Source organism: Paenibacillus sp. FSL R7-0345 (assembly GCF_038595055.1).
GTDB lineage: Bacteria > Bacillota > Bacilli > Paenibacillales > Paenibacillaceae > Paenibacillus_AQ.
On sequence record NZ_CP152002.1, the window covers coordinates 4,142,103 to 4,199,773 of the forward strand.

Sequence of the window (57,671 nt, forward strand, 5' to 3'; positions counted from 1 at the left end):
ATAATGCTCTCCGGATGGAGCAATACATTAATTCTCTCATAAGGCAGGCTAAACAGCCAGTGCGCTTCAATAACCTCAAGCCCCTTATTGACCATTGTTGCCGAATCGATGGTGATTTTGGCTCCCATGCTCCAGTTCGGATGACGCAGTGCATCCTCAACAGTAACATTAACGAGCTGATCGCGGGAATAATCACGGAACGAACCGCCGGAAGCAGTAACAGTAATACTGGCTACATCGGCACGGTTTTCCCCGTTCAGACACTGGAAAATAGCAGAATGCTCACTGTCGACCGGCAAGATCTTAACTGCCTTGCGGTTAGCAAGCTCTGTAACCAGATGGCCGGCGGTGACGAGCGTTTCTTTGTTGGCCAGGCCTATATGGCGGCCGGCTTCAATAGCAGCAAGTGTGGACTGAAGACCCACACTGCCGACAAGCGCCGTTACAACCGTCTCTGCTTCCCCTCCGGCAGCAATCTCCACCAGACCCTCATTACCGTAGTAAAGTTCCACACCGGACGGCAGGATGGACCGGATCTCATCTGCATGCTGCTTCGTAGAGACCGAAACACGGCGCGGATTAAAGCGGCGGACCTGTTCGAGCAGCAGGTCAGTGTTGCTGCCTGCAGCCAGGCCGTCTACTATAAACTGCTCGGGATGCATAGCAACCACATCCAGCGTCTGGGTACCGATTGAACCGGTAGAGCCGAGAATACTTATTCTTTTCACTGTCGGATCTTCTCCCTGTCGTTTGTTAGTAAGGCATAAGCATTACGATATGTACGAAAGGAAATACGATAATCCAGCTGTCGCAGCGGTCAAGAATTCCTCCATGACCAGGCAGCAGCGAGCCTGAATCCTTAATACCGTACACCCGTTTATAGGCAGACTGAACCAGATCTCCAAGCTGTCCGAGAACAGCAGCTGACAGTCCGATTAGCAGAGCCCGTCCGATAGTCAGCAGATCAGGAGCAAACATTGCGAATAACACCGAAATAATCACAGAAATAACCACACCGCCGAGCGCACCCTCAACTGTTTTGTTAGGGCTGATCGCCGGCCAGAGCTTATTCCGGCCCAAGCTTCTGCCGACAAAGTATGCTCCGGCATCACTGCCCCAAATGCAGCACAGCAAAAGCAGCGTCCAGAACAGGCCGTGTCCGTCGCCTGCAGCACGCGCGGTACCCATATAGGAAAAACCCATCCCTATGTATACAATTCCGGTAAACAAAAGTGCAGTGAGCTTAATATCGTGTTTATTTTTGCTGAATACCGTTACGAGCAGGAAAACAAGCAATAATAGCCATACTCCCTGTTCCCAAGTCAACCATGCGGAAACATCCAGCAATCCCCAGGGGATCATGAAGCAGACAATCGAAGCGTAGCCAAGCAAGGCAGTGCCGCTAAAGTGAGCGAGCCCTGTCATTTTGACAAATTCATATAACCCGACAAGCGCCATGGCAGTCAGCAGGAGCTGATAGGACCAGCCTCCAACAGCACAAAGGCCCAGAAAAAGCGCTCCGGCCACAATTCCGGTAATGAGTCGTTGCTTCAAAGGTTCCCATCTCCCATCAGGCTACTTCAATCCGCCATAACGGCGTGTACGGCGCTGATATTCTGCTACTGCCTGCGTCAAATGCGTCTTGTCAAATTCAGGCCAGTAGGCATCCGTAAACCAGAACTCACTGTACGCGACCTGCCAGAGCATAAAATTGCTCAGCCGCATTTCACCGCTTGTACGGATCAGCAGATCCGGATCAGGCAAGCCGCCAGACAGCAGTCTGCTGTCAATCAGCTCGGAAGTAATTTCCTCGGGAGACAGCCGGCCGGCTTTGATATCCTTGCCGAGATCCCGCATACAGTCCTCAAGCTCCTTGCGTCCGCCGTAATTCAGCGCGAAATTCAAGACAAGTCCGGTATTGTGCTTTGTCCGCTCAACAGCCTCATCCATCGCTTTGCGCGTATGGGAAGGCAAAGCTTCACTGTCGCCCATAACACGTACCTGTACATTTTTTTCAATCAGCTCATCCAGTTCAAGGGCAAGAAATTCCACAGGCAGCTTCATCAGGAAATCAACCTCATCCTTAGGCCGCTTCCAGTTCTCTGTAGAAAAAGCGTACATCGTCAGGAACTCCACTCCCAGATCATCAGCAGCGATGGTAGCGCGTTTTACGGCCTTCATCCCGTTTTGATGACCGACAATCCGCGGCAGGCCGCGCCGTTTCGCCCAGCGTCCATTGCCGTCCATAATAATCGCTATGTGCCGGGGAATATTGTCCGGTGAGATCTCAGCGGGCTGTTCTTCCTGCCTGTCATTACGGCTAAGCCATGCTTGAATCCGTTTGATCATTTCCGTTTCCTCCAAGCTCTTATCAGAAAGAGACAAACCCCACCATATGCGGAGGGGCCTTGAGGTCTCTTGATTATCATTATACTTCCATAATCTCTTTTTCTTTGGACAAGAGCACCTTATCGACTTCAGCTATGAACTTATCCGTTGATTTCTGAATATCTTCCTGGTGCCCGCGTGATTCATCTTCCGAAATGCCGTTCTTTTCCATCTTTTTGATGTCATCGTTAGCATCGCGGCGGATGTTGCGGATCGCTACCTTCGCTTCCTCACCGAACTTCTTGGTGAACTTCACCAGCTCGGTACGGCGCTCTTCGGTGAGCGGCGGAATGCTGAGGCGGATGATGGTACCGTCATTGGCTGGCGTAAGGCCGAGATCCGACTTCATGATCGCCCGTTCAATGTCAGCAACCGAGGATCTGTCCCAAGGCTGGATCAGCAAAGTGCGGGAATCCGGCGTACTGATGTTGGCCAGCTGGTTAACCGGCGTAGGTGCACCATAGTACTCAACCTGAATCCGGTCCAAAAGCGCTGTAGATGCGCGTCCGGCACGCAGGGTTGCCAGGTCACGCTTTAGGGAAGCAATCGCTTTTTCCATACGTTCTTCGGCATTTTTCTTAACCGTCTGTGGCATTAATCTACACTCCCTTTAACAATCGTTCCGATTTTCTCGCCGAGAACGACACGTTTGATATTGCCTTGCTCTGTAATAGCAAACACAATGAGCGGTATATTATTATCCATGCACAGTGAGGAAGCGGTGGAATCCATAACGCCTAGATTTTTGTTCAGCACATCCATATAGGTAAGCTGTTCAAACTTCTCAGCTGTAGGATCTTTGAACGGATCGGCAGAGTAGACACCGTCCACTTTATTTTTTGCCATCAAAATCACTTCTGCCTCGATCTCAGCTGCTCTAAGTGCCGCAGTTGTATCTGTCGAGAAGAACGGATTACCCGTTCCGGCGGCAAAAATAACCACACGGCCCTTCTCCAGATGGCGGATGGCCCGGCGGCGGATGTACGGTTCAGCAATCTGCTGCATGGAAATAGAAGTCTGCACCCGGGTAGGAACATCAATCTGCTCCAGGGCATCCTGCAGAGCGAGCGAATTCATAACGGTTGCAAGCATGCCCATGTAATCGGCTGTTGCACGGTCAATACCGCTTGCACTGCCGGCGATTCCGCGCCAGATGTTGCCGCCTCCGCAGACGATCGCCACTTGGACGCCAAGCTCAACTACTTCCTTAACCTGCTGGGCAATTGAATTAATGGTTTCCGCATCAATACCATATCCGTTTTGTCCTGACAGAGATTCACCACTAACCTTAAGAACGACTCTCTTAAATACCGGCTGTTCCAATTGTATACCCTCACTTTCTTACAAAAGACGGAACACTAGGTGTACGTGTTCCGCTCTTTTGATGCTTGCCTTTATTCAATTCAAGTATTCGTGCTTAGAACGGCAAAGCCGTCTATTTATTATTGTTTAACTTGTGCCATTACTTCGTCAACAAAGTTGTCGACTTTCTTCTCGAGGCCTTCACCCAGCTCGTAACGAACGAAACGACGGATGGAGATGTTTTCGCCGATAGTACTGATTTTTTCACTCAGCAGCTGAGCGATTGTTTTGTCCGGATCTTTAACGAACGGCTGCTCAAGCAGGCAATATTCTTCGTAGAACTTGCTGATGCGGCCTTCAACCATTTTTTCAACGATCTTTTCTGGTTTACCTTCGTTCAGAGCCTGAGCTTTCAGGATTTCTTTTTCCTTCTCAACAGCATCAGCCGGAACTTCTTCGCGGCGAACATACTGCGGGCTTGCTGCAGCGATTTGCATAGCGATGTCACGCGCGAATTCTTTGAAGGAATCTGTTTTACCAACGAAGTCGGTTTCACAGTTGATTTCTACCAGTACGCCGATACGTCCGCCAGCGTGGATGTAGGATTCTACAGTACCTTCAGTAGCGATACGTCCAGCTTTGTTAGCTGCTGCAGAAAGACCTTTTTCGCGGAGCAGTTCAGCGGCTTTGGTGATATCGCCGTTTGCTTCTTCAAGTGCTTTTTTGCAGTCAAGCATACCTGCGCCTGTTCTTTCACGAAGTTCTTTTACGGATTTTGCATCTACTGCCATTGTTATTCCCTCCAGATAATTGTCGTTTTATTCCATTCAAGGCCTTTATCCTAAAAAAAGGGCAGTGAGAGGTTATCCACCTGCCAACCACCCTTTTCATTTAAGTTCTTGTTTATGTCCCGGCTGACTATTAAGCAGTAGTTGTGTCTTCGCCCTGGTGAGCTTCTACAACTGCATCTGCCATTTTACCAGTCAACAATTTAACGGCGCGGATAGCGTCATCGTTACCTGGAATGACATAGTCGATTTCGTCCGGATCGCAGTTCGTATCAACGATAGCTACGATTGGGATACCCAATTTGCGAGCTTCCGCAACAGCGATACGCTCTTTACGCGGGTCGATGATGAACAGCGCGCTTGGCAGACCCTTCATGTTCTTGATACCGCCGAGGAATTTTTCAAGACGATCTTTCTCTTTGCGGAGAAGGATTACTTCTTTCTTAGGCAGAACTTGGAAGGTACCGTCTTCTTCCCAAGCTTCCAGTTTCTTCAGGCGGTCGATACGCTTCTGAATGGTCTGGAAGTTAGTCAGGGTACCACCCAGCCAACGCTGGTTGATGAAGAACATACCGGAACGCTCAGCTTCTTCCTTAACGGAATCTTGAGCTTGTTTCTTAGTTCCTACGAAGAGGATTGTGCCGTTGTCAGCAGCTACACTTTTAACAAAGTTGTAAGCTTCCTCTACCTTTTTAACCGTTTTTTGCAGGTCAATAATGTAAATTCCGTTTCTTTCAGTGAAGATATAACGATCCATCTTAGGGTTCCAGCGACGAGTCTGGTGACCGAAGTGTACCCCAGCTTCGAGAAGCTGTTTCATGGAGATTACTGCCATCTTCACACACCTCCTAGATTTGGTTTATTGTGTGTCTCCTCCGCCGTGCGTCATTTTCCTACAAGACTTTCTTCAGAAGAAAGCACCCCTTGTCGAAATCAACCGGCGTGTGTTTTAACACCGTCAATTACTATAACATATTAAAATACAGGATGCAACGCTTAACAGAAAGTTTTGTGATTTACTGGCACATCCTGCGCTATTTCAGGGTAATCAGCTTCTCAATGATAGAGTTAATACTCTCACCCTTGATGAAGTTGTAGCTGCCGGATTGTATCTTGGTATTGATTTTCCGCTCGATGGCGGTCTCCAGAAATCCGGCCTGGTCGCTAATAATTCCGGCTTTTGCAAGCAGCTGGGCTGTTTGTGTAAGTGTACTGCCTGCAGGGATGCGTACAGCAATAACACCGGCAGCGGCAGCCTGCGGGCTGGCGGGAGCATCCGGAGCTTCAGCCGCCCCGCTGCTCGGGGCCGGCTGGGACGGTGCGGCCGGCGTGCTGGGCTCGGCAGCCGCACTGGGCTGAACCGCAGCAGCCGGTGTAGCTGCGGGAGTCGCCGCGGGAGTCGATGTAGGCGCTGTTGTAGCAGCTCCTGACGTCGCTGTGCCGCCTGTCTGCTCCTCAGGTGCAGATTCCGGTTCCACAGTAGCCAGCGGTGCTGCAGCCGGGTCTGTAACTGTCAGATTAAGCTGCGCAGCCTGCCTGACAAGCTCCTCCCGGGTTAGCGGCGCAGTGCCCCCCGAAAGCATCAGCTGCAGGAGCAGCGCACCTGCGATCAGTCCTGTCCCCAGACCGAGCATGAATGAACGGTTCTTGATCATACCGATTCCTCCTGCTTGGCCAGTTGAAGAATAAGCTGGACCTCTCCCCGCTGCAGGCCGGCTGTTTTGGCGATGGAGTCGATGGATTTACCCTGCTCATGCAGCTCAAACAGCCGCGGATAGCGCAGCTTAATCGAGCTGACCGGCTTTGCCTTGGGCGCAGGTGCAACTTCCGGAATGGAAGCTGTATCTGCAGGCTGTCTGGCCGCATTGTCTTTAGCAAAGGCCGTCAGCTGAAGCAGCCCCTTTTCTTCAGCGGTCAGGCGCTCGTCAAGCAGCAGCATGCTATTCTGCAGCCCGCTAACCTGCTCGCGCAGTGCGCTGATTTCCTCCTGCAGTGCTGCCCTGTTGCTCTGGGACTGCTGCTTGATGCCGCTGACCAGCTGCAGCATTTCTTCATTTTCGCGCTCCAAGTCTGCCATATAGAGCTCAAGAGCCGCCTCGGTATCCTTCAGGCTTTGCTTCTCGGCCCCATCTTCTTTCCGGCGTGCCGGCAGGATCATTCCATAAACAATAACGACAGCCCCTACCAGCACAATGTATACCCATGGTTGCAAATGCTTGTTCTCCTTTGCGATTATCTTTAAACAGCTCAGAGGCTGAGATCAATTCTGCGGCCCTTGTACGGATGCTCTGCATCATGCGGAGCGTCCTGGCTTTTTTGCTCCTGCCCTGTTGAGGCACTACCCTGCCCGTTGCCCCGCTCCCCGTCACCCCGCAGCTTCGTCTCCGCAGATTCGTCAATCCCGCTTGTCCGCTGGGCTTGCTCTGCAGTATGCTTCACATTCTGTCCGGCCAGCATCTGCTGGTCGAGCACAGGACGGTGAAGCTGCTCATGCTGCACTCTTCCTGCATCCGTTGTACGGGGCAGGGCTATTTGCAATTCAACCGGCTTCAGGCTCATGGCGATCTCCTTTTCAAACTCAAAATGTTTATTTTCAGCATAAAGGAATGGCCGGCCGCTTCAGCTGCCCGCCTGTTTAATTATACGGCGTTAAGGTGATATCGCCATCCATATATTGAAAAACTACCCGTTCCGTCGGATCCTTAACAAATCTCGTATATCTGCCGATAACAATTTTAGAGCCTCCGTAGATGGTTTTTACAACCTCTACCCTTGCTCTGGTAGTATCCTCGAGCATCCGTTCTATTTCCAGCACACGTTCCTTAATCCGTTTCTCATCACGCATATGAGCCTGTTTCGTAGCGTTCAGCTTCACGCGCAGCGCTAATTTGTCCGATGAGAGCTGCCCGGTGCTGGCCAGCTGGCTGAGCAAATAAAGCGCTTTATTGGTTTTATCCTCATTCTCCAGCAGCTGCCGGAGCTCCTGGCGGAGATCATTAATCTCATTGCGCAGCTCGGGAACGACACCTACTTCAACCGCTGTAGCGGTTGACATTGTATTGCCGATTGTCCGGGCAAGCACTCTTTCCCCAGCCTGCACAATCCCGCCTACAATCAGTCCTTTGGTCCCGTTGCATAACACATCCCGCCCTGCTCGGATGTTAGAATGCATAATACTCTGGGATACAATCACATCTTCAGCCGCAACTACGTTGCCGTCCTGTATGAAGGCTACTTTAATATTTTTTCCGGCACTGACGAGGCCCTTATTGTACCCGATAATACCGCCTGTGATTTCCACTGATCCGCCGGCAGTCAGCTCTGCACCCTCTACTCCACCTACAACCCGGATATCTCCGGCCGATTTGACAGAAAATCCTGTCAACACATTGCCGCGGATGACCACTGTACCCACAAAGTCAATATTGCCGGTACTGTAATCCACATCACCGTTAACTTCATATACCGGAAATACATTGATCTTTCCATTGTCGGTGAGCGTGACTAAACCGTCGATAGCCGCATACATTGCGGTTTCGCTCTGGTCAATCAGCACATTTTTCCCAATCTTAAACCGTGCTTCTCGTCCTGGTCTGCAGGGAAGATCTTCTCCGGTGACCATTTTGCCCTTCTGACCTGGCACAGGCGGTATTGTTCTGCAAATCAGCTGGCCTTTTAACACATTGTTCAGACGCACCAGTTCCTTGTAGTCCACCTTGCCGTCTTCTCTTTCCAGCGGCTTGCGGTCTTCCTCAAGATCCATAGCCATAATAACCTGCCCGTCAATGCCATGGACCGGTTCTTCCCCAATAGCGATCGGTACCCGGCTGAAAAAATACTCCTGCGGATTGCTGCTGAACCGTCTTACAATGTCGTGCTGAATACCGTAACGAATCTCATGACTATGAAGGAAGCCTTCAAGATCTTCGGCGGAGCAGGAGAAATTCTCGTCTCTCTTGGAGAATTCTAAATAAGCAATCCCTTTATCCTCCGAAAACGAAATACTTACGTATTGATTCAAAGCATAATTACCGATCAATTATTGCTCCCCCTTGTCACCGTCGCCCGGTTAATCATTTTGCATAAGCAGATCCCGATTTTTCTCAAGAGTTCCGCGCAGACGCAAAATAGCCTTTGAATGAAGCTGCGAAATCCGCGAAGGCGATAATGACATAACCTCGGCAATTTCGCTCAACGAAAGATCTTCATAATATAAAAGGGACACTACGGTCCGTTCTTTCACCGTTAGTTTTTCGATGCCTTTGGTGAGGGTCTCGCGCAAATAGAACTCATTTACTTTACGGTCCGGATTTTTGGCTTTATCGTCCACCAGTATGGACATCCGTGTTTCCGACTCTTCTTCGCGGATCGGGTCTTCCAGTGAGCAGAGTGACATGACAGCAACATCCTGCAGCATATTTTGAAACTCCGTCTCCGAAATGTTCAGATGCTGGCTCATTTCCTCATCACTGACTGATCTTAAATACTTCTGCTCCAGCTGCTGGTAGGCATCCTCGATTTTTTTTGCTTTTTCTCGAACGGATCTGGGAACCCAGTCACTTTGGCGCAATGAGTCCAGAATGGCTCCGCGGACACGCCAGGATGCATAGGTCTGGAACTGCAAACCGCGTTTGTAATCGAATTTTTCAATAGCATCGATAAGCCCCATTACACCATTGCTGGCCAAATCATCTTTGGATACATTTTTGGGCAGTCCGACTGCCAGACGGCTGGACACGTAATCAACAATATGAAGGTAATTCTCAATCAGCCTTTTTTTGGCTTCAGGGTCACCGTGCTCTTTCCACTGCTCCCACAGCCCGTCTGTTACTGATTGAGAAGCTTTTTGCTCGTTCAATGGCTTTCACCCTTCCCAAAGTTTAGTCAGCGGATATCCTGCAGGCTAAGAAAGCCTATATACATGCAGGGATTCCGCTTATTCTTCTTTCAGGTGACGAACGGCCTTGGCCAATTCTTCAGGATCTTTCATGGAGACTAGCTTAGGCGGCTGCAGCGGGGTAAAGCCTTGACTGTCTCCGCTTTCCTCTGCCGGTTTCTGCTTCAGCAGATTTATTAATTCGTCATCTTCATCAGGTGTGCTCAGATCAAACTTCGTACCCAGTGCTTCATTACCGCCGGCTTGTCCGGCGCCATCTTCATCTGATGGGGATTGCTTAACAATAAAACCCAATACCCATCTCAGGAAGAAAGCAAGCACAAACCAAAGAATAAATCCGTAAATCCCCCGAATCAGACTCGTCCCAATTAAATTATGCCCGAAATTTATTAGAAAGGTAAACACAAAACCAACCAGTCCGGACAACAGGCTAATCAGAATTTTCCCCATCGCTATATTTCCTTGGTGCCTTTTTGGACACTGCGGATATGAAGCACTCCGGTGCTGCAGGCAATTTCGATCGTGCGGCCAAAGTTGCCGCCTGTATCCTCGGCAATGAGCGGAATACGGAGCATCTCCAGAGCAAGCTTACAGGATTCCACGTTACGAGGCCCGATCCTCATGGTGTCATTCCCCCCGGCAAAAGCGAACATTTGTGAGCCGCCGGCCATCTTGGCTACGATCCGGCTGCGGACCGCACCAAGTGCCAATAAGCGCGTCAGCAGCTCAGGAACAGCAGTATCAGCAAATTTGGCTATGTTAAGCTGACCCTCCCGGGCAATCTCTGACGAAGGCAGCATAACATGTGCCATTCCTGCCAGTTTTTTTCCGGGATCAAACAAGGTAAGCCCAACGCAAGAGCCAAGACCCGTCGTACGGATCAGACTGTCCTGGCTGCCTACATTAAGATCTGCCATTCCCACCTTAATGATGCTTTGCTCCTCAATCATTATCAAATGGTACTCCTAATGATTTAAAAATTTTCGGGAATGATTCGGGATCAGGAATAAGGAAAAATTGGCCTTCAATTTCATTTTGCCCTTCCAGGAAGGTTGTATCAATGAGCAGAGCATCATCACCCATTTGGCCGAACTGCAGCAGTCCGTAGCCGAGAATGGCCCCCGCCATATCCATTGCCAGGGCAGGCACAGTTGGATACATGGATAGTGAAGTGAAATCTGCAAGTGAAGACAGGTAAGAACCGGCCAGAATGTTGCCAATCTCGCTCAGTGCGGAGAATTCCATCTCCCCCAGCTCCTGATCCGGAAGAATCTCGATTCCAGCAACCCGGTTGAGCAGACTAATAGCTGCTTCCGGAGTTAGAATAAAGAAAAGATTTCCCGGCGCTTCTCCTTCAACACGCAGAAACACGGCATAAACAAGCTCTTCTGCACCGCCCACCTTGTCGGTAATTTCTTCAAAGTTCAGCAGCTGAACCTTAGGAACTGCCATATCAATCGGCTTGTTTAAGAGCTGTGACAATGCGGTGGCGGCATTGCCGGCTCCAATATTACCGACTTCCTTTAAAACATCCATCTTGAAGTCTTTGAAGTTTTTGAACAGCTCCATTGATTATCCCTCTAGGCTTTCCAGTTGCACGATTTCACTCTTATTCAATACCTCAGACAGGTTAAGCATAATCAGGAGACGGTCTTCTCCAATTTTGGCGACCCCGTCCAGATACTTAGCTTTGATCCCGCCCACAACTTCTGGAGGAGTGTCGATGGAATCACGGTTCAAATCGATGACATCATTAGCAGAATCAACAATGAATCCAACTTCCATCTCATTAACATTAACGATAATGACACGGGTCTGGTCTGTGTGCTCTGCTTCCTGAATTCCAAAACGGCCGCGCAGATCAATCACCGGAATAACTACGCCGCGCAGATTAATTACACCTTTAATGAAGGAGTACGTTTTGGGTACCCGGGTGATCGGCATCATACGTTCAATAGTCTGGACCTTATCCACTTCAATCCCGTATTCTTCAGATCCAAGCTTAAACACGATTACTTTGATATCTTCTGCCATGGAATGAACCTCCCTGTTCTATCCTGATTATTTTATAAATGCGTTCGGATCAATAATAAGGGCAACTTGTCCGTCACCAAGAATGGTTGCGCCAGAAATACCCTGAATCTCCGGCAGATACTTGCCGAGATTTTTGATGACAATTTCATTTTGCCCGATAAAGTCCTGAACGGCCAGAGCCGCCATGCGTTCACCTTTACGGACAACCAGAATCTCTGTTTCCTCTTCCGTAGTATCATCAAAATCAGGAATGGCATAGAATTTGCTGAGTGAAAGCAGCGGAATATGGCTGTTGCGGAACTCGATCATACGGGTTCCATGAATCGTGCGGATCTGGGTCTTCTTGATAATAGCCGTCTCTACAATCGATGAGAGCGGAATTGCATATTTCTCTGATCCGATCTTCACAAGCATGGCTGCAATGATGGACAGGGTCAGCGGAAGCTGTACCGAGAAATTCGTGCCTTTGCCAGGTGTCGAATAGACAACTACATTGCCGCCAAGTGAAGTGATTTTGGATTTGACAACGTCAAGCCCCACTCCGCGCCCCGAAACATCCGAGATAACCTCAGCGGTGCTGAAGCCTGGTGCAAACAGCAGCTGAATCGCTTCATCATCTGAATAGCCGGCAGCCTGCTCCTGCGTGATGATGCCTTTTTTGATCGCGGACTGCAAAATCTTCTGCGGCTTGATGCCTGCGCCGTCATCCTCAATTTCAATAAAGACATGATTTCCGCTATGGAACGCCCGCAGATTCACTGTCCCTGTCTCCGCTTTGCCGGAAGCAGTCCGGTCCTGGATCGACTCAACCCCATGGTCAACCGCATTGCGCAGCAGATGCACCAGCGGATCGCCGATTTCATCAATAACAGTCCGGTCAAGCTCTGTCTCGGCGCCGGTAACGATAAGATCGATTTTTTTGTCAAGGGATTTCGCCAGATCGCGCACCATCCGCGGGAAACGGTTAAACACCGTGTCTACGGGGACCATCCGCAGCTTCATGACGATGTTCTGCAGATCACCGCTGACACGGCCCATATGCTCAACCGTTTCAGTCAGGTCGCTGTTCTGAACCTCTGAGGCAAGCTGCTCCAGACGCACCCGGTCGATCAGAAGCTCGCTAAACAGGTTCATCAGCACATCCAGACGCTCAATATCAACGCGGATTGTCCGGGAAGGTGCTGCTCCCGTACGGGATGGAGCCGCCTTGGCGGCATTCTCGTCCCTGGCAGGAAGAGCTGCCTGTGAGACAGGGGCTGGCGCAGCCGCAGTCTCTTGTACAGGGGCAGGAGCTTCAACCGTTGCTGCAGCTTCCAGAGCCATCTGGGCGAGCGACTCCTGATCGAGGGCTATCGCGGTGACCGAGTCGATTTCTGATACATTCATGATCATCGACTTCATTTCGTCGGCACCCTTTTGGGTTATGTAATAGAGGGAGAAGCCGTGATCGAATTTCTCCTGCTCTATATCCTGAACCGAAGGGAAGGATTTGACCACTTCGCCTGAACGCTCGAGGAGATCAAACACCATGTAAGCCCGTACTGCTTTGAGCTGACAATCCTTGCGGATGGCCACGTCAATGTACAATACCTGATGTCCTTCCTGCAGCGACTGCTCCAGAACCGAGTACTGGAACTCATCAAGTGTGATCTGGAGTTCTGCCGAGGCTTCAGCCGCTGCCGGCGCTGCAGCAGCACCGTCCGCCGCCGGAATTTCACCGCGGACGATTGCCTGCAGAGCCGCGACAATCGCCGTTACATCTGCCTTGCCCTCACCGCCTGCTGTAATATCCTGCACCATGGATTCAAGTGCATCCAGGCTTTTGAACAAGGTGTCAAAAATAAAATCCTGCATCCGCAGTTTATTGTTGCGCACCAGGTCAAGCACATTTTCCATCTGATGGGTAAGGGAAGCCAAATCCTCAAAACCCATTGTAGCCGCCATGCCCTTTAGGGTATGCGCAGAACGGAAAATCACCTGTACAATACTAATATCTTCAGGATTTGCTTCCAGCCCCATCATGCTTTCATTCAATGACTGCAGATGATCATTTGACTCATCAATAAACATGGATAGATATTGATTCATGTCCACTAACGAGCACCTCCCCTTCGAGTTCGCTTTTCCTTTATTTAACTGCCTGTACCAGCCGGGGTGCAATTTCCTGCAGCGGCAGCACATGTTTCACACAATGCAATTCTACCGCAGAACGCGGCATTCCATAGACAACACAGGTTTCTTCATTCTCGGCAAAGGTCGAGGTTACACCCGAGTCGTACAAGGCTTTCATCATTCTTGCGCCATCGCTGCCCATACCGGTCATGATGACGGCATGGCGCTCCAGCTCTGTCAGCGGAAGCAGGGATTCGTATAACGTATCCACGGAAGGCCGGTGCCCGTTGCGTGACTCTTCGCTGGTTAGCTCAATTGCATAATGCCCGCCTGGTGCAGGGACAACCCGCAAATGATAGCCTCCCGGAGCAATATAGGCGGCTCCCTGGCGCAAAATCATGCCGTGCTCGGCTTCCGCCACTTCCAGCGGACTAAAGGTATTCAGCCGCTGGGCCAGCGATTTAGTAAAATTGGGCGGCATATGCTGCACAATGACTATCGGTGCCGGGAAATCTGCGGGAATGTTCTCAAGAAATGTTTTAAGGGCCCGCGGGCCGCCGGTAGAGCAGCCAACCGCAACCAGCTTGTGTAAGCTTCTCGTTCCGGGCTTGCGCGCACCTGCACTAGCAGGCGGGAGCTCAGGACGCGAGACGGAGGACACCTCAGGAACTGCTTTGATCTCCGGTAGAGAAGGCGCCGCATCAGGCTGTTTCCGGTTCTTCAGCCGCTCAGCAGCAGGCTTAAGAGGAGATACCGGAGTCTTTGGCACATTACGCATGGTGTCCATCCCGGATTTGCCGGAATTGGTGAGCTTTGCACCCGGTTCCAACGCAGGAGGCCTCAGCTTATCCACACCCTGTTTTGCCGGGGCTTCTGCTGATTTCCTAGAAAGCTCGGGCTTACGTACCGAAAGCTCCGGTACAGCTGTTCTGCCGGTATTGACCGGACGGGCTGGCTCCGGCAAAGTAATCTCAGCCACTTTAAGGGAAGATATCCGTGCCTCACGCTGCTCACGGGCCAGCATTGCCCCTTTCATCTGCTCAATGAGTGATAGACCAACCGTCATGATATCCTGGGAATTAGTGATCGACGGCTTGCGGATGAAATCGAATGCACCCGATTCAAGCGCCATGATCGTTTCTCTCATCCCCTCTTCATTAATGCCTGACAGCATAATAACCGGCAGGGGATGTTTAGCCATGATGACCTTCAGGGCTTCAAGTCCGTTCATTTCCGGCATCTCTACATCCATGGTTACCAGATCAGGCTGAAGCTCGCTGACCTTCTCTATCGCTTCCCGGCCAGTCGCTGCTGTAGCGGTTACCCGGAAGTCAGGATCATTTTCAATTAAATCAGATATGATCTTGCGCATAAATGCGGAGTCATCCACAACCAAAACTTTATATGGCTTCATAGCACTTCCACCTCTGTCCATCTAATTCTGAACAATTACTGTTTACGCTTCAACCATTTGTTGATAAATCCCCTGATGCCCTGCACTTTAGCTGTCTCCACCGGTTCGGCGGACAGGTAATTGAGGGCAAGCCGTTGTACGTCTTTGGCTGCTGCACTGTTCGGAAAAGCCACTGAGAATGGAACTTGTTTCTTGACTGCCTGAACCACATGCGCATCACTGCTGATGAAGCCGAGAAAGGGAATATCCAGCTGCAGAAACCGGCTTGCCGCCATGCGGATTTTATCGCCTGTGCTTCTGGCTTCCTTTTCATCCCCCGCCTGGTTAACAATCAGCTTGAAGGATACGTCAGGATGAGAACTGTGTACAACTTTCATCAGTGCATATGCATCCGTAATTGCAGTTGGCTCCGGTGTTGTAACCACCAGACAATCATCAGCTGAGGTTATAAATTTCAGCGTTTCCTTCGAAAGCCCGGCACCTGTATCAAACAGTATGAAATCCATAGTGTCGGCAATCCGGGCAATCTGTGATGTGAAATAGTTAAGATCGGATTCTGAGAGGGAAAAAAGTTCATCCATGCCTGAGCCGCCTGCAATAAACGGCAGGTCACCGGGTCCTTTTTGGATAATCTCTCCGATATCCGCTTCTCTTTTCAGCAGGTGATACAGATTGTATTTAGCCGTTACGCCCATCAGCACGTCGATGTTCGCCATTCCGATATCCGCATCGAACAAAAGCACCCGCCTGCCCATCGCCTTCAGCGCCAAAGCAAAGTTCAGCGTGAAGTTGGATTTGCCGACACCGCCTTTTCCGCTGCACACGGTAATGATCCGGGCGGAAGGGCCATCTCCGGGCTCAGGCCTGGAATCCCGGCTGGATACCAGCTGCCGCAAGGATTGAGCCTGATCCATCAAACGCCTCCTGTTCCCAGCAGCATTTCACTGAGCAGTTCTTTGGTAGCCATCAGCAGATCATCCGGAACATTCTGACCGTTAGTGAGATAAGAAAGTTTGAGCGGAAAATCATTTAATACATTGAATAAAGGTCCATAGCTGCCCGTCTCATCCAGCTTGGTAAAAATAACCTTATCCAGCTGGTACCGGCCGAAATGATCGGCGATTAATTTCATATCCCTGCTTTTGGAGGTCATGCTCAGCACCAGGAAGGTTTCGCTCTTTAGTTCCTTGGCAAGCAGACTCTGGAGCTCGGCTACAAACATTTCATTACGGTAATTCCGCCCGGCCGTATCCATTAATACCAGATCGCAGCCCTCAAGGCGGAACATTGCCCGCTGCAGGTCACCCGGCGACTGTACAACCTCCAACGGAATATTCAGAATAGCGGCGTAAGTGCGCAGCTGCTCCACCGCGGAAATCCGGTAGGTATCTGAGGTAATAAGACCAACCTTACGGCCATGCTTGAACAGCTGTTCGGCAGCCAGCTTGGCAATCGAGGTAGTTTTGCCAACACCGGTCGGCCCGGCAATATAGACAATCCTGCTATCTGCAGCAATCCCGCCGGCAATTCTGCCGGCCAGAAACTCATTGATCTGCTCCTGCAGCATTACTGCAAAACGTTCAGCGGTCCAGGTCCGCCCTTCCTCATTCCAGCGGTCATAGATATTTCCGATCCACTCCTCGATGAGTACCGCATCTGTATCCTGGTCAATCAGCTGGCGTTTCAGCTCATCCAGCATCTGCGGCAATTCAATACCGCTTGATGAATAACGGGCGATCCGTTCCATCCATTGCTTCATATCCCTGATCTCACGGAGCACATCGCTTTCGAGTGCCGATGAAACTGCCGGTTCAAGTTCCGCGTCCAGACTTTCATAAAGCGCCGACAATGAACCTTTAGCTGGCTTCCGAGGTGCTGCAGGTGTAGACTCAGCAGGCTTGTTCCCGAGTACCTGCGGCGATTCCTCGTCAGCTGCCGGCAGCACAGCTACCGCGCCTCTGGTCTCCTGAACCTCGGACAGAGCAGCTGAAATTTCGGCGGCAAAAGTCTCGGCCGCAGGCCTTTCCTTCGCAGGCACCTGAGAGGCAGTGGCGGCTTTCTGATAAGCCTGCGGCACAGCGCTGCGAGGTATGCTGGCAGGTGCTGCCGGCGCACTGCTCGCGGCAGCAGGTTTGCGCGCTTCTTCAACTGCGGCTACGACCTCTATCTTCTTTTTCTGAAACATTCCCATAAATCCGCCGATTTTGATTTCTTTGGTACTGAGGATTACGGCATCGCTCCCCAGCTCGCTGCGGATGGAATGCATCGCGTCAGGCATTGTATCAACTACATAACGCTTCACTCTCATAAGTTCACCACCCCAACGCTTTGAATTTCAATATTAGGCTCCAGTTCGCTGTAGGATAACACTGGAATGTCCTGCATCGTCCGCTCAATTACCTGGCGTAAATACATCCGGATGGTTGGGGATGTAAGAACAATCGGCTGCTGGCCGGATTGGAGGAGACGGTTAATCTGTTCAGTAAGCCTTTGATAAACGGTTTGTGTGGACACCGGATCCAGCGCCAGATAGCTGCCCTGCTCGGTCTGCTGGACGCTTTCCGAAATTTTCTTTTCGAGATTAGGCCCGACTGTAATAACCCGTAAGGTTTCTCCGGTCTGGGAGAACTGCTGGGTAATCTGTCTGGAAAGCGACTGCCGCACGTATTCCGTGAGAATATCCGGATCTTTGGTATAAGTTCCGTAGTCAGCCAATGTTTCAAATATTGTAACCAGATCACGAATCGAAATTTTCTCGCGGAGAAGCTTGCCCAGCACCTTCTGAATGTCACCGATAGCCAGTACTGAAGGTATAAGTTCATCAACCAGCACAGGATAATTTTCGCGCAGATTGTCCACCAGCTGTTTGGTTTCCTGGCGTCCGAGCAGCTCATGCCCGTGGCGTTTGATCAGCTCTGTCAGGTGTGTCGCTACAACAGAAGGCGGATCTACGACGGTGTAGCCCGACAATTCTGCCCGCTCTTTAACCGTATCGTCAATCCATAATGCGGGAAGTCCGAACGACGGTTCGACAGTTTCTATACCATTAATCGACTCATCATCATACCCGGGACTCATGGCAAGATAGTGATTAAGTAATAATTCACCGCCGCCGACGGTATTTCCTTTAATTTTAATGACATATTCATTCGGTTTTAGTTGAATATTGTCACGGATCCGGATTACCGGAACGACAAGACCCATCTCCAGTGCGCATTGCCGCCTGATCATGATGATCCGGTCAAGCAAATCCCCGCCCTGTCCGGTATCAGCCAGCGGAATCAGCCCGTAGCCGAACTCAAATTCAATCGGATCGACCGTCAGCAGGTTGATTACACTTTCCGGACTGCGCACTTCTTCAATCTGTTTCTCTTCAACGAGCTGTTCTTCGGCAATCTGCTGCTTATTGGCCTTTTGCCCCATACTGTAAGCGGCATATGCCATAAGTCCTGCCAGCGGTAATGTAGACATTACGGTAATAGGTGTGAAAAAACCGAGGAAAGCAATTGTTACTGCAACGATATACAGGAGCTTGGGGTAGGAAAGGAGCTGGCCTGTCAAATCTTCCGCCAGGTTGCCTTCCGATGCTGCCCGTGTAACAATCAGACCGGATGCCGTCGAAATAAGCAGAGCAGGAATCTGGCTGACCAGACCATCCCCTATCGTCAGAACGGAATAGGTTGAAAGAGCGTCCTGAAATGAATCTCCGTGAACTGTCATCCCGATGACAAAGCCGCCGATCAGGTTGATAAAGAGGATGATGATACTGGCAATCGCGTCACCCTTGACGAACTTACTCGCACCATCCATAGCGCCGAAGAAGTCAGCTTCACGCTCAACATTGCGCCGCCGTTCCCGTGCCTGTTGCTCATTAATCATCCCGGCGTTCAAGTCGGCATCAATACTCATCTGTTTTCCGGGCATTGCATCGAGTGTAAACCGGGCGCCTACCTCAGCAACTCGTTCAGAACCTTTGGTAATGACGATAAACTGTACAACAACCAGAATCAGGAACACGATAAATCCGATTGCGATCTGTCCCCTGGCAATCCAGCTGCCGAATGTGGCTACAACCTCACCCGCATGGCCTTCAGAAAGAATCAGCTTGGTGGTTGAGATATTCAGAGCGAGCCGGAACAGGGTAGTAATTAGGAGCAAGGAAGGGAAGATGGAAAATTGCAGCGGGTCCCTTGTATTCATTGCTACCAGAATAATAGTTAGTGCAATCGATATATTGACAATCAGCAATACATCCAGAAGCCATTCCGGGATGGGCAGAATCATCATAAGCACTATGCCGATTACGCCCAGCAGAACTGTTAGATCTTTAGCTTTCAATGTCCTATTCCTCCCCCGGCTTATTTCCTCTTGCCTTTAAGCTTATATACATAGGCCAGCACTTCGGCAACTGCCTGGAACAGATCCTGGGGAACGACATCCCCGATTTCTGCTCTTTGGAATAACGCCCGTGCCAGCGGCTTATTCTCAATAGTCATAACGCCGTGCTCTTTAGCCAGCTCCCTGATGCGGAGCGCCACATAATCCTGGCCTTTGGCAACAATCTCCGGCGCTTCCATTTTGGAGCCGTCATATTTAAGGGCAACTGCAAAATGTGTAGGGTTCGTAATAATTACATCCGCTTTTGGAACTTCCTGCATCATCCGCTGCATTGCCATCCGGCGCTGGCGTTCCCGTATCTTACCTTTAATAAGGGGGTCGCCTTCCATTTTTTTGTATTCATCCTTGATATCCTGTTTGGACATCTTCAGACTTTTTTCATGTTCATACCTCTGGTACATATAATCGAATGCAGCCATAACGAAGAGTACGGCTCCAATCTTGATGCCCAGACTCATAGTTAGTTTTGCGGCAAAATGAAAAGCCCCTTCCGCATCGACATGTGACAGGGAGGCAAAGCTCTCTTTTTCACCCCAAAGTGTGCTATACACCAGATAGGCGATAACCACCAGCTTGAAAATCGATTTAAGGAACTCTACAAAGGAACGCATAGAGAAAATATTTTTGAAGCCTTTGATCGGGTTGATTTTACTAAACTTTGGAGTTAATCCTTCACCTGAAGCCATAAAGCCAACCTGGGCATAGTTTGCAATCAGTGCAAGCACAAATGTAATGCCGAGCAGCGGAGCAAGCAGAAGCAGAATCTGCAGCCCGTACTCGTTGAACATCTTAATTACATTTTCTGCTGTTACCTCCATCTCCATCCGGTTCTGAAGCACATCCAGGAATAGTGTCACAAAGCGTTCTTTCATATAACCGCCAAATACACTCAGGCTGAGCAGTGCCGATAAAAGCACAACCGCACCGGATACTTCAGGGCTTTTGGCAATCTGGCCTTTTTTACGGGCATCCTGCCGTTTTTTAGGGGTTGCTTTCTCTGTCTTGTCTCCCCCAAAAAGCTGAAGATCCAGTTTATAGCGCTTGGTGCTTGGCATATTCCTCTCACTCCCAACAATCAGCTAAGGACTCTTGCCCAGAAGATTTAGAAGATTTTGCATGGATTCAAACATAATTTCGAACAGATTCTGGAACAATACAGCCATACCCGGCATCAGCAGGGCAAGCAGGGTAAGACCGACAATAATTTTGAGCGGAACCCCGATGACGAATACATTATATTGAGGGGCCGTCCGCGCCAGAAAAGCCAGCCCTACATCCGTAAGGAACAAAGCGGTTACCAGCGGTGCCGACATTTGAAAAGCAATGACAAACGACTGGGCAAACGTGCGGATCAGAAAATCCGACAGGCTCCCATCCATCATTTTGACAAAAATCTCATTATCCAGCGGTACCCAGTTATAGCTGTATACGATTGCATTCAGCAGATAATGATGCCCGTTCATTATTAGCAGCAGCATCAGGGCGATCATGTATTTGAAATTACCGATAATAGGTGCAGATGCTCCGGTAAAAGGGTCAATTACATTCGCAATCGCGAATCCGATCTGGATATCAATAAAGGAGCCGGCTGTCTGGATAGTCATGAACATCAAGTAGGCGATAAAGCCCAGCATCAGGCCAATCAGCACTTCTCTGAGGACCATTAGTATGTAGCTGACATCCATGGCAACTGACATTCCCGTTCCCTCAGCACTGAAAACAACCATTGCCACAAAAAAGGATAACCCGATCTTGATTTGCATAGGTATGCTTTGCGAAGAAAAGATTGGGACAACAACAAAAAAGGAGGTAATTCGACAAAAAATCAGCAAAAAGACAGGAAAACTTTGCAGCAGCGTCTCCATTTCCATCAGCTCAACCGATATACATATAGAGATTGCCCAAAATTTGTGATGTAAAATCTACAAGCTTGGTGATGATCCAAGGTCCAAACAGCAGCAACGCAAGCAGTACGGCGACTATTTTTGGAACAAAAGCTAATGTCTGCTCCTGAATTTGTGTCGTTGCCTGAAAGATACTGACAATCAGTCCCACCACCAGACCAAGAACCAGCATGGGGGCACTGGTTTCCAGTACCAAATATACGGCCTGGCCGGCTAGACCGATGATAAACTCCGCATTCACCCCTTACGCCTCCTCTTATTGTCAGGTGTTAAAACTTAACAGCAGTGATTTAACAACCAGGTACCAGCCGTCCACCAGTACAAAAAGCATTATTTTGAAAGGTAATGAGATCATAACCGGAGGAAGCATCATCATCCCCATAGCCATAAGCGTACTTGAAACCACAATATCAATGATTAAAAAAGGGATAAAGATCATAAAACCCATCATAAAAGCCTTTTTCATCTCACCTATGGCAAAAGCAGGCACCATCACGGTTAATGGAATATCACTGTAAGTAGCAGGCTTAACCGTAGCATTACCGCCGGTGTAATTCATAAACAGCAGCAGGTCTTTAGTATTAGTCTGCTTGAACATAAACTCCTTCATCGGGTCAGTTGCCTTGGATAGCGCCTCGGACTGGGTAAGGGTCCCGTTCATGTACGGCTGCAATGCCTGTTCGTTCACCTGAGAAAGCGTTGGCGACATAATGAACAGCGTAAGAAATAAAGCAAGTCCCACCAGCACCTGGTTAGGAGGCATTTGCTGCGTACCGAGCGAGGTTCTGACAAAACCCAGTACGATAACGATCCGCGTAAAGCTGGTCATAAGGACTAAAAAAGCCGGAGCTACACTCAAAACGGTCACAAGGAGCAGAATCGAGATGGAGCTGGTTCCCCCGCCGGTTGTGCCGTCACTGTCTCCGACCTGAATATTGATATTCGGAATAGGATCTGCGTGAATCGGATGCATAAGCAGCATACTGAACATAGCGAGCAAAAGAAAAGAAAGAATCAGCTTTTTGTTCATAAATCCCTCGACTCATCCTTAAGACTATCATCCCGGAGAAGCTCTTCCAGTTTCTCTTTACGCTCAGGCGACTGCGCAAGCTTGGATTGCAAGGTCTCATAAAAAGAGGATGTTTCATTAAGTTCGATTTCCTGAGAAGGTACCTCTCCGCGCACCCTGGATTTGATTTTGGAGATAAGCGGCTCCAGAAAATTGTTCTGCCCTGCCGCCTGATCCTCAAATCTGGAGATGATTAGCGCTACTTCAGCGGGATCAGTGATTTTATCCAGGATGGATATATTCTCACCGACCCCGATCAAGTAGAGGCTGCCGCCAATTTCAATAATCTGCACCGACTTGTTAGGCCCCAGGCCGATCGCTCCAAGCGTCCGGAAGGATTGCCCGCTCATTAAAGTCTGGTTGCGGCGACCGAGAAACCGGATCAGCAGCACTATAAGAACAACAATTATAACAAGCACAAAAATAACCTTCAGTAAACTCAGCAGGGGATTGCTGTCTCCGAGCGTTCCGGAATTGGCTAACATGCCTTAAGCCTGCCTATACGCCCAGTGTTTTGTTGATAGCTTCGATAACACGGTCTGCCTGGAAAGGCTTTACAATAAAATCCTTGGCTCCAGCTTGAATAGCATCAATAACCATAGCCTGCTGACCCATGGCTGAGCACATGATGACCTTGGCGTTGGCGTCCACCTTTTTGATTTCTTTAAGGGCGGCAATACCGTCCATTTCAGGCATTGTAATATCCATTGTGATCAGGTCAGGGCGCAGCTCTTTAAATTTCTCAATTGCCTGCGAACCGTCCTGTGCTTCTCCTACTACCTCAAATCCGTTTTTCGACAAAATGTCACGGATCATCATTCTCATAAATGCTGCATCGTCCACAATTAGAATTCGGTTAGCCATTTTTAAAAAATCCTCCCTAAGTATGTTTATTGTAATTTTTGGATTCGGTCCCACTGGCTGACGATATCCGTAACGCGGACCCCGAAGTTTTCGTCGATAACTACGACTTCCCCTTTGGCAATCAGCTTGTTGTTAACCAGAATGTCAACAGGCTCGCCTGCCAGCTTGTCCAGCTCGATAATTGAGCCTTGAGACATTTCTAGAATATCTTTGATCTGCTTTTGGGTCCTTCCTAATTCTACGGTTACTTTCAGTGGTATGTCCATCAATAAATTTAAATTATTTTCATCGATATTGCCAAAGGCTCCCGCGCTCAGGTTAGCAAATTGTACAGGCTGTACATTTACGTTGCGGTTTGGCGGCGGAGTCTGCGGCGCTGGCTGTTCATACTGCATGCCCTGTGGCGGCATCCCATATTGCGGCATGCCGTAAGGCGGCATTCCTGCAGGAGGATAATAATAGCCCCCCTCCATTCCCGGATACGGAGGCATAGGCGGCATCCCCTGAGGCGGGTATTGCGGCGGAACCCCTCCCTGCTGAGGCGGAACCTGCTGTGTTGGCGGAGCTGGCTCTGCTGCAGGCGGAGCTGATGCTGCAGGCGCCGGAGGCGCCTCTGTCCGTGCAGCAGCCGTTTCCTGTTCGGGCTGGCCGACATCGCCCAGCAGCATAGTCACCATATCTTTGGCAAATTGCACAGGCAGGAGCTGCATAATCGTTGAATCAATCAAATCCCCGATCTTCAGGCGGAACGAGATCTGAATCAGCGTCTCATCATCAGGCAGGCTGCCGACGCCTTCACCGCTCGACATATTAAGAATATCAATGCCCGGAGGGGAAATATTGACAAACCGGTTGAAGATTGTAGACATGGAGGTGGCAGATGAACCCATCATCTGGTTCATTGCTTCCTGCACTGCACTGATGTGGATTTCATTCAGCTCTTCGTCCTTGGGCTCCCCTTCTCCGCCGAGCATAAGATCTGCGATTACCTGGGCATCCCTGATTTTGATGACCAGTGAGTTGATGCCTTGAAAGCCGTCTACATACTGCACATGTACAGCTACATGCGGTTTTGGAAATGCTTCTTCAAACTCACTGCGCGTGATTATGGATACCTTAGGGGTAGTAATATCAACCTTTTTACCCAGCAGGGTGGACAGCGCAGTCGCTGCGCTGCCGAATGTAATATTACCGATTTCTCCGAGGGCATCCTGCTCAAACGGGGTAAGGAAGTCGTCTACCGTTTTGACCTGGGGCGCCATAGAGCCTTCTGCAGATTGTCTGAGAAGAGCATCGATTTCTTCCTGGGATAAATAATCTTTACTCGTCAAACTCCTCAACTCCTTCACTGACAATCTCGTCTATTTGAACAGCCACACGATCCTTTACCATCCCGGGACTTCCGATGAATTTCAGCCTATCCCCTACCTTGATAGACAAGCCTGCATCCACTGTCCTATTGAGAGAGATAACGTCGCCGATACTAAGCCCGAGAAATTCAGCAATGGATAACCTCGATTCGCCTAGCTCTGCCACAATGGGCAACTGCGCCATGTTAACTCTTGATCTTATAGCCTCCAGCTCTACCTCATCACGGACCTTTTTCTCCGACACAAACCATTGATGAACGGATAATCTTGACATAATCGGCTCCAGTACAACGTGAGGGATACAAAGGTTGATCATCCCGGTAGTATCGCCGATTTTAGTGCTCAGAGAGATCAGGGCAATCGTTTCATTCGGCGACACAATCTGCATAAACTGCGGATTTGTCTCCAGCCCTTCCATCCGCGGATTAATGTCAAGCACCGTCTTCCAGGCCTCCTGCAGACTCTCGAAGCACCTGCTGAAGATCCTTTCCATAATGGTTGTTTCGATTTCGGTTAATGCGGTGATCTTGGCAGGGGCTGTCCCGAACCCGCCGAGCATTCTGTCCAGCATCGCAAAGGCAATATTCGGATGCACTTCCATGACCATACGGCCTTCGAGCGGTTCAGCCTCGAAAATATTCAGAATCGTCATTTTTGGAATGGAGCGGATAAACTCATCATAAGGGAGCTGCTCTACTTGAACGACATTGATCTGTACAAAGGTGCGTAATTGAGCCGAAAAGTACGTTGTAAGATAGCGGGCAAAGTTATCATGGATACGTGTAAGACTGCGGATATGATCCTTTGAAAAGCGTACAGCCCGTTTGAAATCATAAGAGCGGATTCTTTTTTGGGTTTCTTCTTTTTTCAGCTCGTCGGCATCCATTTCACCGGATGAGAGTGCGGCAAGCAGAGCATCAATTTCATTTTGTGATAGTACATCAACCAATTTATTCACCCCCCCATCAAGGAATTATCCTGTCAGCAGCTAAATGGATGTCATGATGAAGTTCGTTACTTCAACCTGGGTCAGCTTGCCTTCAGTTAAGGTCTTGTTTATCAGATTTACCAGCTTGCTGCTCAGCTGATCCTTGCCATTTGCTCCGTTAAGCTCCTCGGGCTTTGTATCGGCAAGCGTCTTGATCAGCAGCGGCTTAATCTTGAGATCCTTGATTTTTTCGAAGTCTTCCTTGGCCTTGACGGTATCCAGCTGGAATGCGAAATTTATTAAAACGATATAATCGGGGTCGGCAAGATTAGTTTTGATGTCCGTGATTTCTGAACTCAGCTCAACAATTTCATCTGCGCTCAGTTTTTTGGCTTCCACATTCTGGACTGCCGCATTCACATTATTGGCATCACTCGGGAAAATCCGATCCATCAGTAAAAATGCGGCAACCACAATAAGTGTAATTGCCAGTAAAATCGTAATGAGCCACGGCAGCATCTTTTTCATGAAAGCTCCTCCATCGATTGGACTTTAATGGTGGCAGCATATGTGCCTATGTCCCTGTTATAATCTCTGATTTTAGATATTACTTCTTCTGCTTTCTCAAGCACAATTAATCTTTTGCCTGTTACAAGCGTGATGTACGTATCCGGACTTTCTTCTACCATCTCTACGAGCAGGGCATTGAGCCACATAGGCGCCCCGTTCAATCTTGTTACCGAAATCATAACAGGCCTCCTAACAAAAAATAGGGGGAGGAGTTCCCCCCCAAGACGTTGCCATAACAGTTAAGCCCATAAGCGAAACGTTATTATTATACAGCAATTTTATGATGATGATCTAAATAAATTAGCGTTTTAGATTTACAACTTCCTGCAGAACTTCATCTGAAGTTGTAATAATCCGGGAATTTGCCTGGAAACCGCGCTGGGTAACGATCATTTCGGTAAATTCGCCTGTCAGATCGACATTGGACATTTCCAGCTGCCCCGCCACGATCGAACCAGTGCCTACTTCAGTATTGTTGGCTGTTGTTGGAGCAAGCTCACCTTCCGCATTGGCGTTCAGCGTCATCCGGAACAGGTTGCCGCCGACTTTTTCCAGACCCTGCGGATTGCTCACCTTGGCAACACCGATTTGTACACCGGCTTCAGTCGTTCCGTCAGCCATGGTCTGCACAATCGTACCGTCACTGGAGATCGAAAATGCTGTTACGTCCTCACCCAGCTGAATCGCTTCACCGTCTGAATCCAGGACATGCAGCCCGTCTGATGTGATCAGGTTACGGTTAGCATCTACATGGAAGTCACCGGCACGGGTCAGGAAAGGTGTTTCCTGATCATCTGACAGCCGGACCAGGAAGAATCCGTCTCCGTCAATCCGCAGATCCGTAGGATTGTTGGTAGTCATGGCACTGCCAGCCAGGTGAAGGGTATCTACCGAACCAATGCTTACGCCAAGACCGATTTGCTTGGCATTGACCCCGCCCTGTCCGCCGTCAACCGGTGCAGAAGCACCAGATGTCGTCTGGCTCATAATATCCTTGAACATAACGCGGCTGGATTTGAAGCCGATTGTATTCACATTGGCAATGTTGTTACCGATAACATCAAGCTTTGTCTGGAAACCGCGCATACCCGAAACGCCTGAATACATAGATCTTAACATAATTAATGTCCTCCTAGATTGAGAGTCAGCTGACTCTTCATATAGTAATGAAAAATTCCATTCTGCTATGGCCGCGTCAGTCGGTCGGCGGCCATTCCGGCTCTCCGGTTAGGACCGGCCGGTTAAGAAATTATCACTGCACTGTCAATTTGCGTAAATACATTATCTTTCATTGAACTGCCATCCATCGCTGTTACCACTGTACGGTTTGGTATACTGACAATCAGTGCCATGTCCTTCATCAGAATTAAAGATTCCTTGCTGCCTTTGGCGGCTGCCTTCTCTACAGCATTCGATATCTGATCCAGCTGGCGGCTGCCAAGCTCAATTCCCCGCTGCTCAAGCCGTTTGGCGGCATGATTGCTGAACTTAAGCATGTTTTTCTGCAGTACACTCTCAAAGCTTGCTTCACTGCCGGTACCGCTTTTAGCTGTTTGTGACCGCTGGAGCGCCTGCGGATGAACCGTACCGGGGTACAGCTGGCCTATAGTCAGCCGTTCACTCATATGCTCGCCCCGCTCTCCTCACTGCTTACTGATGGTTCGTTGCTGCTGACAGTATCCACTTTTGGAGCGGCGTTCTGAATCTGTGTAATACTCGTCAGCGCAATACGTTCACTGCCTACAACCGCATACTGTATTCCGCCGCTGACCACGATGGATTCCACATTGCCTGATTTCGGCAGCTCTGTCGAAGCATCATTCCAGGTGATATCCTTGCCGATCAGGCCGGATACAGAACCCAGAGACTGGTTCAATGCCGTAAGCTGGGTTGAAATATTCATTAGCTGCTCTACAGATGAGAACTGGGCCATCTGGGCGATGAACTCCTTATCCTCCATCGGCTGCATCGGGTCCTGATTCTGCAGCTGGGTAATCAGAATCTTCAGAAACTGGTCTTTACCCAGTGTGGAGCTGCCGGTTGTTTTGGGCGTTGCGGAAGTATCCGCCACATAATTCCATTGATTATTGTTTGAAACCGGATTGGTTGTTGTCATTATTGATTCACCTCACTTTTGATTAAATTAGGCTTTGGCTGAGAAGCCTCCATCCGGAGTCCGGAGATCCTGTCCGCCGTTAGCGGCCCATTCCTTAAACTCACCGTTCAGCTCAGCAGCAAGCACTGCATCTGCAATATCTTCACGGCGGTCTCTGGAGTGACCGTTCTGTTGTCCTCCTGAATTCGGCTGACGTCCCTGCTGTCCGTTAAACTGTGAGAACAGCGGCGTATTCTGTGTCACCTCGAGCTTTTCCACTTGAATTCCCTGAGACTGGAGAGCTGCACGCAGCTGGCTCATCTGCTGCTCCAGCATTTCCTTCGCTCCGGAGTGGGTTGTTGCAAACTGGGCAATCAGATTACCGTTTTGCATAGTGATCTTGACATCGACCTGTCCAAGATTTTCCGGGAACAAGGTTATAACGGCCTCAGCGACTCCGCCTTTGCGGACGATTTCGAGCTTGCCGCTGATGAAAGTATCCATCTGCTGGGCAAATTGGGTAACCGGCACCTTGGCTGGTTCAGCCTTCAGCGGGGCTGTGAGACCTTCTCTGATTGATAATTGTCCGGCAGTCATCACATCATTGTTGTCTGCAGCCGTCTTTGCCTCCGGCAAGGACTCTTCTGCTGATGAGGATTGCTGGTCACCTCCGGCTATAGCTGCTTTGGTCAGCGGTGTGTTAAGCGTTTCTTCACCGGCCTTGGCGGCAGCGGACGGATCAACCAGTACAGGAACAGCTTTGTCAGCTGAATGCTCCGTAACTCCGTTCTCCATATGCTTACCTTGTACAGTGTTCACTGCATTATTTAAAGCTTTGCCTTTGGCTTTATTATCAGGGCTAACAGCTTCATTCAGCATGGTTGAAAACTGCTTCAGAAGTTCGGTACCCCGGGCAGCTGATGCTTCATCTCCACTCACAGCCGCCTGCTGCAGAGTAGTGACCAGACTGTTAAGCTCATCCTGCACAGCAAACCGGATGGTATCAGCGCTCTGGGCCAGCGGTGATAATGCCGCAGCCGTTCCTGCGCCCTCACCGGCCTCACCTTGCCCTGATGTACCAGAACCGGAGAGAAACTGGGTGACCTGCAGCAACCATCCCTGAAGAGCTGCAAACAGGGCCGGATCAGCACTCAGGCTCTCATCCAGTTTGTCTAGGTCTTCTGCAAGATTTTGCAGCAGGTCTGCATTCTGAAGCCCGGTTTCACTGCCTGCTTCTTCACCGCCGGACTGTACTGCAGCCAACAGACCTTGCAGCAGTGATGCCAGACCTCCGGACTGAGGTGCTGCTTCAGCGTTACCGGTTGTGCCGTTCATCGACTGCACGAGTGTCTGGGCAAACGGCTGTGCTGTTGAAGCGCCTCCTGCAGCAGCTCCTGCCTGAGCGGATACGCTCCTGCCTGAGCCGGATGTTCCATTCATCTGGAGCATATTGCCGCCTGAAAATGATGGTAAAACTAAACTCATATTTGTATTTCACCTCCCCTCAGAAATATTATTTACCGCCCATCAGGCGGTTCAGAACTTTAGCTGTAAGTGCAGGGTCCTTCTTGGTCATTTCGCCCAGGATCGAGGATCTGACCGAGTCGCTTACCGTATTCAGCACCGTAATAACCTTGTCCGGACTGACACTGTACATTGAGCTTAGCAATGATCCTGCTTCAGCAGCCGGCATTGAGGTAAAGGTCTGGCCCAGTTTCTCCTGATCCAGATTATTACTTGCAGCAGCGGTTGTTGTAGCTGTGTTAGCCTGATCCTGTTTGAGTCTCGATTGAAGGGCTGCAATAGCCATATCGGTTGAATTCGTAGTTTCCTTTAGCTTTATTGACACTTCTGCAGCTTTTCCCGGATCCATTTTTTCCAGAATAGCCGTTTTACTGGCTGTATTCATGGCACTTAGAATCTGCACCTGCTCTTCCGTCGTCAGATTCTCCATAATCGGCGCTGCTTTGGAAGCTTTCATTCCTGAATACAGTTTAGCCAGTTCAGTTACTTTATCCTGGTAAGGGTCCACTTCCTCTGTGGCTGCCTCAGCGGCGGCGGCTTCTGCCTTCATGCTGTCAATCTGCTTCTGCATTGCTTCAACCTGGGTAGTCTGTGCAGTCTTTTCTTCATTAACCTGCTTCAGCTGTGCATCCTTTTCGGCAAGCTGGGCCTTCAGTTCTTTAATCGTTGATTCCGAGCTTGCCGCCTGCTCTTCACTCTGCGCTGCTTCTTTCTCTGCCGCTTCACTTCCGGGCTCTACAGCCGGATCAGGAATCCATTGATTCACTACAGGAATCTTGTTAGCTACTTCCAGAGCTTTGTTGCGGATGTCCATATTAAAAAGAGTCAGCAGCACGCCAAGCAGCACGAGTGTGAAAATAATCGGGATCATCAGAAATAAAAACCGCTCGAATTTGCTTGCCGACTCTTCATTTTCAAATTCCATATCATTATTAGCCACTAGCGGAAACCTCCCGGGTTAGAGGGATTTCATCGCGAAGCGGACGGTAGCCATCTCATCCAGTTCGTTTTGTTCCCGTAAAATCATATCCTGCTGAAAAATATTTTTCGCCTTGTCTCTGGCCTTCAGCCAGACCTTCTCATCCAGCACCTTCGTGCTAAGGTGATCCTGCTTGTGCTGAACCTCCTGATGCGCCCGGTTAATATCCTTGTATTTACGGGCAATGCAGGTATCCAAAAACTGTACATAGTTCTGCATTTCAATAATCTTGCTCATCGGCGTTCTCTGCTGGGCAGCATTCTGCAGCGACAGCATCAGCGAACTGCGCTGACCCAGTAATTCATCAAGGCTTTTTTCCTGAGCCTGCAGTTCTCCGAGTGCAGTTGAGAGCATCCACTCTGCCTGTGTTTTCTCGTTGCCCTTCAAGTCCACAACTTTTTGAAAAGTATAATGGAACTTCATTGCCTATCAACTCCTTGAGAACTGTGAAATTAAAGATTGCTGAACTTCTGATAAGGTTACCTTCTCGTTCACCTTTTGTTTGGTGAATTCCCAGATGCTGTCGATAAAATGCATGGACTCGTCAATCTGGGCGTTAGAGCCCCGCTGGTAGGCCCCGATATTGATTAAATCCTCGGAATCTTTATATACCGCCATCAGCCGCTTCACATTCTCGGCTGCCGCAATTTGCTGCTCAGGAGCGATATCCTTCATAACACGGCTAATGCTGGCAAGCACATCAATGGCCGGAAAATGACCCTTATTGGCAATACTCCGGTTAAGGACAATATGTCCGTCCAGAATGCCCCGCACAGCATCGGCAATCGGCTCATTCATATCATCACCGTCAACGAGTACAGTATAGAAGGCGGTTATAGAGCCTGTTGGGCCGGTTCCCGCCCGCTCCAGCAACTTTGGCAGACTGGCGAAAACGGAAGGCGTATAGCCTCTCATAGCAGGCGGCTCACCGACAGCAAGTCCAACCTCACGCTGGGCCATGGCGTAACGTGTCACGGAATCCATCATCAGCATGACGTTAAGTCCACGGTCACGGAAATACTCAGCGATCGTAGTGGCAATCAATGCCCCCTTGATCCGGATCAGTGCCGGCTGGTCTGATGTAGCGACAACCACCACCGAACGCTGCAAACCTTCAGGACCGAGATCGCGCTCGATAAAGTCAAGCACCTCTCTTCCGCGTTCACCAATCAGCGCGATTACGTTGACATCGGCCGAAGTATTTCGGGCAATCATCCCCATGAGCGTACTCTTGCCGACCCCTGATCCGGCAAAGATACCCACACGTTGTCCTTTACCAATTGTGAGCAGGCCGTCAATTGCCCTGACTCCGATGCTTATCGGCTCATGCACACGCGGACGCGTTAACGGATTGGAAGGTATGTTGAAGGTCGAGGCATGAGGCATCCGTGCCGGAATCAGCGAGCCGTCAAGCGGCTGGCCAAGCCCGTCGAGCACTTTGCCCAGCAGCTCTGAACCCACCTGCACACTTAGCGGTTTGCCGGTGCCTACGACGTCACAGCCGGGGCCAATCGCCTGCAGCTCCCCAAGCGGCATCAGCAGGACCTTATTGTCCCGGAACCCTACCACTTCAGCCTGTAAGGGCTTATTACCCTTGGCGGGATAGATATAGCATACATCCCCGATACTGGCATCCGGCCCTTCAGACTCCACCATTAGTCCAATAACCTGGGTAACCTTCCCGTTAATTCTTACCGGATCAAAATTGCGCAAATGTTCTTTGTAACGTCCACTGTCAAGCATCGGCTTCCCCATTTCTCTGCTCCTCAGCGTCCAGTGCGATTCTTACCAGTGATTTTTTGATTTCAGCAAGCTGTGTATCAATGCGGGCATCAATGCTTCCGAAGGAAGAACGGATGACGCAGCCCATATCCTTAACAGTAGAGTCCGGCAATATTTGAAGCTCGGCCTGCGAATCAACAGCAAGTGAGAGCTCCTCTCTGGCTGCGTTGACAAATGTAAACTGTGAAGGCGAGACACAAAGGGAAATCAGTCCCTGCTCGCGTTTGCGCGCCAGATTTTTGCGGATCAGATCCATGGCGAACTGCGGCTCTACCGTCAGCTGCTTGTCTACAATTTTCTCAGCAATGGAGCAGCTCAGCTCTACCAGAAAGGGCTCGGCTTCCTGGATAATGACATCACGAGCTTTGTACGCTTCCTGCAGCACTGTTCGTGCTTCTTCCATCATCTCGGCCATTCTTTTGGCCATATCATGCTCGGCCTGTGTCATGCCCTCCTGATAACCTTGCTGAAACGCCTCGGATTTCACAGCTTCAATGAGATGCTCATCCTGCTCGCGGCGCTGGCGCCACCACTCTTCCGCTTCCGTCCGTGCTGATTCCACAATATTTTCAGCTTCCAGCGATGCTCCGCGCACCTGTTCTTCAGCAAATTCCTGAGCGTCCTTCAGCATCTGCCTGCGGCTCTGCTCTGCCTCTTCACGGGCCGGGTCATGATAATGAACCTCTCCTGCCGGCTCCTCCGCAGCGGATTCCTCGGCAATTCCGGCATTCTGTCTGGCCTGTTCCAGCCGTTTAAGCACATCTACCGGAACATATTGGGAGTGTTTAATCAGCTTAGACAATGATGTCATCTCCTCCACCACGGGCGATGATAATTTCACCTGATTCTTCAAGTCTGCGGATCGTGCCTACAATACGGGTCTGAGCTTCCTCGACATCACGCAGCCGCACAGGTCCCATATATTCCATTTCCTCGCGGAAGGTTTCGGCCATCCGTTTTGACATATTGCGGAAAATAACATCCCGCACCTCTTCGCTGGCAACTTTAAGCGCAAGCTGCAGGTCGGCATTTTCGATATCCTTGATAATACGCTGGATCGAACGGTTGTCCACGTTGACGATATCCTCGAATACAAACATCCGCTTTTTGATCTCTTCAGCCAGCTCCGGATCCTGAATTTCCAGCGAATCGAGAATGGTGCGCTCTGTTCCGCGGTCTACCCCGTTCAGGATCTGTACGATAGATTCGATACCGCCGGCATTCGTATAATCCTGAGTCACTGTAGCAGACAGCTTTTGTTCCAGCACCCGTTCAATTTGAGTAACAACCTCCGGCGAGGTGCTGTCCATAATTGCAATTCTTCTTGCGACCTCCGCCTGCTTCTCCTGCGGCAGGGAAGACAGGATGCTGGCAGCCTGTTCAAACTGCAGGTAGGACAAGACCAGCGCAATCGTCTGGACATTCTCATTCTGAATGAAGTTCAGAATCTGGTTAGGATCAGCCTTACGGGCAAAATCAAAGGGTCTGACCTGCAGGGTCGCGGTCAGGCGGTTGATAACCTCAAGCGCTTTAGTTGAGCCGAGCGCCTTCTCGAGAATTTCCTTGGCGTAATTGATACCGCCCTGTGAGATATATTCCTGTGCGAGACAGATCTGATGAAATTCGGACATAATCGACTCTTTTTCAACACCGTCCACCTTGCGGACATTGGCTATCTCCAGAGTGAGCTGTTCAATTTCTTCGTCTCGTAGATGTTTGAATATTTGCGCCGATACCTCGGGCCCTAGTGTGATAAGCAGGATCGCCGCCTTTTGGCGGCCGCTGAGACCCTGCTGGCTAGCTTTTGCCATTAGTTCACCTCTGTTCGTCTGCAAGCCATGTACGCAGCAGGTTCACGAATTCATCCGGCTTCTTCTTGGCCAGGCTTTCCAGTTGCTTGCGAACCTGACTTTCATTCGTCACGCTCTCCAAGTTAATGGATGGGAATTCAGTAGGAACCTGAAGCGGAATGTCTTCTTCCACTTCTAACTCTTGCTTGTTCTTGCGGCTCCGGTAGATCAGGAATCCGCCGCCTGCACCGACCAGCAGTGCGGCTGCTGCAATCGCCCAGATCATCCATGTCGCCAGACCGCCACCAGCGGCTTCAGCTGTCGTACCTCCGAACTGCTGCGAATACACCGAAACTTTTTTAGTCAAATCCGCGTCTGTATAAGTGACTCCTGAATCTGCCAGTGATGCACGCACAATGTTAACCAGGATATTCTGGATTGCACCAGATGTCGCCTCGTCCAAAGTTGTTTGTCCGGCAGGTGGTTCAACTGCGACGTTAATGGTTAAATCTTTAACAGTATATGGGCTCGCTATGATATCCTTTGTAATCCGGTTAACTTCAAAGTTCCTGGTCTCCGAAGATTCCTCAGAAGTAGAAGTCCCCGTATCAGTCCCCGCTGGATAACCTGAGACATCTTCCGATCCTGTACCTGCAACACCTCCGGTGGTGTTACCCTGACCCGAATAGGTATTGCTGATAATCTGCGAACTGATTTCAATTCCGCGCATATTTTCCGTATCCACAGGTGTAACCAGATCTTCCGTCCGGCTTTCCTTATCAAAATTCAATTTGGAGAATACCAGAACGTCCACTTTGTCGGGACCAGTAAGCGTACTAAGAAATTGTTTAACATTTTTCTTAACTTCATCTTCAAATTTCTTCTGCAGGGCAAAGTTTTCTTCGACCTGGCTGGACACCCCGGCTTGGCCGCCTTTGGCTGTCGGCATTAATTCAGTCTCATTACTAGTAATTGTAATATTGTCAACCGGTAAATTCGGGACGGCAGTCTTCACAAGATTGAAATATCCGTCGATATTATCCTGTGACGGCCTGAAACCCGGATCAAACGTAAGCACGATTGATGCATAAGCCTGCTCTTGGGCCTCCTGGGAGGCAAAAACAGTCTCTTTGGGGAGCGTAACCAGCACTTTAACGTCCTTAATCCCCTGCATCCGCCTCATCAGCTGCTCAACTTCCCCATTCAGCGCATTATTATACTTCACATTGAATTCGCTGTCTGTAGTCCCGATCATAGATGAAGACTGATCAAAGATTTTGTATCCGATCGAGCCTTCCTGCACGATTCCTTGAGAACCGATATCCACCTTAATACGGTTAGCCTGGGTGCTTGGCACTGAAATGCTTCTGCCATCCGGACTCAGCTGGTAAGGAATTCCCGCAGAATCCAGGTAGGTCATAACTCCGGCGGAGTCAGTATTGTCCAGATCCCGGAAAGCCACTTCGTATTCCGTCTTCGATAGTTGCATCGTCAAAACTACGATTATAATGATGATGATAAAGAGCGTAGAGAAAAATAATATTTTTTGTTTACCGCTAAATCTGTTCCAATACTGGACTACCTTGTCCCTGTATTGGGCAAATCTTTCATTCACAGTGTCACCCCATCCGAAACTAAGCTAGATTATTTAGATCTGAGTTCTCATAATTTCCTGATAGGCTTCAATCACTTTGTTCCGGACTTGTGTAGTCAGCTGCAAACTCAGCAATGCCTGTTGTGAAGAAATCATCGCCTCATCGACATTAACCTCTCCCAAAACAAATTTGTTGCTCATTTCCTTGGACTGCTGTTCCTGGGCAGCCACTTGATTCAGGGCATCCTCCAGATAAGAGCCAAAGCTCTGGCCGGAACCGGACACTGTTCCCGCTTGTGCAGTTGCGGTCTTCATGGCCAGCGGCTGGACGGATTGTGTTCCAATCATAAAATTCTGTATCAATGATTACCCTCCTAATTGTTCAATTAAGCTTACTTTCCGATTTCGAGCGCTTTGCTCACCATCGCCTTGGATGCATTCAGCATCGTTACGTTGGCTTCATAAGAACGTGAGGCAGACAGCATATCCACCATCTCTTTGGTCAGATCGACGTTAGGCATATACACATACCCGTCGGCATCCGCATCCGGATGGGTCGGATTATAGACCGGCTTCAATGGAGAAGAATCCTCTATAATGGATTGTACCTTGACCCCTTCAGTCCCGTTACCGCTGTTCATTTTGGAATTCAGAATATTTGAAAAGCTGTTGTTCTGCTCTGTTCCCAGCACAACAAGTTTACGCTTGTACGGCACAGCCTGACCGTCTACTACGGAGGCTCTGGTCGTCTCGGCATTGGCAATATTGGAGGAAATAACATCCATTCTAAGCCGCTGGGCGGTCAAAGCTGAAGCACTGATTCCAAAGCTGCTACCAAAGTTCACTATTTATTACCCTCCCTGCACAACTGTACGCATCATAGTAATCTGACTGTTCAATTGTTCGATATAAGAATTGTATCTGAGCTGGTTCTCAGCACTGAGCGCCATCTCCCGGTCCATATCCACGTTATTGTCATTATTGTTCATTGAAGTTGATGTGTCTGTACTTACCATCGCAGACGGTACAGCAGCGGCAGCATAACCGAATTGGAAGTGGCGGGAATCCGTTACTTTCGCACCCAGCGTCGGTTTCACTCCATTTTCCTGTCCGGCAAGTATGCTTTCAAAAGAAACATCAGAGCGTTTGAATCCCGGCGTATCCGCATTGGCTATGTTATTGGCCAGTACACTTTGTCGTTTTGTGGCGGCTTCAAGGCCTCCCTGTAATCTCTGAAAACTGACACTGTTCAGCAAACCCATAGTAATCCCCCTTCCAAAGCTATCATAATGAAAAGAATTCCACAACTTCTTACGAATCCCTGCTTGTTTCGACAAAAAAAGCTAAATTTCATGCCATATATTTAACCAAGCAGTCGAAAGGTGTCGATGGATAATTTTATTAGTAATCTCACATACTCTGATTTTCGTAGAATTTGTATATTATTACAATAAGAAATAAGCCCTATCTTTTCTGAAAAGAGAGGGCTTACAGCACGGTTTTTCAATTAAATGCCATTTCTTTACCATTTTATTCTATTATCTGTAATATATTTACATGATATAGCCTATTTACATGATTTTTATGCAAGTCACTAATTCAATATACCTAATTTTAAAGAAAATGTATTGGTTGCCTCTTTACAAGATATATTGACTTAAATCGCGGTCCTGCGCGATTCCTGACAGTTTTTCGCGAACATACTCAGGTGTAATCACCATAGTCTCCAGTGTCAGCTCAGGCGCCTCAAATGAAAGGTCTTCCAGCAGCTTCTCAAGAATGGTATGCAGGCGGCGGGCTCCGATATTCTCCATGTTCTGGTTGACCGAAGCAGCGATTCTGGCGATCTCCTGAATCGCCTCATCCTTGAACTGGATCTCGATATTCTCTGTCTTGAGCAGATTTACGTATTGCTTGGTCAACGCATTCTGCGGTTCAGTCAGGATCGATACAAAATCCTCAAGTGTAAGACTGCTCAGCTCTACCCGGATCGGAAAACGGCCCTGAAGCTCCGGAATCAGATCTGAAGGCTTGGCAATGTGAAAAGCACCCGCTGCAATAAACAGCACATAATCAGTCTTTACAGGGCCGTATTTGGTCATCACAGTGGAGCCTTCAACGATAGGCAGAATATCACGCTGTACGCCTTCCCGGGATACGTCAGGCCCGGAGCCCTTGCCCTGGCTGGCAACTTTGTCGATCTCATCGATAAAAATAATACCGGACTGTTCTGCCCTGGCCACAGATTCCTGGATCACATCATCCATATCAATCAGCTTGGCAGCTTCATCCTGAATCAGCACCTTGCGTGCTTCCTTGATTGGCAGCTTACGTTTTTTGGTCCGTTTGGGCAACAGATTTCCGAACATCTCCTGCATATTCATACCCATCTGGTCGTTACCCTGGCCGGCAAACATATCGAGCATGGTTGGAGCCGTATCCTCCACATCAATCTCGATGATGTCTTCCTCCAGCTGTCCTGCGAGCAGCTTGAACTTAATGCCGCGGCGGCGCTCACTCAGGGTGCCGTCTTCCGGCTCTTCCTTACTGTCCTCAGTGCTGCCGCTGTTCCCGCCGAATATCATCTCAAACGGGTTACGCTGTGATTTGTTCTTTGAGGATGACGGGGCAAGAATCGCAACGATCCGTTCATTTGCCAGTTCTTCGGCACGGTCCTTCACCTTCTCTGTCCGCTCCAGCTTGACCATGCGGATGGAGGTTTCCACCAGGTCCCGGACCATAGACTCAACGTCACGGCCTACATAACCAACCTCGGTAAACTTGGTAGCTTCCACTTTGATGAAGGGGGCATTGACCAGCTTGGCAAGCCGGCGGGCAATCTCTGTCTTCCCGACGCCGGTCGGCCCGATCATCAAAATGTTCTTGGGTACAATCTCATCACGCAGATCATCAGTAAGCAGACTGCGGCGGTAACGGTTACGCAGAGCAACTGCGACCGATTTCTTGGCCTGCTTCTGGCCTACGATATATTTATCAAGTTCAGCGACGATCTGGCGGGGTGTGAGCGATTGATTCACCATTACGACTTCCTCCCTCTTTCTGTGGCACCGTGCCTACAATTGTTCAACGATTATATTGGAATTGGTATATACACAAATCTCGGATGCAATCTGCAGCGCTTCCCTGGCGATCTCAGCTGCACTCAGATTACCTGCATGGCGTTTGAGTGCCCGGCCCGAGGCTAAAGCAAAGTTACCGCCGGAGCCGATCGCAAGCACATCATCATCAGGCTCAATAATTTCCCCGTTACCGGAAATAAGCAGCATGCCTTCCTTGTCCATTACAATCATCAGCGCCTCCAGCTTGCGGAGGATCCGGTCCTGGCGCCAGTCCTTGGCCAATTCGACCGCTGACCGCTGCAGGTTACCATGATGCTCCTCCAGCTTGCCTTCAAACTTTTCAAACAGGGTAATCGCATCAGCTACGGAACCCGCAAAGCCGGCGATTACTTGTCCTCTGTACAGACGGCGCACTTTTTTGGCAGTAGTCTTCATAATGACACTATCGCCAAAAGTAACCTGTCCGTCACCGGCGATTGCGGCATGGCCGTTATGTCTTACGGCACAAATAGTAGTTGCATGAAAGCTGGGTAACATAGTTTGGCAACCTCCTAGAATAAACTTACTTCCAAGTAGAAACGACATAGCTGTTCTTCAGAGAAGGCAGCAACCGTTTCTGCGAGAAATATCAGATCTGTATAAGACCGCAGGTTTATATTTTCTGATATTTCAAAATAAATGAACTTAAGAATGAAGGTCATAACATTCTTAAGTTCATCCTCTATAAATCATAAGCTTATGCTGTGCAAACTTCAAATTATGACAGGCCAGGCTCCGCAGTTTCAGGCTCCTTGTAAGCAAGGCCTGTACGGTTAGCAAATGCAGCCAGGCTGTCCAGCGCACGGTGGGCAAGCAGCTCGTTCTTTTCTTTCTTGTTACGGATCTTTTTTTCCGGCTTCGGCAGCAGTCCGAAGTTGGCATTCATTGGCTGGAAATGCTCCGGATCAGCGGAAGTAATATAGGCCGGCATACTGCCCAGCACGCTGTCCTCAGGGAATACCAGCCCTTCCTCGCCACGAGCCGCTCTGGCTGCATTGATACCGGCAATCATACCGGAGGCTGCCGATTCCACATAACCTTCAACCCCTGTCATCTGGCCGGCAAAGAACAGTCTTTCATGCCCCTTCATCTGATAGGTCGGATGCAGCAGCTTCGGAGAATTAATGAATGTATTGCGGTGCATTACACCGTAACGGACATACTCGGCATTTTCCAGGCCTGGAATCATGGAGAACACACGCTTCTGCTCGCCCCATTTCAGGTGAGTCTGGAAGCCTACCAGATTGTAGAGCGTACCGGCAGCATTATCCTGGCGCAGTTGAACAACCGCGTAAGGCAGCTTCCCGGTATGGGGGTTCACAAGCCCTACCGGCTTCATCGGACCGAACAGAGCTGTCTGCTTACCGCGCTTCATCATAATTTCAATCGGCATGCAGCCTTCGAAATAAATTTCTTTCTCGAAATCTTTCAGCGCCGCTGTCTCGGCAGTAATCAGCGCATCATAGAAGCGGTCGAATTCTTCCTCATTCATCGGACAGTTCAAATAGGCCGCTTCACCCTTGTCATACCGGGACGCCAGATAAACCTTGCTCATATCTATGCTGTCCTTCTCGACAATCGGGGCTGCCGCATCATAGAAGTAAAAGTATTCTTCCCCGAGCAGTGCCTTAATATCAGCAGACAATGACGCAGATGTCAGCGGACCGGTAGCAATAACAACAATCCCGTCCTCAGGAATTTGGGTCAGCTCTTCATTAATGACCTCCACGAGCGGATGCTCGTGCAAGGTACGGGTGATCTCTCCGGAAAATCCGTCACGGTCTACCGCCAGCGCACCGCCGGCAGGCACCGCATGACGGTCGGCAGCGCTGAGCACCAGCGAGTTCAGGCGCCGCATTTCCTCCTTCAGAACCCCTACTGCATTTCCAAGTCCGTTGGCCCGCAGTGAATTGCTGCACACCAGCTCGGCAAACTGATCTGTATGGTGGGCCGGCGTTTTGACCACCGGTCTCATTTCATATAGTCTGACGGGAACCCCGCTTGAGGCAATCTGCCAGGCAGCTTCACTGCCGGCGAGGCCCGCGCCAATTACTGTTACTTTAGCTGTGTCTTTCAAATTCATTTCCTCCTGCACAATCTATTATTCTGACAAATCTTCGCTGTCAAGTACAGCCTCTGTATGATCACAGGAGGTACACTGCAGCTTGGTGCCTTGCTTATTGCGCTTCTCCACCATCCATGAGCCGCAGGCAGGGCATGGTTTGAGCGACGGCCGGTCCCACGAGACAAAGTCACAGCCCGGATACTGGTCACAGCCGTAGAATACACGGCCCTTCTTGCTGCGGCGTTCCACTACCTTGCCTTCATTGCATTTAGGACAGGTAACCCCGATATCCTTCACAATCGGCTTCGTATTGCGGCAGTCAGGGAACCCGGAGCAAGCCAGGAACTTACCGAACCGGCCGAGCTTATAGACCATCGGCTTGCCGCATTTCTCGCAGAGTTCATCTGAAACCTCGTCTTCAATCTCGATTTCTTTCATTTCCTCTTCGGCGAATTCCAGCCGTTTCTCAAAGGATTCGTAAAAGCCGGCCAGGACTTTGACCCAATCCTCTGCCCCTTCCTCCACATGGTCAAGATCACCTTCCATGTGGGCTGTAAATTCCACATCAAGAATTTCCGGGAAGAACTGTTCCATCTGCTCTATGATCAGCTCACCAAGCTCAGTCGGCATGAACTTTTTCTCTTCAATTGCCACATAGCCGCGCTTCTGAATGGTTTCCAGCGTAGGGGCATACGTACTCGGACGGCCTATCCCCAGCTCTTCCATTGTTTTGACCAGGCGTGCTTCCGTATAACGCGGGGGCGGCTGGGTAAAGTGCTGTTTAGGCTCAATCCCCTGCTTGTCAAGCTCGTCGCCCGACTTCATCGGCGGCAGGAATTTCTCTTCATCCGTTGTTCCGTCATCATTACCTTCCACATAGACCTTCATAAATCCGGGGAAGGATACTTTGGAGCCCACCGCCCGGAAAACCGCTGTTCCTGCAGAAATATCCACCGAAAGGGTATCCAGAAGAGCCGAGGACATCTGGCTGGATACGAACCGTTCCCAGACCAGCTTATACAGGCGAAATTGATCGCGGCTCATGAATTCCTTAACGAGTTCAGGCTCGCGCAGTGCCGAGGTCGGACGGATCGCTTCATGCGCATCCTGGGCTCCTGCCGCTTTTTTGGAATACTGGCGCGGGGTCTCAGGAATAAATTTTTCACCATATTTGGCCAGAATCAGTTCCTTAGCCTCATCCTGGGCCGTAGTGGAGATCCGCGTGGAGTCGGTACGCATATACGTAATCAGACCGACCGTACCCTCTTTGCCGAGTTCTACACCTTCGTACAGCTGCTGTGCCACGGACATCGTCTTGGCTGCACGGAAGCCAAGCTTACGGGCAGCTTCCTGCTGCAGTGAGCTTGTAGTAAACGGTGCGGACGGATGACGCTGTCTTTCTTTTTCCTTTACTTCAGCTACTCTGAAGTCAGCGTTCTTAATAACTTCCAGAACTTCCTGAACGTCGCTTTCCTTGCCCAGCTCTTTCTTCACGCCGTTCAGCTTATGAAACTTCGCTTCAAAGTCAGTGCCCTTAATGCCCAGCTTCGCAGTGATACTCCAGTATTCAGTCGGGACAAATGCCGAAATCTCATTTTCCCGGTCCATAATAATCTTTACTGCTACTGATTGTACCCGGCCAGCTGACAGGCCTTTTTTGACTTTCTTCCATAACAACGGGCTGATCTTGTAGCCTACAAGCCGGTCCAATATACGCCGGGCCTGCTGGGCATTTACCAGGTCCATATTGATTTTGCGCGGAGTCTTGAAGGCATCCTTGACCGCCTGCTTCGTAATTTCGTTAAAAACAACCCGGCATTCCTCGGTATTATCCAGATCCAGCGCATGCGCCAGATGCCAGGCAATCGCTTCCCCTTCGCGGTCCGGGTCAGCCGCCAGATAAACTTTTTTCACTTTTTTTCTGGCGTCTTTAAGTTCCTTCAGAATGGAACCCTTACCGCGGATCGTGATGTACTTGGGACTGAAGTCATTCTCCACTTCGACGCCAATCTGGCTCTTCGGCAAATCTCTGATATGTCCCATAGATGCCTTTACTATATATTTACTGCCTAAATATTTGCCGATTGTCTTCGCCTTGGCCGGCGATTCGACAATGACCAGTGTATCTGCCATAGGTTAATCCTCCTAAAATGATGTGAGCCAGGCCTTCATCCCGGCAAAAGAGATGGAAGGAACACGCTCAACTCTTTTCCTTCTATATTAAATGACCTTATAAATTGCACCCGGCAATTGTGTTACCGCTTTTTTTATGATTAAAGATAACAGAACTGAATGCAAATGTCCAAAATCCCAGTTTGTTCTGGATAGCAGCTCATCCAGTGAAAAAGGGCCTTGATGCAGTATATGGTATAGGTGAGACTCCTCACTTGTCAATTTCTTTTCAGTGAGCCCGTCACCGTACTGAGGATCTAAAAGGAGATTTCCGCCTTTTTTTACATCCTTTACAGGCAGTATTGCTATGTATTCTTCCACTATATCTTCGGCGCCGGTTACGAGTTTCGCCCCCTGTTTGATCAGGTCAAGCGCTCCCCGGCTTTTGGGCGAGGTTACCGGACCGGGAACGGCAAACACATCTCTTCCGGCCTCCAGGGCGGCATCGGCAGTAATGAGTGATCCGCTGCGGCTGTCCGCTTCAACAACTACCGTCCCAAGCGTAAGTCCGGCGATTATCCGGTTACGCTGCGGAAATAGTCCGGGATGGCTTTTGGTACCCAGCGGGTATTCACTGAGTACAAGGCCTTTACGCGATATTTCCCGTTCCAGCTCCCGGTTCTCGGGCGGATAGACAGTGTCGAGTCCTGTAGCGACTACAGCGATTGTACTCCCGCCGCAGGATAGTGCCGCTTCATGACAGACGCTGTCGATTCCCCGGGCCAGACCGCTTACTACGATAAGACCGGCCCGGCTGAGCTGCTCTGCCAGTATCTCTCCGATCTTCCGGCCATAAGCAGTTGGCACACGCGTACCCACCATGGCGATTCCAGGCTGCGATGCAAGCTTCAGAGACCCGCGGTAGTAAAGCACCCAGGGCGGTTCGGCTGTCTCTTTCAGCATGGGAGGATATTCTTCATCCCAAACAGTAATCATGGCTGCACCGCTTTCTTCCATTAAAAGACGGCGCCTTTCGACCCATCCGGCATGAAACTCTTCAGCCAGCCGCTGTGACATTTTTGCGGATAATCCGACCTGCTGCCACTCTTCGGCCCGGCAATTAAAGGCCTGATCCGACAAAAGTCCCGCCTTGCGGATTTTGTCGATGCTTTTCCAGCCAATCCCCTCCACTTCATTCAGCCCGAATAACAAATCACGCATGTCCATATGAACGCTCCCTTTGAATGGAAGGGTCAACCTTCCCTATTTTGTGATAATGCTGTAAAAAAAGCAAGCTGGCGCTGCAAAGAGCTGAAATCCCGGAATATAAACGCAAAAAAGCAACCTTTTACCCTGCGCACAGGAATAAAAGGTTGCTTACCTTTAATAAATCATACTACTTGACGAATGGCAGCACAATGTTTTTTTGGCTAAAGCCAAGCTGTCTCAGGATTAATGGGTGGTAAAAGCATTCAGAATGCCGCGCTCCTCCAGCACACTAACCAGGGTCGAGCCCATTTCAGCCGGTGTCGGGGCGACTTTAATTCCACAGGACTCCAGCACGGCGATTTTTTCGCTGGCAGTGCCTTTACCTCCGGAAATAATCGCACCGGCATGGCCCATCCGTTTGCCCGGAGGTGCCGTAACGCCGCCGATAAAGCCGACTACAGGCTTGGTCATGTTCTCTTTGATCCACAGCGCAGCCTCTTCCTCCGCCGTTCCGCCGATCTCACCGATCATAATAACCGCCTTCGTGCCGGGATCTTCATTAAACAGCTTAAGGATATCAATAAATTCCGAGCCCTTGACCGGGTCTCCGCCGATTCCGACAGCAGATGACTGTCCGATTCCGCGTTCTGTCAGCTGATGCACCGCTTCATAGGTCAGGGTTCCGCTGCGGGAGACTACGCCTACATACCCGGGAGTATGAATGTAGCCCGGCATGATGCCGATCTTACATTCTCCCGGTGTAATGACACCCGGACAGTTAGGTCCGATAAGTACGGTAGACTTCCCTTCCATATAACGCGATACCTTGACCATATCCAGCACGGGAATACCTTCTGTAATACAGATAACGAGCTCCAGCCCGGCATCCACTGCCTCCATGATGGAGTCCGCAGCAAACGCCGGCGGCACATAAATAACACTGGCCGTAGCACCGGTAGCTGCTTTAGCCTGAACAACCGTATCATATACCGGCAGGCTGACCTCGCTTCCATTTTCGAGTGTAATGTTGACAGAGGTCCCCCCTTTGCCCGGCGTTACGCCGCCCACCATCCGGGTCCCGTAATCCAGTGCGCCTTTGGTATGGAACAAGCCCGTCGAGCCCGTAATTCCCTGTGTGATGACTTTCGTATTTTTATCTACAAGAATGCTCATCGTTTGGTCACATCCCTACTTAGTTTGTCGAATACGAGACTTGGGTTACACAAGAGAAACAATTTTACGGGCACCGTCCGCCATGGAATCTGCTGCCACGATATTCAGGCCGGAACCGGCGAGAATCTGCTTGCCGAGCGCCACATTGGTCCCCTCAAGCCGTACAACGAGCGGTTTGGTCAGCCCAAGCTGCCGGGCAGCTTCCACTACACCTTCAGCAATAACGTCACAGCGCATAATACCGCCGAAAATATTGACAAAGATGCCGTTCACCTTGTCGTCAGACAAAATGATTTTGAACGCTTCAGTAACCTTCTCGGTCGTCGCACCGCCCCCTACATCCAGGAAGTTGGCCGGCTCGCCGCCGTAATATTTAATAATGTCCATCGTCGCCATTGCCAGTCCCGCACCATTAACCATACAGCCGATATTGCCATCCAGGGCAATGTAGCTCAGATCAAATTTGGAAGCTTCAATCTCCTTCTCGTCCTCTTCATCTAGGTCGCGGAGCTCTTGGATATCCTTGTGGCGGAACAAAGCGTTGGAATCAAAATTCAGCTTGGCATCAAGCGCCATCACATTTCCGTCAGCGGTAACAACCAGCGGGTTAATCTCCGCAATCGAGCAATCTTTATCCACAAAAGCCAAATAGAGCGCTTGCATGAACTTGACCGCTTTATTAACCAGTTCATTAGGAATAGCGATGCTGTACGCCAGCTTGCGTGCCTGGAAGGTCTGCAGTCCTACTGCCGGATCAATAATTTCCTTGAAAATCTTCTCCGGATGAGTAGCCGCTACCTCTTCAATTTCAGTTCCGCCTTCTTCGGAGGCCATCATGACCACCCGGCCGGAACTCCGGTCTACTACAATTCCAATATAATATTCTTTGGCAATCTGGCAGCCCTCTTCGATGAGCAGCCGTTTTACTTCCTTGCCCTCCGGTCCGGTCTGATGGGTAACCAGCGTCTTTCCAAGGATTTCTCCCGCATAGGTGCGGACCTCATCCAGCGACTTGGCAACCTTGACCCCTCCGGCTTTCCCTCTTCCGCCTGCATGAATCTGAGCCTTCACTACCACCACCGGTGTACCGAGTGATGCTGCAGCTTCTACTGCTTCCTCCACTGTATAAGCTACTTTTCCGTTCGGTACGGCTACGCCGTACTTCTTAAGTACTTCTTTTCCCTGATACTCGTGGATATTCATACCGGAAGCCTCCTAAAGTGTTGCGGCGGCTTGTGCAGGCAGCCTGCAGCCATACCGCATTCCGTTTTGATCAGCGGGGTACAGATTCGCACCTACTTATATTATATAAAGTGAAACCCAGATTATTGTAACATGATTCATTCATGCTTTCCTCAAAAACTTTCACTATTTATACATATATTTTCGCTTGATTTCATGCCGGAATGCGAACGGTTGCATTGACACAGGCTTGTACTACTATTTAGATGCATTGTTATTTGCTTCATGAATCCGGCCAAGCAGATCCTTGAACTGGCCCAGCAGATGGACAAATTCCTCTGCCGAGAGCATCGCACCTTCCGCCATCTTCGCCGGAATACAGACAGCTTCGCCTTTCAGCTCCCAGCCTTTTTCAGTCAGCGAGATAAGTACCTTCCGTTCATCCTGCAGGGAGCGTTCACGGAGAATAAGTCCCGCGGCCTGCAGCCGCTTCAGCAGCGGAGTCAGCGTTCCTGAATCCAGAAACAGGGCTTCGCCCAGCTCCTTGACGGTACATTGCTGCTTCTCCCACAGCACAATCATGACCAGGTACTGCGAATATGTTAGTCCGATTTTGTCCAGATGAGGCTGGTACAGCTTCGTAAATTCACGCGAGCATGCGTAGATCGTAAAGCACAGCTGATTATCAAGCATCAGCTCAGGGGTAGTTGTGGGTTCTTGCATTTTTTCTTCACCTGCCTTTATGACGTTATTTTAACACAATTCATCTGCAATATCATGTTAATAGCAAAAAATATATTGACTATTATTTTTATTGTGTTAAATTAAATTGTGTACAATACATTTATGAACACGAACGGGAGCGATTTATAATGATGACTATCCAGCAAAAAATGTATGAAACTACTGTAAAAGCAGTCGGCGGAAGAAACGGATATATTGAGTCCGAAAGCCCTAAGCTGAACCTGACCATCAGCACTCCACGCGAAATGGGCGGAGCCGGCGGTGAGGGTACTAATCCGGAGCAGCTGTTTGCAGCCGGATATTCCGCCTGCTTTGACAGTGCACTAAACATGGTGGCCCGGCTTGGTAAAGTGAAAATTGAAGGCAGCGAAGTCACTGCTACCGTAAGCTTCGGTAAAGTGGAAGACGGCGGCTTCGGAATTGCTGTTAAGCTGGATGTACTGGTGAAGGGTGTCGACCGTGAAACAGCGGAGAAGCTGGTAGAAGCTGCACATGGCGCATGCCCTTATTCCCGCGCTACCCGCGGCAACATTGCAGTTGAGATCAATGTGCTTTAATCCTCTCCCTTGCCGGTGAACCTCCCGCAGAAAGCAAGCCGTCCGGATCATATCCGGGCGGCTTGTTTGTATGTGCATATTCGTTATTCATAGCTGCAAGCAGGGATATATATAATGAAGGAAAAGATTCAAAATGGCCCGCGTCTTACTCCTCAGTCACGATCTGCCGGTCCAGGTTCCGGTACTGCACCGCTTCTGCCAGATGGGCAGAGCTGATCGCAGCCGTTCCTTCCAGATCAGCAATAGTCCTGGCAAGCTTAATAATCCGGTCATGGGCCCGCATGCTCAAACCCAGACTCTCCAGTATCCCATTAAGCAGCAGGCTGCTCTCTTTATTCAATTCCGCATAGCGGCGGAGCGCAGCTCCGGACAGCTCGCTGTTCCAGGAAATCGGCAGCTTGCTGTAACGCTCCGCCTGGATCTGCTGCGCTCCTAACACTGTCTTACGCATCTCGGCTGACGATAAAGCCGGGCTTTGCCCGTTCCAGTCAGCCGGACGTGGAACATCTACCTGCATATCAATCCGGTCCAGCAGCGGACCGGAGATCCGGGACCGGTACTGGGCAATCTTTGCCGGGCTGCAGGTACACCGCTGCTGGGTCCCGGTATTACCCAGATACCCGCAGCTGCACGGATTCATGGAGCAGGCAAGCAAAAAACGGGCCGGAAAGGTGAACGCAGCCCGGGCGCGGCTTATCGTGACCTCGCTATCCTCCAGCGGCTGCCGCAGCACCTCAAGCACATTACGCGAGAACTCAGGCAGCTCATCCAGAAAAAGAACTCCCCGGTGAGCCAGACTGACCTCACCGGGCTTCGGTATGCTTCCCCCGCCAATCAGCCCGGCCGCAGAAATGGTATGATGCGGTGCCCGGAAAGGTCTGCTCCGCAAAAGCCCGCTGCGGGTATCCGTCAGCTTGCCGGCCGCACTGAATATTTTGGTGACCTCCAGCGACTCGCTGTCATTCAGATCCGGCAGGATGCCCGGCAGCCGCTTGATCATCATGGTTTTTCCTGTCCCGGGCGGGCCTACCAGGATTATATTGTGCATACCGGCAGCCGCTATCGTCAATGCCCGCTTTACATGACTCTGACCGAGCACATCACCATAGTCCTCCTTCATTAATCCATCTGTCTGGATAGAGACCCTGCGGACATTATATTCCGCGATATACCGCAAATGCTCAAGATCAAGCGCCTTGATTGGCTGGCGGCTATGGCCGGAATCAGCCTGACTCTCCATTACGGTTACCGGAAACGGGAGCGGCGGCTCAGTGGCCGGATGTTCTCCATTAGCTGCAGCAACTTCCGGATTATGCTGCTGCGCTTCACACTGTTCAGCCGGGCCGGTAGCCAATACCTTCACCCTGTCCGCAGGCTGCGGAAGCTCCCGCAGATGGTCGGCTGCGTAGACAGCCATGCCGCTGATCAGCGCAGCTTCAGCCGCATTACCGCGAGGTACCAGCACTCCGCGGAAGCCAGACCGTCTGGCAGCTTCAACCATCGGCAGCACACCGGTCACCGGCCTGAGACTCCCGTCCAGGGCGAGCTCACCGATCAGCAGCAGCTCTTCAGCCGCCGGCATGATCAGCTGGCCGCTGGTCGTCAGAATGCCCAGCGCAATGGCCAGATCAAATGCCGAACCCTCCTTACGCAGATCGGCCGGAGCCAGATTAACTGTAACCCGCTGCTGGGGATAACGGTAACCGCAGTTTTTGACAGCTGCGCGCACCCGTTCCACCGCTTCACGGATGGCCGAGTCAGGCAAACCGATGATGCTGGTTTGAGGCAAACCGTTGGATAGATCAACCTCAACTCCGATAATCACACCTTCAATGCCGTACAGACAGGCACTATGCATTTTTCCGTACATGACAAAAAACACCTCTTCCCCTGAAATACGCCCGCGTGGAGCGTCATCACTTCAAGAAAAAAGGTGCTTCCTCATTTTCCGCAGTATCGCTATTCATAGTATACAAAGACATTGGCGCTTTTATCAAGCCCTGCGCAAGCGTGAACTATCTGCCCAGATCATTAAAGCTTTCTAATGAGTAGATTTTGCTCAAGGCTTCCATTTCTGTGCTTGTCAGCTGCTCACCATTTTCAATTTTACCTTTAACTGCAGACAGATCTATAATAACCGGATAAAGCTTATTGTTTTGAGGGATTCTGTTCTTTCTTACTTCACCTGATTCATTAAAGAAATAATCCATATCAAGTAATATAAGCTCTTGCTGCGTAGCTGTAAGCATATCATTCTCAATCGGGAATTTTGTCTGAATGGCTATTTTTCTGCTTGAGTCGGCCAAACTTCTGAATACAATTTTTAGACCCAGGTATCCTGCAGCACAAACGATAACCGCTGATATTGAAATGATTGCTGTTTTGGCAGTCAAGCCATTTAAGATAACACTGGCAATGATCGTTATGGCACATAAAAAAATAGTCTGAATCCTCAATTTAAGGCTTAAATCGCGGCGTTTATTAAAGATATAATGAAGTGAAGCTTCTTTCAACTTACATTCTCCTTTACCTGATATTTCAGTAACAAGCTAATTTTATTACATAATTTATTTCTGTCAATTTAAAAGTTCAGTATGCATTTTCCGTACATCACAAAAAACACCTCTTTCCTTGAAATACGTCCGCGCAAAGCGTCATTCATTCAAGAAAAAAGGTGCTTCCTCAATAGCCGCAGTTAACGATCTCCCTGATCAAGTGCATTACCCTTCCTCACTGACCGTAACGACATCCCTGATTGCTGCAAAAGACAGCGGCTTATAGCCGGTATGCTCTACACAAATATTGAAGTGATTGTTTCCTTCATATTTCTGGCCGTGAATATGACCGTGCACATTTACGTAAGGCATATGTCTATTCATATACATGGGCTCATGGGACAGAAAGAAGAAGTCTTTATACACCAGCGGGTATTCGCTAACCTCGTCAAAACCTGCCTCAAGCCACCAGTGCCGCCCGCGCCCGCGGTCATGATTGCCGAGAATGAGTATTTTGTACCCGTTCAGGCGGCTGATGATTTCACGGGTTGCCTCGAGGCTAAGGAAGGAGAAGTCACCCAGATGAAAAATGGTATCCCCGGCACTCACCACCGAATTCCAGTTTTCAATCATCCCCTCATCCATCTCCTGCACATTCGCGAAGGGCCGGGACTCAAAATCAATAATCAGCTTATGTCCAAAGTGATGATCCGATGTAAAAAAGACGTCCGGCATACCGGTTCCTCCCGTTATGTAATTATAAACAATAGAACTTAAGAATATGGCTGGCTATGCAGTGATCATTCTGCAAAGACGTCACCAGTGCCAAGTAATTCTTAAGTTCATCTGCAACAGCATTATTTCGGCCAGTCCCGTTTACCTGAACGCTGAGTGGTATCCAGATGGATCAGCTCCGCTAGAGAAGGTATTTCTTCATGCTCCACCAGCCATTTACGCATTTCCTTAATCGCTTCAACCTGTCCGTTGCCTCTGTCGCGCCAGGTCAGCAGCTCGATTACCCGGATGACCAGATTCATCAGGCTGCTGTGGCTGCTCAGGCTTTTTTCAGCCCTGATTTTCTGGATCAGCGCTTCATTCTCCCAGTCTATCAGTATTTCCTCTGCGATGGCCGGGCGCATGATCGTAAAACTCTTACTGCAGTTACTGCAGCAGATAACAGCAGAAGGCCGTGCTCCCATATCCACTTCTATCTTGTGATCACAATATTGGCAAGCAAAGCTTACCTGTATATTAACCGGTTGGTTATTCACGGGAACCGCCTCCTCATGGTAGCATTAAAAGTCACAATAATGTTTACCCATTTCCCTGGACAAATGACCCATTATGTGCAGCCTTGCCCGGGATGGCGGTTATATAGCCCTAAGCAAGAAGAGGCTGGCCGGGTCAATGTTTAAAAAGCCTCACGGATATGCCTGAGCGCGGCGACACTCAAATCCGGGTTCAGCTGTACACTGATGACATCAAAGGAAACCGCGCGATCCTGCTGTTCCTTCATGTGCAGATACACCCCTGCTGTGCTGCGGACCTGACGGATTTTGCGGGCATCCACCGACTCCTCGGGAGTTCCCGGCAACGGGCTGCCGCTGCGGCTGCGCACCTCGATGAATACCAGTCTGCCCTGATATTCCGTAATCAGATCGAGCTCACCGCTGCGGCAGCGCCAGTTGGTCTCCACCACCGTATATCCCCGGGAGGCCAGATACAGCGCTGCTGCCGCTTCCGCCGCCGCCCCCTTGGCCTTCCTGTTGTAGGTCCCGCCGGAATGGGCTTCCCTCATTGCCTGTTACGCCTTCCGGCCTGCTTGTCGCTTTGATAGACATAGCTCAAAATTTCTGCCACCAGGTTGTACAGCTCCGGCGGAATCTGCTGATCCAGATCTAGTTTAGAGAGAACTTCAACCAGCGCAGCATCCTCCTGCACCATTACACCGTGCTCTTTGGCCTTTTGCAAAATGACATCAGCAACCATACCTTGACCTTTAGCTACGACCACCGGTGCATCACTTTGACCAGGGGTGTATTTCAGGGCTACCGCTTTTTTCATCCCCTGTGACACTTCCTGCTTCTCCTGCCCGCTCATATCCGGTAATCAACCCCTTTGTAGGAATCCGGAGTAAATTTAGCCCGTCTTGCTGACACAGCGCCCGCCGGTCCGGAGACTGCCTTTACCTCCGGCAGCGGCTCGGTCCGCAGGCTTGACAGCTGGTACCCGATGGATTCCACAGCAGCCGCCACGTCGTCCCGTCTGCCTTCAAGCAGCTCAAGCACCCACGGATCGTTATTGTGCAGCTTCAGGCTGACGATCCGGTCGACAACCTGAACATCCACCAGGGTCTGGCCCAGCTGCTTCATATCCAGATCGAACCAGAGGCGGCAGTTCGCCGCATCCAGTTCACCTTTGCGGCCGCGCCGTGACTGGATATGTACCGAAGCCGTCTCCTCGCCGTCCGGTCCGCGCAGCGGCAGGAACATTGTAACCTGCGCGAACGGCGCCGTGCGGTCCGTATTCATCAGCAGCTGCTGGCCGGTCAGCTGCGCCACAAGCTGGCCCGCGGCATCCTTGACCGCGGGCGGGGCGTCGCTGCTGCCCATCACCTGCAGCAGCACGCCCTTCAGCGTATCGGCGGCATCCGCCCCGCCGGACGCTGCCTGCGCGGCTACTGCGCCGCCGCGCACAGCCTGCTGCTCGTGCTCCGCACCGAGCAGCTTCAGCACCCGCCCCACCCAAGACGCCGTGTCTTGGGCAGGGGCGGGTGCCTGGCCCGGCTGCTGCGCCGCAGCCGGGCTGTCCCCGCGCGGCGTGCCGGCCGCGCGGGCCGGCTCTTGCCCCGCCGCTGCAGGCGGGGCATCCCCTTCAGGCTGGGCGGCAGCGCCAGCCTGGTCTGTGAGCTGCGGCAGCGTGCCGCGCAGCTCGGTGAGCACGCCCTGCAGCTTCGCGAGCAGGGCGCCCCCGGAAGGTGCCGGCTGCCCATCGGCACCTTTTGTAACAGCGCCGCCCTTCGCAGCAGCGTCCGCCGGCTCGTCACTGCCGTCAGCTGCCGGCTCCGCCGCGCCACTCTTCCCGGCAGTGCCTGCGGCATCTGTGCTCACAGCTCTGGCCGCAGCGCTTGCCTGCCCTGCTGATTCAGCCGACCCCAGCTTGACAGCAGCGCCTGCCGCCCCGTCCGCTTCTCCAGCATCCGCAGACTGCGGGTTAACAGCTGTGCCGACAGTATCTGCTGCGGCCCGGGCCGCCGGATTTCCGGCAGCTGAAGTCCCGGAGGCCGGCGTTTCCTTACCGGCTGCTCCTTTAGCGGCTGCGGCTTCTCCAGCATCATTCTCAGCTGCCAATCCCCCCTCGGCTGACGGCACAGCATCATCTGCAGCTCCCGCACCTGTAACCTGCATGCCCGTTGATGCCGCCGTGCGGGCTCCGCTTAAAGCAGCGGCAGACGCAGCAGATGTCTTGGCAGCACCTGCTGCCTCTTCAGTCTCAGCCGCTCCGCTGCCTGCACTAGCAGCCTGGCTTCCGGCAGCATGATCCGCCACAGAAGCACTGGCACCCTTATTCAAAACCGGGGCACCCGTCTTCCCGCTGACAGCATCGCTTTCCTGCTGAGCCCATGCGTTAAGCTCTGTCTCAAGCTGGGCCAGCAGTTCATGCAGCTTCGGTCCAAAAACCGCCTGCTGAAGCCCCCTCACGCTCTCAGCTGTTACCGGCAGCCCGCGTTTCATTGACAGCACAGCCGATTCCAGCCATTCCTGAGTGGCTACGCCCTGAGGCTTCGCGCTCATGATAGCATCCAGCTTGGCCGCAGTCTCTTTGGTCAGCGGCAGTCCGCCGGACTGTATGGCCTGAATAATCTCCTTACCTGCCTTTGCATCTTTGAGCCCCAGCTGTTCCAGCGCTTCGCCCATGCTCTGCGGAGAAGCAAGCGCAGCTTCGCCCATTGACATCGGCTTCAGTACCGGCAGTCCGCCTTCTCCCGGAGGTGCGACCTGCAGCGTCATCGACTGCCCCGGCGTAAGCGGCGTTTCCAGCTCGGCACGGACAGGGGTTCCCTGAATCTGCACCACCGCTTCCTTACCGGATTCCGACACACTCAGTACCACGCCCCGGACAACCTGGCCTTCCTTCAGCTCCAGTGACTTGGCCTCACCCGGCTTGCTGTCACCCAGCAGGCCGCGGAATAATGACCCGATATTCATGCCGCACTCCTCCCTTCTAAAGTTCTAATCTTCTATTATATCGACATTTGCTGTTCATTTTATAAAAGGTTTCAGCCTCAAAATAAAGTCTGCTGCTCAGCCAGAATCTTTCCGATAAAGCTGCGCCGGTGCATCGGGGTAGGTCCCAGTGCCAGAATTTGCTCCCGGTGCAGCTTAGTCGCGTATCCCTTATGTATTTTGATGCCATAGTCCGGATATAATTCCTCCCACAGGCCTTCACATAATCTGTCGCGGGTCACTTTGGCTATAATGGAAGCCGCGGCAATCGACTGGCTGTTGGCATCTCCCTTAATGATTGCCTGCTGCGGCAGCGGCAGATCTACCTTTTCCGCGTCGACCAGCAGATAATCGGCAATCTCTCCCAGCCCCTCAACCGCTTTTTTCATCGCCAGGCGGGAGGCCTGCTTGATGTTAATCTCATCAATCACTGCCGACTCCACATGTCCGACACAGACAGCCACTGCCTGCTCCATAATGATTTCATACAGTGTGTCCCGCTTCTTCACCGTCAGCTTTTTCGAGTCGTCAACTCCATCTATAATCAGGCCTTCCGGCAAAATCACCGCCGCTGCCACCACATCACCAAACAGGCAACCCCTGCCCACTTCATCCACACCGGCTATCCGGCGGTACGACTGCTCCCAGCCCGCTTTTTCATAACTCAGCATATCTATCTCTACATTACTCATCATTTCCCACCGCCATATCCAATTATAAGTCCTCTATTAGCCAGCTTATCACATCATCACTTCCGGGGTCATCCTTCTTTAAACACAAAAAGCCACCCAAATAATTGGATGGCTCTCATCACCTTAATCCCTGGTTGTTACGGTGTCTCCAGCGTGAATGTCCCCAGCTTGCCGGCACGCAGCTCGTGCAGCAGAGTACGGGAAGCCTTCTCCAGATCGACCCGGCCGCCGCTGATCAGACAGCCGCGTTTACGTCCGACCGCTTCCATAACGGCCACAATTTCATCCGGGTTGTCCAGATCGTCTGGCAGCTTTGTAATGCCGAAACGCTCCTGGAACCGTGAACCGTAGTCCTTGATCAGATATTTTACCGCATAATAAGCGATGTCCTCAACGTTAAGAACCTCTTCCTTGATCGCACCGGTGATAGCCAGACGGTAACCAACCTCCTGGTCCTCGAACTTGGGCCATAGAATCCCCGGAGTATCAAGCAGTTCGAGCGTTCCGTCTGTCTTGATCCACTGCTGGCCTTTGGTTACACCAGGACGGTCGCCGGTCAGGGCGATATTGCGTCCGGCCATCTTGTTGATCAGCGTCGATTTGCCGACATTCGGAATGCCGACGATCAGCGCACGGTTTGCCCGCGGATTCATGCCTTTGGCAATCTGACGGTCAATCTTTTCCTTGAGAAGCAGCTTGACCTGTTCAGGAATTTCCTTGATTCCAGTCCCTGTTGAAGCATCTACCGGATGAGCAATATGACCCTCTGCCCGGAAATGCGCCAGCCATTTGCGTGTCGCCTCAGGGTCGGCCAGATCGCTTTTGTTAAGAATAATCAGTCTTGGCTTATCCCGCAAAATATCGTCAATCATCGGATTGCGGCTGGAAAGCGGCAGGCGGGAATCGAGCAGCTCGATTGCAACATCAATCAGCTTCAGCTTATCCTCGATTTGCCGTCTTGCCTTCGTCATATGACCGGGAAACCATTGAATGGCCATAGCCGTCACCTCCTCTGACTTTTGTCAGCATCATTTAGTGGTTAATAATCGAAATATCCTGAACCGGCCAGAAAATCAAATCTGCACGGCCGACAATATCGCCCAGCGGCACGTAACCGATCATCCGGCTGTCCGTACTGTCAGAGCGGTTATCCCCCATAACGAACACATGGCCTTCAGGTACAGTACCATCAGGAACATCTTCATTCGGGAAGTCCTTGTTATTATATAGAGCATTATTGGCATGTCTGGCGTCGATGGCCCCCTGAATATACGTTTCATCCACAGGCTCGCCGTTAACCGTTACGACATCCCCTTCGACCTTAACTGTATCTCCGGCTACCGCAATAACCCGCTTAATAAAATCCCTGCCTTCGGAAGGCACATGGAACACAATGACTTCACCGCGGTGCGGGGAACGGATGTCATACAGGATCTCATTTACAATAACCCGTTCGCCTGTATGGAAATTCGGCTGCATTGAAGGCCCGTCCACAATGAACGGCTTGAACAACAGCCATCTGATCAGAACGACCAGAACTAAAGCAATCGCAATCGCCTTTACCCATTCCAGTACTTCATTTTTCTGTTTCTGAGGGGGCTGGCCGCTCTGGTCCACCGTATCCCCTTGTCCCTGCTGCAAATCCTGCTGCATAGTTCACCGTCCTCTCGTTATGCTACTCTCACTATACATCCACTATACAACAAAAAAACTTCTGCCAAAAACTCCCCCACGAATACTCCTTCAGGAGGCCTTTTCGGAAGAAGCTGATCCTAAGGCATATATGTTCAAGTCTGGTTTTGTATAAAGGACCGGAGGTATCCGTAGGAATAAAGAAAAGGGCTTGAAATCAAGCCCCTTTCTTTGCCGCTAATTCTAGCGACGGATTTCTTTAATTCTTGCAGCTTTACCGCGAAGTTCACGCAGATAGTACAGTTTCGCACGGCGAACTTTACCACGACGGGACACTTCAATTTTCTCGATCTTAGGCGAGTTGATTGGGAAAGTTCTTTCCACACCAACACCGTAAGAGATTTTACGAACCGTAAAAGTCTCACTGATTCCACCGCCGCGACGTTTGATTACAACGCCTTCGAACAACTGGATCCGTTCACGAGTTCCTTCGATAACTTTTACGTGCACCTTCAAAGTATCACCTGGACGAAAACTAGGGATATCTTTACGAAGTTGCTCTTGAGTAATAGCTTGTAGGATATTCATTTAGGACTTCCTCCTTCCGTACAGGTGTTCATGCCTCTTCCGGAGAGACCTATGCTCTCCCTCATTATCCGCAGC

The 57,671-nt window shown here is 50.5% G+C and carries 64 protein-coding genes (1 of these 64 only partly in view); 1 reads left to right on the plus strand and 63 read right to left on the minus strand.

Annotated features, from left to right (window positions below; translation table 11 throughout):
* The 52 genes from NST84_RS17635 to NST84_RS17890 all read right to left on the minus strand — a co-directional run.
* Positions 1-728, minus strand: the 5' portion of a protein-coding gene (locus NST84_RS17635) for a 1-deoxy-D-xylulose-5-phosphate reductoisomerase (RefSeq protein WP_342561476.1). It extends 412 nt beyond the left edge of the window; the window shows 728 of its 1,140 coding nt (coding positions 1-728); the start codon lies at positions 726-728; the stop codon falls past the left edge of the window.
* A 25-nt stretch (positions 729-753) separates the two neighbouring features.
* On the minus strand, positions 754-1,554 hold the full coding sequence (locus tag NST84_RS17640) for a phosphatidate cytidylyltransferase (protein WP_342561477.1): 801 nt from the start codon (positions 1,552-1,554) through the stop codon (positions 754-756).
* Positions 1,555-1,575: 21 nt separating this feature from the next.
* Positions 1,576-2,349 (minus strand): isoprenyl transferase, encoded by a 774-nt coding sequence (locus NST84_RS17645; protein ID WP_342561478.1) that lies wholly within the window; start codon positions 2,347-2,349, stop codon positions 1,576-1,578.
* Between the two features lie 79 nt (positions 2,350-2,428).
* On the minus strand, positions 2,429-2,983 hold the full coding sequence (frr, locus tag NST84_RS17650; protein ID WP_039874210.1) for a ribosome recycling factor: 555 nt from the start codon (positions 2,981-2,983) through the stop codon (positions 2,429-2,431).
* The gene (pyrH, locus tag NST84_RS17655; RefSeq protein WP_342561479.1) at positions 2,983-3,711 is read right to left on the minus strand and encodes a UMP kinase; all 729 of its coding nucleotides are present in this window, start codon (positions 3,709-3,711) and stop codon (positions 2,983-2,985) included. The genes frr and pyrH overlap by 1 nt, the downstream gene beginning before the upstream one ends.
* 119 nt (positions 3,712-3,830) lie before the next feature.
* The gene (gene tsf / locus NST84_RS17660) at positions 3,831-4,481 is read right to left on the minus strand and encodes a translation elongation factor Ts (RefSeq protein WP_342561480.1); all 651 of its coding nucleotides are present in this window, start codon (positions 4,479-4,481) and stop codon (positions 3,831-3,833) included.
* A 130-nt stretch (positions 4,482-4,611) separates the two neighbouring features.
* Positions 4,612-5,313 carry a 30S ribosomal protein S2 gene (rpsB, locus tag NST84_RS17665; RefSeq protein ID WP_039874217.1) on the minus strand — a complete coding sequence of 234 codons (702 nt, stop codon included), beginning with the start codon at positions 5,311-5,313 and terminating at the stop codon, positions 4,612-4,614.
* Between the two features lie 199 nt (positions 5,314-5,512).
* A complete protein-coding gene (locus NST84_RS17670) occupies positions 5,513-6,133 on the minus strand; it encodes a peptidase (protein ID WP_342561481.1) in 621 nt (206 codons plus the stop codon).
* Positions 6,130-6,690, minus strand: a complete 561-nt coding sequence (locus NST84_RS17675; RefSeq protein ID WP_342561482.1) for a hypothetical protein — start codon at positions 6,688-6,690, stop codon at positions 6,130-6,132. The genes NST84_RS17670 and NST84_RS17675 overlap by 4 nt, the downstream gene beginning before the upstream one ends.
* Positions 6,691-6,725: 35 nt before the next feature.
* Positions 6,726-7,037: a hypothetical protein gene (locus tag NST84_RS17680; RefSeq protein ID WP_342561483.1), complete on the minus strand. Its 312-nt coding sequence runs from the start codon at positions 7,035-7,037 to the stop codon at positions 6,726-6,728.
* A 76-nt stretch (positions 7,038-7,113) separates the two neighbouring features.
* On the minus strand, positions 7,114-8,517 hold the full coding sequence (locus tag NST84_RS17685; protein WP_342561484.1) for a FapA family protein: 1,404 nt from the start codon (positions 8,515-8,517) through the stop codon (positions 7,114-7,116).
* A 30-nt stretch (positions 8,518-8,547) separates the two neighbouring features.
* Positions 8,548-9,336, minus strand: a complete 789-nt coding sequence (locus NST84_RS17690) for a FliA/WhiG family RNA polymerase sigma factor (RefSeq protein ID WP_342561485.1) — start codon at positions 9,334-9,336, stop codon at positions 8,548-8,550.
* Between the two features lie 78 nt (positions 9,337-9,414).
* Positions 9,415-9,825 carry a hypothetical protein gene (locus tag NST84_RS17695; RefSeq protein WP_342561486.1) on the minus strand — a complete coding sequence of 137 codons (411 nt, stop codon included), beginning with the start codon at positions 9,823-9,825 and terminating at the stop codon, positions 9,415-9,417.
* A 2-nt stretch (positions 9,826-9,827) separates the two neighbouring features.
* Positions 9,828-10,325, minus strand: coding sequence for a chemotaxis protein CheD (locus tag NST84_RS17700; RefSeq protein WP_342561487.1), 498 nt, complete (start codon positions 10,323-10,325; stop codon positions 9,828-9,830).
* Positions 10,318-10,944: a chemotaxis protein CheC gene (locus tag NST84_RS17705; protein WP_342561488.1), complete on the minus strand. Its 627-nt coding sequence runs from the start codon at positions 10,942-10,944 to the stop codon at positions 10,318-10,320. Before NST84_RS17705 ends, NST84_RS17700 begins: the two co-directional genes overlap by 8 nt.
* A 3-nt stretch (positions 10,945-10,947) precedes the next feature.
* Positions 10,948-11,409 carry a chemotaxis protein CheW gene (locus NST84_RS17710; RefSeq protein WP_342561489.1) on the minus strand — a complete coding sequence of 154 codons (462 nt, stop codon included), beginning with the start codon at positions 11,407-11,409 and terminating at the stop codon, positions 10,948-10,950.
* 27 nt (positions 11,410-11,436) lie between these two features.
* Positions 11,437-13,503, minus strand: coding sequence for a chemotaxis protein CheA (locus NST84_RS17715; RefSeq protein ID WP_342561490.1), 2,067 nt, complete (start codon positions 13,501-13,503; stop codon positions 11,437-11,439).
* Between the two features lie 34 nt (positions 13,504-13,537).
* Positions 13,538-14,935, minus strand: a complete 1,398-nt coding sequence (gene cheB / locus NST84_RS17720) for a chemotaxis-specific protein-glutamate methyltransferase CheB (RefSeq protein WP_342561491.1) — start codon at positions 14,933-14,935, stop codon at positions 13,538-13,540.
* A gap of 35 nt (positions 14,936-14,970) precedes the next feature.
* Positions 14,971-15,852 (minus strand): MinD/ParA family protein, encoded by an 882-nt coding sequence (locus tag NST84_RS17725; protein WP_342561492.1) that lies wholly within the window; start codon positions 15,850-15,852, stop codon positions 14,971-14,973.
* A complete protein-coding gene (flhF, locus tag NST84_RS17730; RefSeq protein WP_342561493.1) occupies positions 15,849-17,243 on the minus strand; it encodes a flagellar biosynthesis protein FlhF in 1,395 nt (464 codons plus the stop codon). The genes NST84_RS17725 and flhF overlap by 4 nt, the downstream gene beginning before the upstream one ends.
* A complete protein-coding gene (flhA, locus tag NST84_RS17735; RefSeq protein ID WP_342561494.1) occupies positions 17,240-19,273 on the minus strand; it encodes a flagellar biosynthesis protein FlhA in 2,034 nt (677 codons plus the stop codon). The genes flhF and flhA overlap by 4 nt, the downstream gene beginning before the upstream one ends.
* A 20-nt stretch (positions 19,274-19,293) precedes the next feature.
* On the minus strand, positions 19,294-20,388 hold the full coding sequence (gene flhB / locus NST84_RS17740) for a flagellar biosynthesis protein FlhB (RefSeq protein ID WP_342561495.1): 1,095 nt from the start codon (positions 20,386-20,388) through the stop codon (positions 19,294-19,296).
* A 24-nt stretch (positions 20,389-20,412) separates the two neighbouring features.
* Entirely contained in the window at positions 20,413-21,198 is a 786-nt protein-coding gene (gene fliR / locus NST84_RS17745) for a flagellar biosynthetic protein FliR (RefSeq protein ID WP_342561496.1), read from the minus strand.
* Positions 21,199-21,208: 10 nt separating this feature from the next.
* The gene (gene fliQ / locus NST84_RS17750) at positions 21,209-21,478 is read right to left on the minus strand and encodes a flagellar biosynthesis protein FliQ (protein ID WP_342561497.1); all 270 of its coding nucleotides are present in this window, start codon (positions 21,476-21,478) and stop codon (positions 21,209-21,211) included.
* 21 nt (positions 21,479-21,499) lie between these two features.
* Complete coding sequence (gene fliP, locus NST84_RS17755) at positions 21,500-22,267, minus strand: flagellar type III secretion system pore protein FliP (RefSeq protein ID WP_342561498.1); 768 nt, start codon at positions 22,265-22,267, stop codon at positions 21,500-21,502.
* Positions 22,264-22,791, minus strand: coding sequence for a flagellar biosynthetic protein FliO (locus NST84_RS17760; RefSeq protein WP_342561499.1), 528 nt, complete (start codon positions 22,789-22,791; stop codon positions 22,264-22,266). Before NST84_RS17760 ends, fliP begins: the two co-directional genes overlap by 4 nt.
* A 13-nt stretch (positions 22,792-22,804) precedes the next feature.
* The gene (locus tag NST84_RS17765) at positions 22,805-23,170 is read right to left on the minus strand and encodes a response regulator (RefSeq protein ID WP_019910416.1); all 366 of its coding nucleotides are present in this window, start codon (positions 23,168-23,170) and stop codon (positions 22,805-22,807) included.
* 26 nt (positions 23,171-23,196) lie between these two features.
* Entirely contained in the window at positions 23,197-24,501 is a 1,305-nt protein-coding gene (gene fliY, locus NST84_RS17770) for a flagellar motor switch phosphatase FliY (RefSeq protein WP_342561500.1), read from the minus strand.
* Positions 24,491-25,489 carry a flagellar motor switch protein FliM gene (gene fliM, locus NST84_RS17775; RefSeq protein WP_342561501.1) on the minus strand — a complete coding sequence of 333 codons (999 nt, stop codon included), beginning with the start codon at positions 25,487-25,489 and terminating at the stop codon, positions 24,491-24,493. The genes fliY and fliM overlap by 11 nt, the downstream gene beginning before the upstream one ends.
* Positions 25,490-25,528: 39 nt before the next feature.
* Positions 25,529-25,996, minus strand: a complete 468-nt coding sequence (locus NST84_RS17780) for a flagellar basal body-associated FliL family protein (RefSeq protein ID WP_342561502.1) — start codon at positions 25,994-25,996, stop codon at positions 25,529-25,531.
* A complete protein-coding gene (locus tag NST84_RS17785) occupies positions 25,993-26,217 on the minus strand; it encodes a flagellar FlbD family protein (protein WP_342561503.1) in 225 nt (74 codons plus the stop codon). The genes NST84_RS17780 and NST84_RS17785 overlap by 4 nt, the downstream gene beginning before the upstream one ends.
* 121 nt (positions 26,218-26,338) lie before the next feature.
* On the minus strand, positions 26,339-27,157 hold the full coding sequence (gene flgG / locus NST84_RS17790; protein WP_342561504.1) for a flagellar basal body rod protein FlgG: 819 nt from the start codon (positions 27,155-27,157) through the stop codon (positions 26,339-26,341).
* Positions 27,158-27,279: 122 nt separating this feature from the next.
* Positions 27,280-27,663, minus strand: a complete 384-nt coding sequence (locus NST84_RS17795) for a TIGR02530 family flagellar biosynthesis protein (RefSeq protein ID WP_342561505.1) — start codon at positions 27,661-27,663, stop codon at positions 27,280-27,282.
* On the minus strand, positions 27,660-28,157 hold the full coding sequence (gene flgD / locus NST84_RS17800; RefSeq protein ID WP_342566466.1) for a flagellar hook assembly protein FlgD: 498 nt from the start codon (positions 28,155-28,157) through the stop codon (positions 27,660-27,662). Before flgD ends, NST84_RS17795 begins: the two co-directional genes overlap by 4 nt.
* Before the next feature lie 24 nt (positions 28,158-28,181).
* Positions 28,182-29,618, minus strand: a complete 1,437-nt coding sequence (locus NST84_RS17805; RefSeq protein ID WP_342561506.1) for a flagellar hook-length control protein FliK — start codon at positions 29,616-29,618, stop codon at positions 28,182-28,184.
* A 28-nt stretch (positions 29,619-29,646) separates the two neighbouring features.
* Positions 29,647-30,597 (minus strand): kinesin, encoded by a 951-nt coding sequence (locus tag NST84_RS17810; RefSeq protein ID WP_342561507.1) that lies wholly within the window; start codon positions 30,595-30,597, stop codon positions 29,647-29,649.
* 18 nt (positions 30,598-30,615) lie between these two features.
* Entirely contained in the window at positions 30,616-31,059 is a 444-nt protein-coding gene (gene fliJ / locus NST84_RS17815; protein ID WP_342561508.1) for a flagellar export protein FliJ, read from the minus strand.
* A 6-nt stretch (positions 31,060-31,065) separates the two neighbouring features.
* A complete protein-coding gene (gene fliI / locus NST84_RS17820) occupies positions 31,066-32,391 on the minus strand; it encodes a flagellar protein export ATPase FliI (RefSeq protein ID WP_342561509.1) in 1,326 nt (441 codons plus the stop codon).
* Complete coding sequence (locus tag NST84_RS17825) at positions 32,372-33,220, minus strand: FliH/SctL family protein (RefSeq protein ID WP_342561510.1); 849 nt, start codon at positions 33,218-33,220, stop codon at positions 32,372-32,374. Before NST84_RS17825 ends, fliI begins: the two co-directional genes overlap by 20 nt.
* The gene (gene fliG, locus NST84_RS17830; RefSeq protein WP_342561511.1) at positions 33,213-34,229 is read right to left on the minus strand and encodes a flagellar motor switch protein FliG; all 1,017 of its coding nucleotides are present in this window, start codon (positions 34,227-34,229) and stop codon (positions 33,213-33,215) included. Before fliG ends, NST84_RS17825 begins: the two co-directional genes overlap by 8 nt.
* A 4-nt stretch (positions 34,230-34,233) precedes the next feature.
* Positions 34,234-35,823, minus strand: coding sequence for a flagellar basal-body MS-ring/collar protein FliF (fliF, locus tag NST84_RS17835; RefSeq protein ID WP_342561512.1), 1,590 nt, complete (start codon positions 35,821-35,823; stop codon positions 34,234-34,236).
* 33 nt (positions 35,824-35,856) lie between these two features.
* A complete protein-coding gene (gene fliE / locus NST84_RS17840) occupies positions 35,857-36,165 on the minus strand; it encodes a flagellar hook-basal body complex protein FliE (protein ID WP_342561513.1) in 309 nt (102 codons plus the stop codon).
* A gap of 29 nt (positions 36,166-36,194) precedes the next feature.
* The gene (gene flgC / locus NST84_RS17845) at positions 36,195-36,647 is read right to left on the minus strand and encodes a flagellar basal body rod protein FlgC (RefSeq protein WP_342561514.1); all 453 of its coding nucleotides are present in this window, start codon (positions 36,645-36,647) and stop codon (positions 36,195-36,197) included.
* A gap of 6 nt (positions 36,648-36,653) precedes the next feature.
* Positions 36,654-37,064 (minus strand): flagellar basal body rod protein FlgB, encoded by a 411-nt coding sequence (gene flgB / locus NST84_RS17850; RefSeq protein WP_342561515.1) that lies wholly within the window; start codon positions 37,062-37,064, stop codon positions 36,654-36,656.
* 378 nt (positions 37,065-37,442) lie between these two features.
* The gene (gene hslU / locus NST84_RS17855; protein WP_342561516.1) at positions 37,443-38,843 is read right to left on the minus strand and encodes an ATP-dependent protease ATPase subunit HslU; all 1,401 of its coding nucleotides are present in this window, start codon (positions 38,841-38,843) and stop codon (positions 37,443-37,445) included.
* Positions 38,844-38,876: 33 nt separating this feature from the next.
* On the minus strand, positions 38,877-39,419 hold the full coding sequence (gene hslV / locus NST84_RS17860) for an ATP-dependent protease subunit HslV (RefSeq protein WP_342561517.1): 543 nt from the start codon (positions 39,417-39,419) through the stop codon (positions 38,877-38,879).
* 220 nt (positions 39,420-39,639) lie between these two features.
* A complete protein-coding gene (gene trmFO, locus NST84_RS17865) occupies positions 39,640-40,998 on the minus strand; it encodes an FADH(2)-oxidizing methylenetetrahydrofolate--tRNA-(uracil(54)-C(5))-methyltransferase TrmFO (RefSeq protein ID WP_342561518.1) in 1,359 nt (452 codons plus the stop codon).
* Between the two features lie 24 nt (positions 40,999-41,022).
* Positions 41,023-43,119 carry a type I DNA topoisomerase gene (gene topA / locus NST84_RS17870; protein ID WP_342561519.1) on the minus strand — a complete coding sequence of 699 codons (2,097 nt, stop codon included), beginning with the start codon at positions 43,117-43,119 and terminating at the stop codon, positions 41,023-41,025.
* Between the two features lie 87 nt (positions 43,120-43,206).
* Complete coding sequence (dprA, locus tag NST84_RS17875; protein ID WP_342561520.1) at positions 43,207-44,325, minus strand: DNA-processing protein DprA; 1,119 nt, start codon at positions 44,323-44,325, stop codon at positions 43,207-43,209.
* Between the two features lie 225 nt (positions 44,326-44,550).
* Entirely contained in the window at positions 44,551-45,480 is a 930-nt protein-coding gene (sucD, locus tag NST84_RS17880; RefSeq protein WP_342561521.1) for a succinate--CoA ligase subunit alpha, read from the minus strand.
* Between the two features lie 45 nt (positions 45,481-45,525).
* Complete coding sequence (sucC, locus tag NST84_RS17885; RefSeq protein ID WP_068724042.1) at positions 45,526-46,683, minus strand: ADP-forming succinate--CoA ligase subunit beta; 1,158 nt, start codon at positions 46,681-46,683, stop codon at positions 45,526-45,528.
* A 237-nt stretch (positions 46,684-46,920) separates the two neighbouring features.
* Entirely contained in the window at positions 46,921-47,385 is a 465-nt protein-coding gene (locus tag NST84_RS17890; RefSeq protein ID WP_342561522.1) for a MarR family transcriptional regulator, read from the minus strand.
* 149 nt (positions 47,386-47,534) lie between these two features.
* On the opposite strand from NST84_RS17890, the gene NST84_RS17895 reads away from it, so the two are divergent.
* A complete protein-coding gene (locus tag NST84_RS17895) occupies positions 47,535-47,963 on the plus strand; it encodes an organic hydroperoxide resistance protein (RefSeq protein ID WP_342561523.1) in 429 nt (142 codons plus the stop codon).
* A gap of 145 nt (positions 47,964-48,108) precedes the next feature.
* Here NST84_RS17895 and NST84_RS17900 read toward each other — a convergent pair whose 3' ends face one another.
* From NST84_RS17900 to rplS, 11 genes are all read right to left on the minus strand, one after another.
* Entirely contained in the window at positions 48,109-49,833 is a 1,725-nt protein-coding gene (locus tag NST84_RS17900) for a YifB family Mg chelatase-like AAA ATPase (protein ID WP_342561524.1), read from the minus strand.
* Positions 49,834-49,978: 145 nt separating this feature from the next.
* Positions 49,979-50,476 (minus strand): hypothetical protein, encoded by a 498-nt coding sequence (locus NST84_RS17905; protein ID WP_342561525.1) that lies wholly within the window; start codon positions 50,474-50,476, stop codon positions 49,979-49,981.
* A 207-nt stretch (positions 50,477-50,683) separates the two neighbouring features.
* On the minus strand, positions 50,684-51,193 hold the full coding sequence (locus tag NST84_RS17910; protein ID WP_342561526.1) for a phosphoesterase: 510 nt from the start codon (positions 51,191-51,193) through the stop codon (positions 50,684-50,686).
* Positions 51,194-51,315: 122 nt separating this feature from the next.
* Entirely contained in the window at positions 51,316-51,597 is a 282-nt protein-coding gene (locus tag NST84_RS17915; RefSeq protein WP_342561527.1) for a hypothetical protein, read from the minus strand.
* Positions 51,598-51,869: 272 nt separating this feature from the next.
* Positions 51,870-52,256, minus strand: a complete 387-nt coding sequence (locus NST84_RS17920; RefSeq protein ID WP_342561528.1) for a YraN family protein — start codon at positions 52,254-52,256, stop codon at positions 51,870-51,872.
* On the minus strand, positions 52,253-52,558 hold the full coding sequence (locus NST84_RS17925) for an EscU/YscU/HrcU family type III secretion system export apparatus switch protein (protein WP_342561529.1): 306 nt from the start codon (positions 52,556-52,558) through the stop codon (positions 52,253-52,255). Before NST84_RS17925 ends, NST84_RS17920 begins: the two co-directional genes overlap by 4 nt.
* Positions 52,555-54,666 carry a DNA ligase gene (locus NST84_RS17930; RefSeq protein WP_342561530.1) on the minus strand — a complete coding sequence of 704 codons (2,112 nt, stop codon included), beginning with the start codon at positions 54,664-54,666 and terminating at the stop codon, positions 52,555-52,557. The genes NST84_RS17925 and NST84_RS17930 overlap by 4 nt, the downstream gene beginning before the upstream one ends.
* A 77-nt stretch (positions 54,667-54,743) precedes the next feature.
* Complete coding sequence (locus NST84_RS17935) at positions 54,744-55,376, minus strand: ribonuclease HII (RefSeq protein WP_342561531.1); 633 nt, start codon at positions 55,374-55,376, stop codon at positions 54,744-54,746.
* Positions 55,377-55,513: 137 nt separating this feature from the next.
* Positions 55,514-56,374: a ribosome biogenesis GTPase YlqF gene (gene ylqF / locus NST84_RS17940; protein ID WP_342561532.1), complete on the minus strand. Its 861-nt coding sequence runs from the start codon at positions 56,372-56,374 to the stop codon at positions 55,514-55,516.
* 34 nt (positions 56,375-56,408) lie between these two features.
* The gene (lepB, locus tag NST84_RS17945) at positions 56,409-57,029 is read right to left on the minus strand and encodes a signal peptidase I (protein WP_342561533.1); all 621 of its coding nucleotides are present in this window, start codon (positions 57,027-57,029) and stop codon (positions 56,409-56,411) included.
* A 222-nt stretch (positions 57,030-57,251) separates the two neighbouring features.
* On the minus strand, positions 57,252-57,596 hold the full coding sequence (rplS, locus tag NST84_RS17950; protein WP_342561534.1) for a 50S ribosomal protein L19: 345 nt from the start codon (positions 57,594-57,596) through the stop codon (positions 57,252-57,254).
* Between the last annotated feature and the right edge of the window lie 75 nt (positions 57,597-57,671).

Bases quoted from the DNA above. Each gene is read 5' to 3' on its own strand.
- cheB (WP_342561491.1), bottom strand. From the start codon at position 14,935: ATGAAGCCATATAAAGTTTTGGTTGTGGATGACTCCGCATTTATGCGC.
- sucD (WP_342561521.1), bottom strand. From the start codon at position 45,480: ATGAGCATTCTTGTAGATAAAAATACGAAAGTCATCACACAGGGAATT.
- NST84_RS17695 (WP_342561486.1), bottom strand. From the start codon at position 9,825: ATGGGGAAAATTCTGATTAGCCTGTTGTCCGGACTGGTTGGTTTTGTG.
- rplS (WP_342561534.1), bottom strand. From the start codon at position 57,596: ATGAATATCCTACAAGCTATTACTCAAGAGCAACTTCGTAAAGATATC.
- NST84_RS17795 (WP_342561505.1), bottom strand. From the start codon at position 27,663: ATGAGTGAACGGCTGACTATAGGCCAGCTGTACCCCGGTACGGTTCAT.
- NST84_RS17900 (WP_342561524.1), bottom strand. From the start codon at position 49,833: ATGTACGGAAAAATGCATAGTGCCTGTCTGTACGGCATTGAAGGTGTG.
- sucC (WP_068724042.1), bottom strand. From the start codon at position 46,683: ATGAATATCCACGAGTATCAGGGAAAAGAAGTACTTAAGAAGTACGGC.
- rpsB (WP_039874217.1), bottom strand. From the start codon at position 5,313: ATGGCAGTAATCTCCATGAAACAGCTTCTCGAAGCTGGGGTACACTTC.
- NST84_RS17705 (WP_342561488.1), bottom strand. From the start codon at position 10,944: ATGGAGCTGTTCAAAAACTTCAAAGACTTCAAGATGGATGTTTTAAAG.
- NST84_RS17915 (WP_342561527.1), bottom strand. From the start codon at position 51,597: ATGCGCCCGGCCATCGCAGAGGAAATACTGATAGACTGGGAGAATGAA.
- NST84_RS17930 (WP_342561530.1), bottom strand. From the start codon at position 54,666: ATGAATATCGGGTCATTATTCCGCGGCCTGCTGGGTGACAGCAAGCCG.
- flhB (WP_342561495.1), bottom strand. From the start codon at position 20,388: ATGCCAAGCACCAAGCGCTATAAACTGGATCTTCAGCTTTTTGGGGGA.
- NST84_RS17785 (WP_342561503.1), bottom strand. From the start codon at position 26,217: ATGATTTCGGTAACAAGATTGAACGGGGCGCCTATGTGGCTCAATGCC.
- dprA (WP_342561520.1), bottom strand. From the start codon at position 44,325: ATGGACATGCGTGATTTGTTATTCGGGCTGAATGAAGTGGAGGGGATT.
- frr (WP_039874210.1), bottom strand. From the start codon at position 2,983: ATGCCACAGACGGTTAAGAAAAATGCCGAAGAACGTATGGAAAAAGCG.
- NST84_RS17710 (WP_342561489.1), bottom strand. From the start codon at position 11,409: ATGGCAGAAGATATCAAAGTAATCGTGTTTAAGCTTGGATCTGAAGAA.
- tsf (WP_342561480.1), bottom strand. From the start codon at position 4,481: ATGGCAGTAGATGCAAAATCCGTAAAAGAACTTCGTGAAAGAACAGGC.
- topA (WP_342561519.1), bottom strand. From the start codon at position 43,119: ATGGCAGATACACTGGTCATTGTCGAATCGCCGGCCAAGGCGAAGACA.
- fliJ (WP_342561508.1), bottom strand. From the start codon at position 31,059: ATGAAGTTCCATTATACTTTTCAAAAAGTTGTGGACTTGAAGGGCAAC.
- NST84_RS17700 (WP_342561487.1), bottom strand. From the start codon at position 10,325: ATGATTGAGGAGCAAAGCATCATTAAGGTGGGAATGGCAGATCTTAAT.
- ylqF (WP_342561532.1), bottom strand. From the start codon at position 56,374: ATGGCCATTCAATGGTTTCCCGGTCATATGACGAAGGCAAGACGGCAA.
- NST84_RS17645 (WP_342561478.1), bottom strand. From the start codon at position 2,349: ATGATCAAACGGATTCAAGCATGGCTTAGCCGTAATGACAGGCAGGAA.
- NST84_RS17895 (WP_342561523.1), top strand. From the start codon at position 47,535: ATGATGACTATCCAGCAAAAAATGTATGAAACTACTGTAAAAGCAGTC.
- fliR (WP_342561496.1), bottom strand. From the start codon at position 21,198: ATGGAGACGCTGCTGCAAAGTTTTCCTGTCTTTTTGCTGATTTTTTGT.
- fliG (WP_342561511.1), bottom strand. From the start codon at position 34,229: ATGGCAAAAGCTAGCCAGCAGGGTCTCAGCGGCCGCCAAAAGGCGGCG.
- fliI (WP_342561509.1), bottom strand. From the start codon at position 32,391: ATGGGGAAGCCGATGCTTGACAGTGGACGTTACAAAGAACATTTGCGC.
- NST84_RS17890 (WP_342561522.1), bottom strand. From the start codon at position 47,385: ATGCAAGAACCCACAACTACCCCTGAGCTGATGCTTGATAATCAGCTG.
- NST84_RS17805 (WP_342561506.1), bottom strand. From the start codon at position 29,618: ATGAGTTTAGTTTTACCATCATTTTCAGGCGGCAATATGCTCCAGATG.
- lepB (WP_342561533.1), bottom strand. From the start codon at position 57,029: ATGCAGCAGGATTTGCAGCAGGGACAAGGGGATACGGTGGACCAGAGC.
- flgG (WP_342561504.1), bottom strand. From the start codon at position 27,157: ATGTTAAGATCTATGTATTCAGGCGTTTCGGGTATGCGCGGTTTCCAG.
- fliP (WP_342561498.1), bottom strand. From the start codon at position 22,267: ATGAACAAAAAGCTGATTCTTTCTTTTCTTTTGCTCGCTATGTTCAGT.
- NST84_RS17925 (WP_342561529.1), bottom strand. From the start codon at position 52,558: ATGAGCGGGCAGGAGAAGCAGGAAGTGTCACAGGGGATGAAAAAAGCG.
- hslV (WP_342561517.1), bottom strand. From the start codon at position 39,419: ATGTTACCCAGCTTTCATGCAACTACTATTTGTGCCGTAAGACATAAC.
- NST84_RS17680 (WP_342561483.1), bottom strand. From the start codon at position 7,037: ATGAGCCTGAAGCCGGTTGAATTGCAAATAGCCCTGCCCCGTACAACG.
- NST84_RS17760 (WP_342561499.1), bottom strand. From the start codon at position 22,791: ATGTTAGCCAATTCCGGAACGCTCGGAGACAGCAATCCCCTGCTGAGT.
- NST84_RS17920 (WP_342561528.1), bottom strand. From the start codon at position 52,256: ATGAGGGAAGCCCATTCCGGCGGGACCTACAACAGGAAGGCCAAGGGG.
- NST84_RS17910 (WP_342561526.1), bottom strand. From the start codon at position 51,193: ATGCCGGACGTCTTTTTTACATCGGATCATCACTTTGGACATAAGCTG.
- flhF (WP_342561493.1), bottom strand. From the start codon at position 17,243: ATGAGAGTGAAGCGTTATGTAGTTGATACAATGCCTGACGCGATGCAT.
- NST84_RS17935 (WP_342561531.1), bottom strand. From the start codon at position 55,376: ATGAGTAATGTAGAGATAGATATGCTGAGTTATGAAAAAGCGGGCTGG.
- NST84_RS17670 (WP_342561481.1), bottom strand. From the start codon at position 6,133: ATGATCAAGAACCGTTCATTCATGCTCGGTCTGGGGACAGGACTGATC.
- hslU (WP_342561516.1), bottom strand. From the start codon at position 38,843: ATGGTGAATCAATCGCTCACACCCCGCCAGATCGTCGCTGAACTTGAT.
- NST84_RS17780 (WP_342561502.1), bottom strand. From the start codon at position 25,996: ATGAAAAAGATGCTGCCGTGGCTCATTACGATTTTACTGGCAATTACA.
- flgB (WP_342561515.1), bottom strand. From the start codon at position 37,064: ATGGGTTTGCTGAACAGTGTCAGTTTTCAGAGATTACAGGGAGGCCTT.
- NST84_RS17765 (WP_019910416.1), bottom strand. From the start codon at position 23,170: ATGGCTAACCGAATTCTAATTGTGGACGATGCAGCATTTATGAGAATG.